Annotated in this window: 38 protein-coding genes, 1 tRNA gene and 8 pseudogenes (2 of these 47 cut by a window edge); 30 read left to right on the top strand and 17 right to left on the bottom strand. The window is 71.2% G+C overall.

The features are described 5' to 3' along the window. The 3 genes and pseudogenes from ABGA99_RS19930 to ABGA99_RS19920 form a co-directional block, all read left to right on the top strand. A protein-coding gene (locus ABGA99_RS19930; RefSeq protein ID WP_347583098.1) for a peptidoglycan-binding protein crosses the window boundary here: on the top strand, positions 1–454 show its 3' portion. Its footprint begins 593 nt before the window's first position; 454 of the gene's 1,047 nt are visible here — the last part of the coding sequence; its start codon lies beyond the left edge, outside the window; it ends in the stop codon at positions 452–454. After that, positions 451–1,152 (top strand): ABC transporter ATP-binding protein, encoded by a 702-nt coding sequence (locus tag ABGA99_RS19925; RefSeq protein WP_347579400.1) that lies wholly within the window; start codon positions 451–453, stop codon positions 1,150–1,152. Before ABGA99_RS19930 ends, ABGA99_RS19925 begins: the two co-directional genes overlap by 4 nt. Beyond that, positions 1,149–2,579: pseudogene (locus tag ABGA99_RS19920) on the top strand (ABC transporter permease). Before ABGA99_RS19925 ends, ABGA99_RS19920 begins: the two are co-directional and overlap by 4 nt. Here the strand turns inward: ABGA99_RS19920 and ABGA99_RS19915 are convergent. Further along, positions 2,546–3,091: a MarR family transcriptional regulator gene (locus ABGA99_RS19915; RefSeq protein WP_347583097.1), complete on the bottom strand. Its 546-nt coding sequence runs from the start codon at positions 3,089–3,091 to the stop codon at positions 2,546–2,548. The pseudogene ABGA99_RS19920 and the gene ABGA99_RS19915 overlap by 34 nt on opposite strands. Before the next feature lie 668 nt (positions 3,092–3,759). On the opposite strand from ABGA99_RS19915, the gene ABGA99_RS19910 reads away from it, so the two are divergent. Beyond that, a complete protein-coding gene (locus ABGA99_RS19910) occupies positions 3,760–6,753 on the top strand; it encodes a CARDB domain-containing protein (protein WP_347583096.1) in 2,994 nt (997 codons plus the stop codon). A 464-nt stretch (positions 6,754–7,217) separates the two neighbouring features. On the opposite strand, the gene ABGA99_RS19905 is transcribed toward ABGA99_RS19910, so the two are convergent. Continuing rightward, positions 7,218–8,312, bottom strand: a complete 1,095-nt coding sequence (locus tag ABGA99_RS19905) for a PP2C family protein-serine/threonine phosphatase (protein ID WP_347583114.1) — start codon at positions 8,310–8,312, stop codon at positions 7,218–7,220. Positions 8,313–8,763: 451 nt separating this feature from the next. Next, positions 8,764–8,880: pseudogene (locus ABGA99_RS19900) on the bottom strand (FAD-binding protein); the annotation flags it as partial. Positions 8,881–9,513: 633 nt separating this feature from the next. Between ABGA99_RS19900 and ABGA99_RS19895 the strand changes: the two are divergent. From ABGA99_RS19895 to ABGA99_RS19880, 4 genes and pseudogenes are all read left to right on the top strand, one after another. Further along, positions 9,514–13,590: a GDSL-type esterase/lipase family protein gene (locus ABGA99_RS19895; RefSeq protein WP_347583095.1), complete on the top strand. Its 4,077-nt coding sequence runs from the start codon at positions 9,514–9,516 to the stop codon at positions 13,588–13,590. A gap of 29 nt (positions 13,591–13,619) precedes the next feature. Then, positions 13,620–16,754, top strand: coding sequence for a TIM-barrel domain-containing protein (locus ABGA99_RS19890; protein ID WP_347583094.1), 3,135 nt, complete (start codon positions 13,620–13,622; stop codon positions 16,752–16,754). A 104-nt stretch (positions 16,755–16,858) separates the two neighbouring features. Beyond that, positions 16,859–20,098 carry a family 78 glycoside hydrolase catalytic domain gene (locus ABGA99_RS19885; RefSeq protein WP_347583093.1) on the top strand — a complete coding sequence of 1,080 codons (3,240 nt, stop codon included), beginning with the start codon at positions 16,859–16,861 and terminating at the stop codon, positions 20,096–20,098. A gap of 34 nt (positions 20,099–20,132) precedes the next feature. Further along, positions 20,133–21,198 (top strand): annotated as a pseudogene (locus tag ABGA99_RS19880) (transposase); the annotation flags it as partial. A gap of 534 nt (positions 21,199–21,732) precedes the next feature. On the opposite strand, the gene ABGA99_RS19875 reads toward ABGA99_RS19880, so the two are convergent. After that, positions 21,733–22,263: a MarR family transcriptional regulator gene (locus tag ABGA99_RS19875; RefSeq protein ID WP_347579394.1), complete on the bottom strand. Its 531-nt coding sequence runs from the start codon at positions 22,261–22,263 to the stop codon at positions 21,733–21,735. A gap of 39 nt (positions 22,264–22,302) precedes the next feature. Between ABGA99_RS19875 and ABGA99_RS19870 the strand changes: the two genes are divergently transcribed. The 3 genes from ABGA99_RS19870 (at position 22,303) to ABGA99_RS19860 (ending at position 25,883) form a co-directional block, all read left to right on the top strand. Beyond that, positions 22,303–23,229: an EamA family transporter gene (locus ABGA99_RS19870; RefSeq protein WP_347583092.1), complete on the top strand. Its 927-nt coding sequence runs from the start codon at positions 22,303–22,305 to the stop codon at positions 23,227–23,229. A gap of 613 nt (positions 23,230–23,842) precedes the next feature. After that, positions 23,843–25,312 carry an MFS transporter gene (locus ABGA99_RS19865; RefSeq protein ID WP_347579392.1) on the top strand — a complete coding sequence of 490 codons (1,470 nt, stop codon included), beginning with the start codon at positions 23,843–23,845 and terminating at the stop codon, positions 25,310–25,312. A 4-nt stretch (positions 25,313–25,316) separates the two neighbouring features. After that, positions 25,317–25,883, top strand: coding sequence for a TetR family transcriptional regulator (locus ABGA99_RS19860; RefSeq protein WP_347579391.1), 567 nt, complete (start codon positions 25,317–25,319; stop codon positions 25,881–25,883). Between the two features lie 365 nt (positions 25,884–26,248). On the opposite strand, the gene ABGA99_RS19855 is transcribed toward ABGA99_RS19860, so the two are convergent. From ABGA99_RS19855 to ABGA99_RS19845, 3 genes and pseudogenes are all read right to left on the bottom strand, one after another. Next, positions 26,249–26,389 (bottom strand): hypothetical protein, encoded by a 141-nt coding sequence (locus ABGA99_RS19855; RefSeq protein WP_347579390.1) that lies wholly within the window; start codon positions 26,387–26,389, stop codon positions 26,249–26,251. A 98-nt stretch (positions 26,390–26,487) separates the two neighbouring features. Then, positions 26,488–26,568 (bottom strand): annotated as a pseudogene (locus tag ABGA99_RS19850) (hypothetical protein); the annotation flags it as partial. Then, on the bottom strand, positions 26,552–26,785 hold the full coding sequence (locus ABGA99_RS19845) for a hypothetical protein (protein WP_347579435.1): 234 nt from the start codon (positions 26,783–26,785) through the stop codon (positions 26,552–26,554). The gene ABGA99_RS19845 and the pseudogene ABGA99_RS19850, both read right to left, overlap by 17 nt. A 225-nt stretch (positions 26,786–27,010) precedes the next feature. Here ABGA99_RS19845 and ABGA99_RS19840 point away from each other — a divergent pair, with 225 nt between their 5' ends. The 4 genes and pseudogenes from ABGA99_RS19840 to ABGA99_RS19825 form a co-directional block, all read left to right on the top strand. Further along, positions 27,011–28,123: an alcohol dehydrogenase catalytic domain-containing protein gene (locus tag ABGA99_RS19840; protein WP_347579389.1), complete on the top strand. Its 1,113-nt coding sequence runs from the start codon at positions 27,011–27,013 to the stop codon at positions 28,121–28,123. A 364-nt stretch (positions 28,124–28,487) separates the two neighbouring features. After that, positions 28,488–29,210 (top strand): N-acetylmuramoyl-L-alanine amidase, encoded by a 723-nt coding sequence (locus ABGA99_RS19835; RefSeq protein ID WP_347579388.1) that lies wholly within the window; start codon positions 28,488–28,490, stop codon positions 29,208–29,210. Between the two features lie 58 nt (positions 29,211–29,268). Continuing rightward, positions 29,269–29,484 (top strand): annotated as a pseudogene (locus ABGA99_RS19830) (helix-turn-helix domain-containing protein); the annotation flags it as partial. Positions 29,485–29,535: 51 nt separating this feature from the next. Further along, positions 29,536–30,009 (top strand): annotated as a pseudogene (locus ABGA99_RS19825) (tyrosine-type recombinase/integrase); the annotation flags it as partial. Between the two features lie 164 nt (positions 30,010–30,173). Here ABGA99_RS19825 and ABGA99_RS19820 read toward each other — a convergent pair. The 4 genes from ABGA99_RS19820 to ABGA99_RS19805 all read right to left on the bottom strand — a co-directional run bounded on the left by ABGA99_RS19820 (position 30,174) and on the right by ABGA99_RS19805 (position 33,053). Then, positions 30,174–30,247 (bottom strand) — tRNA-Pro (locus ABGA99_RS19820). Positions 30,248–30,352: 105 nt separating this feature from the next. After that, a complete protein-coding gene (locus ABGA99_RS19815) occupies positions 30,353–31,138 on the bottom strand; it encodes a CPBP family intramembrane glutamic endopeptidase (protein ID WP_347579387.1) in 786 nt (261 codons plus the stop codon). 99 nt (positions 31,139–31,237) lie between these two features. Then, positions 31,238–32,356 (bottom strand): oxidoreductase, encoded by a 1,119-nt coding sequence (locus ABGA99_RS19810; RefSeq protein WP_347583091.1) that lies wholly within the window; start codon positions 32,354–32,356, stop codon positions 31,238–31,240. Between the two features lie 133 nt (positions 32,357–32,489). Further along, the gene (locus ABGA99_RS19805; protein ID WP_347583090.1) at positions 32,490–33,053 is read right to left on the bottom strand and encodes a MarR family winged helix-turn-helix transcriptional regulator; all 564 of its coding nucleotides are present in this window, start codon (positions 33,051–33,053) and stop codon (positions 32,490–32,492) included. A gap of 97 nt (positions 33,054–33,150) precedes the next feature. On the opposite strand from ABGA99_RS19805, the gene ABGA99_RS19800 reads away from it, so the two are divergent. From ABGA99_RS19800 to ABGA99_RS19790, 3 genes are all read left to right on the top strand, one after another. Beyond that, positions 33,151–34,011: an LLM class flavin-dependent oxidoreductase gene (locus ABGA99_RS19800; RefSeq protein ID WP_347583089.1), complete on the top strand. Its 861-nt coding sequence runs from the start codon at positions 33,151–33,153 to the stop codon at positions 34,009–34,011. Between the two features lie 3 nt (positions 34,012–34,014). Further along, positions 34,015–34,659 (top strand): hemerythrin domain-containing protein, encoded by a 645-nt coding sequence (locus tag ABGA99_RS19795; RefSeq protein ID WP_347583088.1) that lies wholly within the window; start codon positions 34,015–34,017, stop codon positions 34,657–34,659. A 99-nt stretch (positions 34,660–34,758) separates the two neighbouring features. Next, positions 34,759–36,294 carry an ATP-dependent DNA ligase gene (locus ABGA99_RS19790; protein WP_347579382.1) on the top strand — a complete coding sequence of 512 codons (1,536 nt, stop codon included), beginning with the start codon at positions 34,759–34,761 and terminating at the stop codon, positions 36,292–36,294. Positions 36,295–36,592: 298 nt separating this feature from the next. On the opposite strand, the gene ABGA99_RS19785 is transcribed toward ABGA99_RS19790, so the two are convergent. After that, complete coding sequence (locus ABGA99_RS19785; protein WP_347579381.1) at positions 36,593–37,687, bottom strand: hypothetical protein; 1,095 nt, start codon at positions 37,685–37,687, stop codon at positions 36,593–36,595. 199 nt (positions 37,688–37,886) lie between these two features. Here ABGA99_RS19785 and ABGA99_RS19780 point away from each other — a divergent pair. The 4 genes and pseudogenes from ABGA99_RS19780 to ABGA99_RS19765 all read left to right on the top strand — a co-directional run. Beyond that, positions 37,887–38,765: pseudogene (locus tag ABGA99_RS19780) on the top strand (glycosyltransferase); the annotation flags it as partial. A gap of 281 nt (positions 38,766–39,046) precedes the next feature. Then, positions 39,047–40,180, top strand: a pseudogene (locus ABGA99_RS19775) (glycosyltransferase); the annotation flags it as partial. A gap of 440 nt (positions 40,181–40,620) precedes the next feature. Then, positions 40,621–42,426: a protein kinase gene (locus tag ABGA99_RS19770; protein WP_347579380.1), complete on the top strand. Its 1,806-nt coding sequence runs from the start codon at positions 40,621–40,623 to the stop codon at positions 42,424–42,426. Positions 42,427–42,438: 12 nt separating this feature from the next. Next, entirely contained in the window at positions 42,439–43,485 is a 1,047-nt protein-coding gene (locus ABGA99_RS19765; RefSeq protein ID WP_347583087.1) for an acyltransferase domain-containing protein, read from the top strand. Positions 43,486–43,502: 17 nt separating this feature from the next. Here ABGA99_RS19765 and ABGA99_RS19760 read toward each other — a convergent pair whose 3' ends face one another. From ABGA99_RS19760 to ABGA99_RS19745, 4 genes are all read right to left on the bottom strand, one after another. Next, positions 43,503–44,264 (bottom strand): crotonase/enoyl-CoA hydratase family protein, encoded by a 762-nt coding sequence (locus tag ABGA99_RS19760; protein ID WP_347583086.1) that lies wholly within the window; start codon positions 44,262–44,264, stop codon positions 43,503–43,505. A 90-nt stretch (positions 44,265–44,354) separates the two neighbouring features. Beyond that, positions 44,355–45,431, bottom strand: a complete 1,077-nt coding sequence (locus ABGA99_RS19755; RefSeq protein ID WP_347579377.1) for an NUDIX hydrolase — start codon at positions 45,429–45,431, stop codon at positions 44,355–44,357. A 273-nt stretch (positions 45,432–45,704) separates the two neighbouring features. Beyond that, the gene (locus tag ABGA99_RS19750) at positions 45,705–46,328 is read right to left on the bottom strand and encodes a PAS domain-containing protein (protein ID WP_347579376.1); all 624 of its coding nucleotides are present in this window, start codon (positions 46,326–46,328) and stop codon (positions 45,705–45,707) included. Continuing rightward, a complete protein-coding gene (locus tag ABGA99_RS19745) occupies positions 46,325–47,455 on the bottom strand; it encodes a pyridoxal-phosphate dependent enzyme (protein ID WP_347583085.1) in 1,131 nt (376 codons plus the stop codon). The genes ABGA99_RS19750 and ABGA99_RS19745 overlap by 4 nt, the downstream gene beginning before the upstream one ends. A 138-nt stretch (positions 47,456–47,593) precedes the next feature. Between ABGA99_RS19745 and ggt the strand changes: the two genes are divergently transcribed. Then, positions 47,594–49,402, top strand: coding sequence for a gamma-glutamyltransferase (ggt, locus tag ABGA99_RS19740; protein WP_347583084.1), 1,809 nt, complete (start codon positions 47,594–47,596; stop codon positions 49,400–49,402). Positions 49,403–49,565: 163 nt separating this feature from the next. Next, on the top strand, positions 49,566–50,804 hold the full coding sequence (locus ABGA99_RS19735; RefSeq protein WP_347583083.1) for an alginate lyase family protein: 1,239 nt from the start codon (positions 49,566–49,568) through the stop codon (positions 50,802–50,804). A 164-nt stretch (positions 50,805–50,968) separates the two neighbouring features. On the opposite strand, the gene ABGA99_RS19730 is transcribed toward ABGA99_RS19735, so the two are convergent. After that, positions 50,969–51,433 carry a DNA starvation/stationary phase protection protein gene (locus ABGA99_RS19730; RefSeq protein WP_347579372.1) on the bottom strand — a complete coding sequence of 155 codons (465 nt, stop codon included), beginning with the start codon at positions 51,431–51,433 and terminating at the stop codon, positions 50,969–50,971. Between the two features lie 280 nt (positions 51,434–51,713). On the opposite strand from ABGA99_RS19730, the gene ABGA99_RS19725 reads away from it, so the two are divergent. From ABGA99_RS19725 to ABGA99_RS19700, 6 genes are all read left to right on the top strand, one after another. Beyond that, the gene (locus ABGA99_RS19725; RefSeq protein WP_347583113.1) at positions 51,714–52,796 is read left to right on the top strand and encodes a peptidoglycan DD-metalloendopeptidase family protein; all 1,083 of its coding nucleotides are present in this window, start codon (positions 51,714–51,716) and stop codon (positions 52,794–52,796) included. Between the two features lie 102 nt (positions 52,797–52,898). After that, positions 52,899–53,909: a LacI family DNA-binding transcriptional regulator gene (locus ABGA99_RS19720; protein ID WP_347583082.1), complete on the top strand. Its 1,011-nt coding sequence runs from the start codon at positions 52,899–52,901 to the stop codon at positions 53,907–53,909. Positions 53,910–53,968: 59 nt separating this feature from the next. Further along, positions 53,969–55,270 (top strand): sugar ABC transporter substrate-binding protein, encoded by a 1,302-nt coding sequence (locus ABGA99_RS19715; RefSeq protein ID WP_347579370.1) that lies wholly within the window; start codon positions 53,969–53,971, stop codon positions 55,268–55,270. Between the two features lie 45 nt (positions 55,271–55,315). Next, the gene (locus ABGA99_RS19710) at positions 55,316–56,215 is read left to right on the top strand and encodes a sugar ABC transporter permease (protein ID WP_347579369.1); all 900 of its coding nucleotides are present in this window, start codon (positions 55,316–55,318) and stop codon (positions 56,213–56,215) included. Continuing rightward, positions 56,215–57,033 (top strand): carbohydrate ABC transporter permease, encoded by an 819-nt coding sequence (locus tag ABGA99_RS19705; RefSeq protein ID WP_347579368.1) that lies wholly within the window; start codon positions 56,215–56,217, stop codon positions 57,031–57,033. The genes ABGA99_RS19710 and ABGA99_RS19705 overlap by 1 nt, the downstream gene beginning before the upstream one ends. A gap of 31 nt (positions 57,034–57,064) precedes the next feature. After that, positions 57,065–57,671 carry the start of a sulfatase-like hydrolase/transferase gene (locus ABGA99_RS19700; protein ID WP_347579367.1) on the top strand. It continues 791 nt past the right edge of the window, so 607 of the gene's 1,398 nt are visible here — the first part of the coding sequence; it begins with the start codon at positions 57,065–57,067; its stop codon lies off the right edge, out of view.

The following is a 57,671-nucleotide window of genomic DNA, read 5'->3' as shown; positions in this document are numbered from 1 at the left end:
CAAAGCCGTCACCGTTGAACTCGACTCCGCAGACCGGCAGCTGGCCGAGAAGGGCACGAAGGTCACCGTCCGCCTTCCCGACGACAGCAGCGCCGCGGGCACCGTCACCGACGTCTCCACCGAGGTACAGCCGGCCACCGACAAGCAAGAAGCAGAAACGAAGGTCAACCTGGTCGTCGGGCTGGAAGGCAAGAACGCGCAGAAGTCCGCTGCCTTCTACGAGCGGGCCGCGGTGCAGGTGGACTTCACCACCGGCACCCGCAGGGACGTCCTCACCGTGCCGGTGGCCTCGCTGCTCGTACTGCCCCAGGGCGGCTTCGGCGTGGAAGTCGTCGACGAGACGAAGTCGACGACACGCTATGTCTCCGTCACCACCGGCCTGTTCGCGGACGGGAAGGTGGAGATCTCCGGCGACGGCATCACCGAAGGCATCACGGTGGGGATGCCCACGTGATCACCCTGACCGACGTCACCAAGACCTACCCCGGCGAGGTCACCGCACTCGACCGTGTCCGTCTCGACATCAGCCGCGGCGAACTCCTCGGCATCGTCGGCCCGTCCGGCTCGGGAAAGTCCACCATGCTGCACATCCTGGGCACCCTCGACAAGCCGACGTCCGGCACGGTGCGCATCGACGGCCACGACGTCGGTGCCCTCTCCGACGCGCATCTCTCCGCGCTGCGAGCTCGCCGGATCGGATTCGTCTTCCAGCAGTTCCACCTCGCCTCCGGCACCCCGGCGCTGGACAACGTGGCCGACGGCCTGCTGTACACAGGCCGGCGCCGCCCCGAGCGCCGCCGCCGTGCGGCGGCCGTGCTGCGCCGCGTCGGCCTGGGCCACCGCCTGAACCACGAGCCGCACCAACTGTCCGGAGGCGAACGCCAGCGCGTCGCCATCGCGCGCGCCGTGGCGGGCGAGCCGGCTTTGCTGCTGGCCGACGAGCCGACCGGCGCACTGGACACGGCCGCCGGATCCGGAGTACTGCGACTCCTGCGCGACCTGCACACCGCCGGCACCACCGTCGTGATCATCACGCACGACCGGGAACTCGCCGACGGCCTGCCGCGCCGGGTGCGCATGCGCGACGGCCACATCGTCGCGGACGACGCGAGTCAGGCACCCGCCATCGACCGGGCGGAAACACACCGATGATCGAGAGCACCCGCCGCCCGCGCGCGGACACCGAGGAGCTTCGGCCCACCCGGTTGCACCCCGGCGACGTCGTCCGGGTCGGCGCGGTCGGCCTGCGCACCCGCCCGATGCGCGCCTTCCTCTCCGCGCTGGGGATCGCCATCGGCATCGCCGCCATGGTCGCCGTGGTCGGGATCTCCTCGTCCTCCCGGGCGGGACTCGACCGCACCCTCGCCTCCCTGGGCACCAACCTGCTCACCGTCTCCCCCGGCCAGACCCTCTCGGGAGGAGACGCCCCGCTCCCCGCCACGGCGGAGCGGATGATCGCCCGCATCCCCCAGGTGGAATCGGTATCCGCCGTCGGCCAGATCGAGGACGCCGACGTCTACCGCAACGACAAGACCCCCAGAATCGAGACGAACGGGCTGTCCGTCTACGCCACCCGCACCGACCTGCGCGCCACCATCGGCGCGAAGCTCCGCGGCGGCACCTGGCTCAACAGCCCCATGAGCACGTACCCGGCCACGGTGCTGGGCGCGACCGCGGCCGAACGCCTCGGCATCGGGCATCCCAAACCCGGTACCCAAGTCCTCATCGGCAAGCGCTGGTTCACCGTGGTCGGCATTCTCGACAAGGCCCCGCTCGCGCCCGAACTCGACGCCGCCGCCCTGATCGGCTGGCCGGTGGCCCAGACCGAGCTGGGCTTCGACGGCCGCCCGACCACCGTCTTCAGCCGCACCCAGGACTCGCACGTCGAACGGGTCAGCGAAACCCTGGGCGCCACCGCCAACCCCGAAGCACCCGGCGAGGTCACGGTATCCCGTCCCTCCGACGCCCTGGCCGCCAAGCAGGCCGCCAGTCAGGCCTTCACCGGCCTCCTGCTGGGCGTAGGCGGCGTGGCACTGCTGGTCGGTGGTGTCGGCGTGGCCAACACCATGGTCATCTCCGTCCTCGAACGCCGCGCCGAGATCGGGCTGCGCCGCTCACTGGGCGCCACCCGCGGCCACATCCGCACCCAGTTCCTCACCGAATCACTGCTGCTGTCCGTCCTCGGCGGCCTCGGCGGTGCCCTCCTCGGCAGCGGAGCCACCGCCGCCTTCGCGCGCTCCCAGAACTGGCCCGCCGTCGTGCCACCCTGGGCCCTGATCGGCGGCATCACCGCCACCCTGGCCATCGGCGCACTCGCCGGCCTCTACCCCGCAATCCGTGCCTCCCGCCTCTCCCCCACCGAGGCCCTGGCCACCCCCTGAACCACAAGCGGGGCCGTGCACATAAGTGGCGCCCGGGGCGACCCGGCCTCGCGGGTCTCCCACGACAAGAAGATCGCCCAGGGCAAGCACCACGCTCAGGCCGTGCTCTGCCTCGCCAGACGACCGGCCGACGTCCTCTTCGCGATGCTCCGCGACGGCACCTTCTACGAACCCCAGCCGTCGGCCACAGTCACCTGACCTGAGTCACGCAGCGGTACGCGCCCCCAGCCCTCCAGCTCCGGCGGGTCCACCACCAGACCGGCCTCGATGTCGACGGGCCCCGGTGCCGCGATGCCCAGGCCCAGGATCCGCTCCCGCGGCACGCCCGAGTCAGCGAGGAGCGCGTGGATCGAGGCGCCGATGCCGGCCATCGTCTTGTCCGGGGCGACGACCTGCGGGGTGGGCTGGCGCCGGTGCGTCACCACCCGCCCCAGCAGATCGAGAACCACGTAGGTGATCACCGCCGGATCCAGGTGGGCGCCCACCACGTACCGCGACTCGGCGTTGACCTGGAGAAGCGTGCGCGGCTTGCCGCTGCCGGAACTCTTCTTGCCGGTCTCCCGCGCCAGACCGCCGTCGAGCAGACGGCGGCAGATGTTGGAGACGGTCTGCGCTGACAGACCGGTGGCCGCCGCCAGTTCCACTCGGCTCAGCCCCTGCGGTTCGCGGCGGATCGCGTCCAGGATGACGGCCTCGTTGAAATCGCCCATGCGGGGCAGGTTCGGGCCACGCCGGATCGCCGGCGGCCTATGTCCCCTCTCGGCTTCCTCCACGCGCGGAATGACGACCAGGATGCCCGCGATGCGCGTGGATCGTATCCCCTGGACGACCGGCGTGCGGCCGCACGGTCCCGCCGGCCGGTCCCACGTCCGGCGGGACGAGCGGTGCAGACCTCCCGCAGGACGCCCGGGTACGCGCCGGGGCCACCCCCGCGCGGGCGTCGCGACTTGAGGGCATCAACGTTGTCGTGGCCCGCGGTCACCCGCGAAGCCCGGAGACGATGGTGCCCCCACGGCTTCCTTCATGGTGCGCACGCATCGCACCGCACCATGTGTCGATCTTGCCTTCCGCAGGATTATGCGTTGTTAAGTAGATGGATTGCAGGGGCTTGTTGATCTGCCTACATCGCAGGCGGGAGCCGAAGCTACGCCCCCGCTCCACGTCCGGCACCGGCCGCGCCGGGAGTCGCGAGCCAGGTGCTCGGCGAAGAAGGCGCCGCACCCGTCGTGCCGTAACCGTTGACAAGCCGAGGGCGCCGCTGAACTCTTTGACTGCCCTGCGCAAGAGATTGACTGAACCACTCAATCTCTTGAGATGGTCTTAGCAAGTTCATGGCAAGTGTTCCGCTCCGCCCACTGCAACGGAACCGAGGGCACCTATGAAACGGAACCCACACGGCTGGCGGCTGATCATTGGCATGGCCATGGCCGTTCTGCTCAGCTTCGGGATCCTGCCCGCCGCCTCCGCCGCCGCTCCGCCGGAAGAGGCGACTTCCGATGACTTCCGCAACCCCGCCGCGGCGGCCGACCTCGCCGCCGGGAAACCGATCGAGGCATCCTCCACGACCCAGCAGTATGTGGCGTCCAACGCCAACGACGGCAACGTCACGACCTACTGGGAGTCCAACGGGTACCCCTCGACGCTGACGGTGAAGCTCGGCGCCGACGCCGACATCACCTCGATCGTGATCAGGCTCAACCCCGACCCGATCTGGGGCGCGCGAACGCAAAGCCTCCAGATCCTCGGCCGCGAACGGTCCGCCGGCGGCTTCACCTCGCTGAAGGCCCGGGCCGACTACGGCTTCAACCCGTCGACCAACCAGAACACCGTGACGATCCCGGTCACCGGGCGCGTCAGCGACGTACGGCTGACGTTCTTCTCCAACACCGGCGCGCCCGGCGGCCAGGTCGGCGACCTCCAGGTCATCGGAACCCCGGCGCCCAACCCCGATCTGACCGTGACCCAATTGTCCTGGACGCCCGCCGCCCCGGTGGAGAGCGACACGATCCGGGTGAGTGCGACCGTGCAGAACGCCGGCTCGGCCGCTTCGGGTGCCACGACCGTCAACATCAGCCTCGCCGGCCAGGTCGCGGGCAGCGCTCCGGTGAACGGGCTCGCGGCGGGCGCGTCGACCACCGTCACGGTCGAGGCCGGCAGACGCGCGCAGGGAAGCTACTCGGTCACCGGGCTGGTGGACCCCACCAACACGATCGTCGAGCAGAACGACGACAACAACAGCCGTACCGCGGCGAACCAGCTCGTGGTCGGCCAGAGCCCCGGACCGGACCTCCGGGTGACCGCCATCAGCTCCAACCCGGCGAACCCGGCCCCCGGCGCCTCGGTCACCTTCACCGTCTCGGTCAACAACCGCGGAACCAGCGCGGTGAGCGCCACCACGGTCACCCGGCTGACGGCCGGGAGCACCACTCTCAACGGAAACACCCCGCCGATCGCCGCCGGCGCCACGGCCACCGTTGCCATCAGCGGGAGCTGGACCGCCACCAACGGCGGCGCCACCCTCACCGCGACGGCCGACGCGACCAACGTCGTCGCCGAGACCAACGAGTCCAACAACGCGTTCGCGCGCTCCATCGTGGTCGGACGCGGGGCCGCCGTCCCGTACGTCGGATACGAGGCGGAGGCCGGCCGCTATCAGGGCACGCTGCTGGAAGCCGACCCGCGGCGCACCTTCGGGCACACCAACTTCGCCAGCGAGTCGTCGGGCCGGAAATCCGTGCGGCTGAACAGCACCGGCCAGTTCGTGGAGTTCACCTCGACGAGCGCGACGAACTCCATCGTGGTGCGCAACTCCATCCCCGACGCCCCGAACGGCGGCGGTGCCGAGGCCACCATCAGCCTCTACATCAACGACACCTTCTCCAGGAAGCTGACTCTCTCCTCCAAGCACAGTTGGCTGTACGGCAACACGGACGGACCCGAGGCGCTGACCAACACGCCCCAGGCCGACGCCCGCCGGCTGTTCGACGAGTCCAACGCGCTGCTGTCGGCCACGTATCCGCCCGGCACCCGGTTCAAGCTCCAGCGCGACGCGTCCGACACCGCCGCGTTCTACATCATCGACACGATCGACCTTGAGCAGGTGGCGCCCCCGGCGAGCCAGCCGAGCGGGTGCACCTCGATCACGAACTACGGCGCCGTGCCGGGCGACGGACTCGACGACACCGCCGCCATCCAGCGGGCCGTGACGGCCGACCAGAACGGCGACATCGGCTGCGTGTGGATCCCGCCGGGGCAGTGGCGGCAGGAGCAGAAGATCCTCACCGACGACCCGCTGAACCGCGGGCAGTACAACCAGGTGGGCATCAAGGACGTCACCATCCGCGGCGCGGGCATGTGGCACTCCCAGCTCTACACCCTGACCGAGCCGCACCTCGCGGGCGGCATCAACCACCCCCACGAGGGCAACTTCGGCTTCGACATCGACAGCAACACGCAGATCTCCGACATCGCCATCTTCGGCTCGGGCCGGATCCGCGGCGGTCCGGGCGGCGCCGAAGGCGGCGTCGGCCTCAACGGCCGGTTCGGCAAGGGCACCAAGATCTCCCACGTGTGGATCGAGCACGCCAACGTGGGCGCCTGGGTCGGCCGTGACTACGACAACATCCCGGAGCTCTGGGGGCCGGCCGACGGCCTGGAGTTCACCGGCATGCGGATCCGCAACACCTACGCCGACGGCATCAACTTCACCAACGGGACGCGGAACTCACTGGTGTTCAACTCCTCGTTCCGCACCACCGGTGACGACGCGCTGGCGGTATGGGCGAACAAGTACGTCAAGGATCAGTCCGTGGACGTGGCGCACGACAACCACTTCAGGAACAACACCATCCAGTTGCCCTGGCGGGCCAACGGCATCGCGGTCTACGGCGGCTACGGCAACACCATCGAGAACAACCTCGTCTACGACACGGCGAACTACCCCGGCATCATGCTGGCCACCGACCACGACCCGCTGCCCTTCTCCGGGGCCACCCTGATCGCCAACAACGGCCTCTACCGCACGGGCGGCGCGTTCTGGGGAGAGGCCCAGGAGTTCGGTGCCATCACGCTGTTCGCGCAGGGCCAGAACATCTCCGGTGTGACCATCCGGGACACCGACATCGACGACTCGACCTACGACGGCATCCAGTTCAAGTCCGGCGGAGGCACCACGCCCGACGTGAAGATCAACAACGTCAGGATCTCCAAGTCCAACAACGGCGCCGGTATCCGCGCACACGGAGGGGCCCGCGGCAGCGCGGCACTCTGCAACGTCACGATCACCGACTCGGCCGACGGCGACATCCTGGTCGAACCCGGCTCCCAGTTCGTGGTCGATCAGGGCTGCCAGAACAAGTCCTCCACCTCCTGAAACCCCCGCCCGGCGGTAGCCGCCGCCGGACGAAACACCGCCGCCCGGCCCTGCCCGCAGGGCCGGGCGCTCGCGGCCCGACCGGGCCGGCCAACGGAATTGTTCCGGGTGCTCAGAATCGCCCCCGGTCACGCCGGCAAGTGAGCAACGCGTCGCAGGGCCGCTCGAAGTTCCGTCTATGGGCCCTGGACACATAGTCGAGCACCGGCGGTGACCATCCGGTCCTGCAGAGCATCCAGCCTCGTCCTGGTCGATGTGGCCAGCCGCGCCGTAGGGCTGGGGGCTCCCTGGCCACCTCCTCCCCCCAGCGATGCGTTGGTGTCGGCCACGCCCGGAGATCGTGCGTCTGTGACCCCGTCCAACGGACCTCGTGCGATCTGCGTGAGTAGTGAGGTCCTCGGATGTGACCCCGACGGCTCGCGCGTGGCGGGACATTGTCCCTGCGACCGCCCTCCCCGTGCAGGTCACGGGGAGGCACTGGTGTGCCGCCGCCGGGAGACGGCGAGGATGGCCATGTCGTCCTGCTGCGCGCCTTCGGTCCAGCGTTGGACATCCGCCGTCAGGGCACGAACCAGGGATTCCGGGTTCTCAAAATGGGCCCCGACGAGCCGGGCCCGGCAGGGGTCGTAGAAGACGCCCTCGTGGTTACGCGCCTCGGTGACACCGTCCGTGACCATCAGCAGCGTTGCTCCCAAGGGCAGGGGCAGGACTTCGGTCACAGGATGCCCAGACCCCACGGGGGGCCCGATCTCAGCGAGCCCCATGCCCAACGGCAGCTGCGGGACAGCCGCATCGAGCCTCGTCAGCTGCCCCTCGTGGACCAGGTACGGCCCCGGGTGCCCACGATTGAGCAGACGCAGCACATCCCCCTCCGCCGACACCTCTGCCAGCAGGGCCGTGGTGAACTCCTCGGGGGAGATCCCGGGCTCCAGGCTGCGCCCGGCGTCCCTGGACAGCGCATCGTCCATCCGTTCCGCCAGGGCGGACAGGTCGGGGGCGTACTCGGCCTCCTGGCGGAACGCGCCGATCGCCACCGACACCGTGGCGATGGCCTGGAGACCTTTGCCGCGCACGTCCCCGATGATCATACGGACGCCGAAGTCAGTGTCCTGCACCGCGAACAGGTCGCCACCGATGCGGGCCTCGGCCTGGGCCACGGTGTAGCCGACGGCGATCGCCAGGGAACCCACTTGGGCGGCAGGTTGTGGCAGCACCGCCATTTGGACGGCCTCCGCGACGTCTCTCGCATCCGCGAGCTTGCGCCCCTGGCGCTCCATCAGCACGTTCACCAGCAGGGCCAGAGCCCCGATCAGGCCGACCACCGCAACGTCCACCAGGAGCGATGTCGCCGAGCGCTCCCGGTAGAGGTCCAGGCCCGCCGCGGCCGCAACCGGGGCGCACGCGAAGAACACGGCGAAGCGGAACGACAGCATCGCCGCGGCGATCAAGGGCGAAGCCGCCAGCAGCGGGAGCCCCAGGTACGGCTTGGGCGCGAAAGCGGTGAGCAGCCCGCCGGCCACAAGAACGCATGCCGCCAGCACCCACGGAGCCTTCACCACGCTCAACGGAATCCCTCCACCGCTCCTCCTCCTCCTGGCACCCGGAGCCCTTACCGGCAAGGAGTTGCATATTGCCAGAAACGGTATGAATCGCGGCGTCTGATACGCCAACGGCGGCTTCGACTTCGGCTGGATCCTCCATGAGCGGTGTGCATCGTGAAGTTACTTGTACGGGTCTGGTGTCTTGGAGTTCCGGGTGCTTGTGCTGGTCGCGGGCGGAGGCCTTCTGACGTCGCGTCAGAGCCGATTCCGGGCAGCCTTGCAGCCGGTGATCCTGCCAGGTCGGCGTCCGGGGCACTGGCGCCGAGACCGGGAGCAGTCGGCCCCGGCCGCCGGTGGCATGGACGATGCGCTAGGGGACGCCGGATGCCCGGGTCAAGTCCTCCTGAACCTGCTTGGCACGGAAGTAGCCGCCCTCCTACAGCCGGTCGGTACCGACCACGGACAGCGCGACGTGGTGCGCGTCATCCCGGGGGCGCTTGCCGACCGCCAGAACATCGACACCGGCCCCAGCCGGCTCGATAGCCGCCCGCAGCCCGGCTCCCCCGGTGCCGATCACCAGCACCATGGTCGAAAGACGTCGTTCGGTGATAGCCACGCGGTCCACTCCGGTTACCAGGGCCCTCATCCGGTCGGACCGACTCGCCGACCGGTCTGCCACACCGTTGGTATCCGATATGCGGACCGACACCCAGATCGACACGCGCACGGCCGCCGTCCGGAGCGTTGCGCGCTGCGGATCATCGCCGCGCACGACTCGCTGATGACCACCCAGCGCTACCTGCACCCCGGCCTTCAGGCTCTGACGCGGGCGGGACGGTCGCTGAGCGCTCACCTGTCGGGCACACCGGCCGCCTCGAAGGCGCTCACGGCCGCACTCCGCGCCTTGCAGGGACTCCCCAATCCAACCGCCGGCAAGCCGACGGACCCTCACACGAGATCGAGGCTAGCGGTTGACAAGATGCAGCATGTGCGCAAGATTTCCAGATACTGCATAGTCCATCCATCATAGCAATCGCGCCTGCGGAGGACGACGATGTTCACCCCATTGCGACTGCTCGCGTCTGCCGCGCTGCTCCTGGCATTCCTAGCGCCAGCCCCCACCTACGCAGCGAGCTCCGCTGCAGCGCCTGCCCCAGGCTCTCGTCCGGTCATCACAGAGACACCGAACCAGATCAAGGTCACGGCATCCGCGTACTCGATGACGGTCACCAAGTCCGGTTTCCGCTACGGGTTCGCCGGTCCCGACGGCAAGGCGACTCTGCCACCACACGCCGAGTCCGGGCTCCGGGTCCGGACCAACGGCGCCGACGCCTTCGCGGACGCCATCGATACCCAGCTGGTGAACAAACCCTCCGCGGCGACGGCCGTCCTGAACGTCACCCTGTCCGACGGCTCTGTCGCACGGGTGCAGCTGCAGCCGACCGCCACGACGGTTCGCATCAAGGTCGAGGACGTCGACGAGCCGGCGACCATCGACCTCCGCACCGGACCGGTCGACGGACCTGCCTATGGGCTGGGAGACCACGGCTCGATCGAGAACGGTCAGCCGGTTCAGGGCACCCCGTGCAGCGGCAAGGTCGAGGCACGCTCTACGACCGATCTCCGCGGCCTCGAACTCGACAACATCACCAATCAGGGTTCCTGCAAGCGTTTCGTCTCCACGTTCACGGTCTTCCCGGCCCAGGGCACAGCGGAGGTCCTGTTCGACGAAGGCCAGAAACGGTTCGGGTTGAACGAGAGCGAGAACCGGCTTGGCGTCGACGGCGCTGACGGTGTCGACGCGCTCCACTACCTCCTCGGTGGGGACCTGAAGCAGGTCTATGCCGACTACCGAGAACTTCAGCGCGACCACGGCTACCAGGACGTGCTTCCGAACCCGAGGATGTTCGAGCTGGGCTGGGAGGCCTACGGCGCGCTGGGTTGGAACACCTACCAGGAGTCGGTGATGAAGACGGTCAAGGGCTTCGCCGACCACGGTTACCCGCTGAAGTGGGGCGTCGTCGGTTCAGGCTTCTGGCCCGGGCCGCGCGGCGTCCCGACCGAGGGCACCACGAACAGCTTCGGCATGTGGGACGACACATTCGAACCGGGACGGGAGGACGCCCAGCCCGGGCTGCCGAACCCGCGCTACCCGGACCCGGACTCGATGAAGCGGCTGTTCGCCGACAACGACATGTCGCTCCTCCTGGGCGCCCGGAACAACTTTCCGGCGACCAAGGACGACGGAGGCAACTACAACCCTGTGACCGACGGGCCGTTCATGCCCGAGGCAATGGACAAGGGCTACCTCGTGAAGGACGACGACGACTCCCCCACCGTCCTCACCCGGACCCAGTTCCCCAGTGGCGCCAGCTACGTGCTCGACGGCTCGAACGCCGAAGCCGTCGACTGGTTCGTCGACAAGTCCCGGGCGTGGGGTGTCGACGGATTCAAGGAGGACGCCATGCTCTACGAACCCGACCTACACCTCGACGGCAACTGGAATCCGCTCCAGGAAGCGCTACACGACGACGGCAACCTGATGATGGTGCGCAACGCCGCGTACGCCGTGCCCGGCGATGTCCTCCGGATCAACGACACGATCTACGGGACCGGCGATGTCTACCACGAAGACCCCGACCGGATGCCGGTCAACCTGCTGAACATAGCGGCGTCGGGAGCCGCCAACCTGTCACCGGACATCATCGGCGGGACGCCAGGACCGTCACTGTCGGATCCGGCCTATCAGTCGTACTTCGTACGCAACGCGCAGTTCAACGCGGTGGCACCGGTGATGACGTTCGGGAAGGGGCCCTGGGAACTCGGCCGGTCCGACTATGCGGCGTCGGTCAAGAAGCTGGCGTTGTGGCACGACGCCCTACACCCCTACATCTACGACGCCATCGTGGACGGCCACGAGTCGGGGTTCCCACACGCCATGACCCCGCTCCCGATCGCGTATCCGGATGACCCGAACACCTACGACCTGGCCAACGACAAGACCCGGCAGTACGAGTGGATGCTTGGCGAGTCGTTGCTCGCCACGCCGGTCTTCGGTTCCGACTTCGAGACGGCGACATCGAGGGACGTTTACCTGCCGGCCGGGAAATGGATCGACGTCAGCACCGGGGCGGCGTTCACCGGTCCGACGACGTTGAAGGACTACGCGATCGGCACCGACCGGGTGCCCGCGTTCGCTGGTGGCAAGGGCGTCGTGGTGACCCGTGGCGAAGCGGGGATGCGCGCCGAGGTCTATCCCATCGCCACCGATTCGACCTACCAGTGGACCAACGGATCGGATCGCTCTGCCATCGTCAACGCGAATACCGGCTGGGACCCCGAGTCACTGGTCATCACGGACACGACCACCGGCAAGTCCGTCAAAGCAACCCTCGACCAGGCCACCGGGGCGATCCGGTTCCCGATGACACCCGGACACGACTACAAGCTGACCGGTGGCGGCGACGCCGAGCACTCCATCCCGCTGCCCCACGCAGCTCCGGCGTCGGCACCAGACCCCGTCGACGTCGTCACGGACGACGCGGGCACGTCGCTCTCCTGGCCCGAGGTCGACGATGCCCGGCACTACGTCGTCGAAGTCGACGGCAGTGAGCGGTGTCTCTCCGGCGTGGTCGGCTCGACCGACGGGACTACGCTCCCTCTCGGGACGTCGAAGACCGGTGGCACCTACACGGTGTCCGCGGTCAACGAGCTTGGGTCCGGTCCGGCGTCGAAACCGGTCACCGTCGCCCCCACCGACAACGGATCCGCCGTGGTCACGGTCACCGACGAGGGTTCCCCCCCGCGGTGCGACCCGGACCGTCCGGCGTATGCGGAGTCCGGGACATGGCAGGGGAGCTCGTTGTCGGGCTTCGACGGCACGAAGTCCCGGTTCACCCGGACCGGCGGGGATACAGCGACCTGGACCGCGGACCTCGCCACGCAGACGTACGACGTGTCGGTCTGGTTCCCGCGCGCTACCAACAGCGCCGCCGAGGTGACGTACACCGTCCATCACGCCGACGGTGACACCGACGTGTCCATACCCCAGGCCGACGCCGGCGATGCCTGGCTGTCGCTGGGCGAGTTCGATTTCACCGGCTCTGAGCCGGCGTCGGTGACGATCACTGCCGGCGACGGGGTAAGCCGGACCGACGCCGTCCGCTTCGCACCGGCGGTGGACGACCCTCCGCATCCGGGCACCGGTACCTGGACAGCCTCGTCGTCACTGTTGGAGGACATCACGATCTCCGGTCAGACGGTCCGCAACGTCGTGCATACCAGCATCGGTGGCTCGGGTCTGCGCATCCGGCTGACCAATGCCTTCGGACAAGGTCCGGTGAAGTTCGGCCCGGTGACGGTCGGTGCGCAGAAGTCTGGAGCGGACCTGCTTGACGGAAGCGTGAGCGACGTGACCTTCGGTGGAGCGTCCGCGATCACCATTCCCGTCGGCGGTTCAGCGGTCAGCGACCCGGTGGACGGGACGTGGGAACCGGAGTCCGACGTGGTGGTCAGTGCGTATGTTCCGGATGACGTCCAGACCGTGACAGGACATCTGCGCCCCTCGGCTACCTCCTACCTAGGCGACGGCGACCACACCGCAGATACCGACGGCGCCGCCTACACCGGTGAACTCAATCACTGGCTATGGCTCGACCGGGTGTCGTTCGACTCGACCGACGCCAGCGGCGCGGTCGCCGTGATGGGCGATTCGCTGACCGACGGCGGCGGGGACGTACCGGATACCAATCTGCGTTGGACCGACCATCTGGCCCGGCGGATCCTCCGAGAACTGCCATCTGACGAGCAGATGGGCGTCCTGAACGCTGGGATGTCCGGGAATCGCATCTTGTACGACGATTACGGTCCGCGGGCCCTGGATCGCCTCGACCGGGACGTTCTCGACCAACCTGGGGTGCGGACGCTGCTGCTGTTCCAGGGCATCAACGACGTGTCACGCAGCGTCACCGCGGCGGGTCCGCTGATCGACGGTATCGAGGAGATCATCAGCCGAGCCAACGATCGCGGTCTACGCGTCGTCGTTGCCACCCTGGCTCCGTTCGAGGGCTCGTCGACGTACACCGAGGAGAAGGAATCCGTCCGTCAGGCCGTCAATGCCCACATCCGCGACGATTCCGCGGCTGACGCCGTGGTCGACTTCGATATCGCCCTGGCCGACCCGGAGCACCCTCTCCGGCTCGCCCCGCAATACGACAAGGGCGACCACCTGCATCTGAGCGACGCAGGTCGCGAACGGCTGGCCGAGGTCGTTGATCTAGCGTCCCTGCGTCCGTGATCTTCCGACTCGATGACGATGGAGTTCCCATGCGCCGACTCATGAGCAGGAGATCTGCTGCCCCGGTTCTCACTCTCGTCCTGACGACCGCCGTGCTGGCAGGGCCGGCGACGGCTGAATCGGCGACCGACACGACGGACGTTATCGATAGCGGTGAGGTCCTCGTGGTGCGGGGCGGCACGTATGACCTGCGGATCGTCAAGGACGGATTCCGATATTCGTTTCTCGATCCATCCGGCGCCGAGATCGTTCCACCTCACGCTGACTCTGGGCTCCGGTTCCGCGCCCGGGGCGCCACGGGGTTCGTCGATGCAGTCGACGCTGATCTGGTCTCGGCCCCGCACGCCAGGAAGCCGCTGTTCGACGTCGCGCTCGAGAACGGATCACGCCTCAAGGTTCGTATTCACCCATCCGGCAGTTCGGCCCGGTTCTCGATCGAGGATCTTCCGGGCGACGGCGGCGCGATAGATTTCCGCGTCGGCGGTGTCGCTCCCGCGTACGGCCTCGGCGACCACGGCGCCTGGGCGGACGACTCCGGCGAGCAGGGCGAGTCGTGCAACAGCCGGGTGAAGGCACGCCCGTCCACCGAGCTGACCGGCCTCGTGCTGGACGATGTCACCAACGGCGGCAGTTGCCAGCGCTTCATCAGCAACTTCACAGTGTTCCCGAAGCAGCGCTTCGGGCAGGTGCTGTTCGAAGACGGTCAGAAGCGGGTCGGCCTTACCGACACCGAAACCCGCCTCGGAGCAGCAGGTGTCGATCGCATCGACGGCCTCTACTACTTCGTCGGAGACGACCTCGAACAGGTATACGGCGACTACCGACGCGCCCGCCACCAGCACGGGTACCAGGACGCGCGCCCGAACCCGGAGATCTTCGGCCTGGGCTGGGAAGCGTTCGGGGCGCTGAGCTGGGACACCTACCAATCCTCGGTGACCGAGACCGTCCAACGTTTCATCGACGAGGGCTATCCACTGTCGTGGGGCGTCGTCGGCTCGGGGTTCTGGCCCGGCGAGCGGAGTACTCCCGACGAAGGCACCACGAACAGCTTCGGGATGTGGGACGACACCGCCGAACCAGGTCGGGACGACGGACTTCCGAACCCCCGCTATCCCGACCCGGAGACGCTGAAGGCGTTCTTCTCCGACAACGACGTCAAGCTTCTCCTCGGCGCCCGCAACAACTTCAAGGCGCTGCCATCCGACGGCGGGAACCTCGTCGAGAAGAACGATGGTCCGTTCGTGCACGAAGCGATCAAGAAGGGATACCTGATCAAGGACCCGGACGGTTCGCCGGCCGTGGTGACGAAGGCGGTCTTCCCCGACGGCCACAGCTATGTGCTCGACGGGTCCAATCCGAAGGCGGTCGACTGGTTCATCGAGCAGTTGAAGGCGTGGGACGTCGACGGGTGGAAGGAAGACGCCATGCTCTACACACCTCGGCTGCATCAGGACGCCACCTGGAACCCAGTCCTCAAGGCGATGCACGACGCTGGTGACCTCGTGATGGCGAGGAACGCCGCGTACTCGCTCCCGGGCGACACGCTGCGGATCAACGACACGATCTATGGGACCGGCGAGAACTTCCACACCGATCCGGACCGGATGCCGGTCAACCTGCTGAACTACGCTGCGAGCGGCGTATCGAGCCTGTACCCCGACTACGTGGGCGGCACACCCCAGGTCCCGATGGACGACCCGTCGTATGCGAAGTACTACGTGCGAAACGCTCAGCTCGGCGCGCTCAACCCGGTGATGGCGTTCGGCCGCGGGCCCTGGGAGTTGGGCCGCGGGGACTATTCCGATGCGGTGAAGAAGATGGCGCTTTGGCACGAGTCGATGCGGCCCTATATCTACGACGCCACCTTGGACGGACATCAGACGGGCTTCCCGTCGGCCATGACCCCGCTGCCGATCGCCTACCCGGACGACGAAAACACCTACGGCCTCGCCAACAACACCACCCGGCAGTACGAGTGGATGTTCGGCGAGTCCGTTCTGGCGACCCCGGTGTTCGGCGCCGACTTCGAGACCGCGACGTCGCGCGACGTATATCTCCCGGCCGGAAAGTGGATCGACATCGAGACTGGTTCGGTCTTCCACGGTCCGACGACCCTGAAGGATTACGCGATCGGCTACGACCGGGTGCCGGCGTTCGTCGGTGGTAAGGGTGTGACCGTCACCGGCTCGGGCAGCGACCTGCAGGCACACGTGTACCCGATCCAGACGGGTTCGGCCTACGAATTCACCGACGGTGAGGACACCTCGCGTATCCGGAACGACAACACCGGATGGGACACCGATTCCCTCACCGTCACCGACACCTCGACGCGCAAGGTCGTGGAGTTCGACGTCGATCCGGTCACGGGTGCCCTGTCGTTCCCGATCACGGCCGGTCATGACTACCGACTCACGGGGGGAGGCAGCGCGGAACACACCGTGCCGGTCGATACCGAACTGCCCGACCAGGTCACCGGCCTGTCGCACGACGACGCGGACGGCTTGACGGCCCTGCGATGGAACGCTGCGGCCGGCGCCCGTGCCTACGTGGTGTCGGTCAGTGGCCACGGCGCGTGCCCCAGCGACGAAGAGGTCGTCCTCGGAGCAACGACCGGCGCGGTCGAACTGACGCTCGGTGCGACTGAGTTCGCAGGTGGGACTTATAGGGTCCAGGCGATCAACAACGTCGGCACCGGCCCACACTCCGAGCGCTACACCGTGGATCCGCCGCCGGACGACGGCGGGTCCGGCGTGGTTACGGTCACCAACGAGGGCGACCCTTCGACGTGTGACCCGGACCGTCCGGCGTATGCAGAGACCGGAACGTGGGCGAGAAGCGCCGAGTCGGGCTTCGACGGCACGCCGTCCCGGTTCACCCGGACCGGCGGGGACACAGCGACCTGGACGACTGGCGTCGCCACGCAGACGTACAACGTGTCGGTCTGGTTCCCACGCGCCACCAACAGCGCCGCCGAGGTCACGTACACCGTCCATCACGCCGACGGCGAGACCGACGTACCCGTACCTCAGGCCGACACCGGCGGCGCCTGGTTGTCGTTGGGCGAGTTCGCGTTCACCGACGCCGAACCGGCCTCGGTGACACTGACCGCCGGCGACACCGGGGTTTCCCGAGCCGACGCCGTGCGTTTCAGCCCCAGCCCCTAGCGACCACCGACAAGGCACAACCACCTGCGATCTCCGTCTACGGCCCTGTAAAACATTCCGATATAGGCGGTGTTGTGTTCCGACTCCGAGTAATTGTGATTCCCGTGATAGCGGTTCTCTTGTCTGCGGCGTCGGTAGCGCCGCAGACATCGCCGGCGGCCGGACGTGGGCTGGCCGTCGCCGATACGACGGTGGAGGACGCGCACAATCCGTTGGGTATTGACGAGCCCCGTCCCCGCTTGAGCTGGGTGTTGGAGTCCTCCGAGCGGGCGCAGTCGCAGAGTGGCTATCGGCTCCAGGTGGCGTCCACGGCGGACCAGTTGACCAGCGGTCGGCCGGACGTGTGGGACTCCGGTTGGGTGACATCGTCGCAGTCGGTCAACGTCGCCTATGCAGGTCCGGACCTGCAGTCTGGTGATCGATATTTCTGGCGGGTTCAGGTAGCCGACGGTGACGGTGATCGCTCGACGTGGAGCGACACGGCCTGGTGGGAGATGGGGTTGCTCGACGAGTCTGACTGGGAGGCCGAGTGGATCGGCACCCCAGAGGGGTCCACCAATCCGGCCGGGGCCTCCTGGATCTGGAATCCGGAGGGCGACCCAGCAAGCTCCGTGGCCGCCGGCACTCGCTACTTCCGCCGTACGGTGGAGTTGCCGGCACAACCTGTGAAGCGGGCAACGATGGTCCTGGCCGCGGATGATGCGTTTGTACTGCACGTCAATGGCACAGAGGCCGGACGCTCCCACTCGCGGGTTTTCGGCGGTCGCATGGCCATCGAGGTCGACCTCGATGGCCTACTGACCGCCGGATCCAACACTCTGGCGGTGTCGGCCCGCAACCGGTATGTCGGCCCGGCGGGCCTGGTTGCCAAACTCGAGGTCGAGCTGGCCGACGGCCAGCTCGTGGAGGTCATGACGGATTCGTCCTGGCGAGTGTCGAGGCAGGACGAATCGGGCTGGAACCGGCCCGGTTTCGACGACTCCGATTGGTCCGGCGCGCTCGAGGTCGCGGCCTACGGAGAAGGCCCGTGGCCGAACCAGGTCCGGCTTCGGCCGACCCATCCGCCGGCACCTCTGCTTCGCAAGGAGTTCGATGTCACCAAACGGGTCAGCCGAGCGCGGCTTTACGTGAGCGGGCTCGGATATGGCAAGTACTTCCTCAACGGTGAGCGGATCGGTGACCGGGTGCTCGATCCGGCGTTCACCGACTACAACAGGCGGGTGCTGTACTCGACGTACGACGTGACCAAACAGCTCAGGTCTGGTGCCAATGCGATCGGCGCCGAGCTAGGTCGAGGTCACCTCGGGTTCGTCGAGCCGGCCGGGGGTGCGGATTTCGTCGACGACACCAAGATGCTGCTGCAGCTCGAGGTCGAGTATGCCGACGGCACCACCCAGACGGTGGCCTCGGACGGGACTTGGAGGGTGACCGAGGGACCGACCGTCTACGACAACATCGCCACGGGCGAGACCTACGACGCCCGGCGGGAACAGCCGGGTTGGGCAACGCCCGGCTACGAGGAGACGGACTGGTCGAGCGCTGCGGTCCTCTCACCGCCGGCGCCGGTGGTGCGGGCGCAGTCGATGCCGCCGATCACGGCGACCGACATCGAGCCGGTGCGCATCACGGAGCCGAAACCCGGCATCCATGTGTTCGACCTGGGACGAACCACAGCTGGTTGGGCCCGGCTGTCGGTCTCCGGTCAGGCCGGCACCGAGATCCGGATGCTCTATGGCGAGGAACTGGATGACGACGGGACGGTGCGGAACCTCGGACACCACGATCCGGACCGTAGCGATGCGGCTGGACAGCTCGACATCTACACCCTCAGCGGCAAAGGCAGAGAGGTCTGGGAGCCCGGATTCAGCTACACCGGTTTCCAGTACGTCCAGGTTGAGGGCCTGCCCGAACCGCCCACCACCGACACCATCACGGGCCGGGAGGTGCACAACGCCGTCGACTCGGTCGGCGACTTCAAGTCCTCCAACGGCCTGTACGGTCAGATCCACGACGCGATGCGGGCCACCATCCTCAACAACCTGCAGAGCATGCCGACCGACAGTCCGACATTCGAGAGGCGCGGCTGGTCTGGGGACGCGCACGTAGCGCTACCGACGATGCTCTACAACTTCGACATGGCTGCCTTCTTCAAGAAGTGGCTGAACGACTTTGAGGACAACCAGGTCGATACCGCACAGAACAGAAGTGACGACCGCGAGCGAGGGCTCGGGCGGGTGACCGTCGTTGCTCCATGGCCGAACGACTCCCGCTCCACCAGCATCTCCGCTGCATGGACCGGGGTACTTCCCGCGATGGTGTGGTCTCTCTACACCAGCTACGGCGACCGCACCGTGCTCACCGAGCACTACGCGTTCCTCACCAGGTACATGGATTTCATGGAGACCCAGCTCGACAACGGGATCATGAGCGTCGAACAGTACGGCGATCACGCGTCACCGTTCGGGTCGAACCCCGAGGAGGATCGGCGACTCGTCGGCACCGCATACTTCTACAAGTCGGCCCGCGAAATGGAACGCATCGCCACCGCTCTGGATCGAACGACCGACGCAAGTCGCTACGGCACCATGGCCGACGACATTCGGGACCGTTTCCATGATGCCTTTTTCGACCAGGAGCACGGCTACTACGACACCTTCGAAGGAATCGAGTACAAGCAGACCTCCAATGCCGTGCCGCTTGCCTTCGACATGGTCCCAGAGGCGCACGAGGCGTCGGTCGTCCAGAGCCTGGTCGATGACATCGAAGCTCGCGGGTGGCATCTCAACACCGGCATCCTGGGCACCAGTGTGCTGCTGCCCGTGCTTTCTGAGCACGGCCACCACGACGTTGCGCATCGTCTCGCAAGCCAGACCACCGACCCCAGCTGGGGTCACTGGATCAAGAACGGAGCGACGACCATTCCGTCACGGTGGCCCATAAGGCCCGGTTCCAACAACCATTACATGCTGGGCACGGTTGACGAGTGGTTCTACAGCGACGTTGCCGGCATCTCCCCAGATCCGTCAGGTCCCGGCTACGAGAGATTCGTCGTCAAGCCACGTCTCGGTGAGCTCAGGCACGCCAATGCGACGTACAAGTCGATCCGCGGAGAGATCGAGGTCGCGTGGGAGCACGACGAGGACGCGTTTGCGCTGGGCGTCACCGTCCCCGTCAACTCCACGGCTACGGTCCATGTGCCCACTAGCGATAGCGACACCGTCACCGAAGGCGGCGGGCCGGCCGGCCGAGCTGAAGGCGTGACGTTCATCGAGACCCAGGGCGAGTACGCGATCTATGAAGTCGGCTCGGGCACCTACCAATTCGCTTCTGAGGTACGTCGATAGACCGGCGTGTTGCTCAGTGTCCTGAGTCGGAAGTTCGTTAGCGGTTGCGGGGTGGGGTGATGCCTGGTCCGAAGCCGCTGGTGCTGGAGTTGTCCGATCACGAACGCAGGGTGCTGCGGGGCTGGTTGAGGAAGCAGACGGAGTCTCAGGCGCTTGTGTTGCGGTCGAGGATCGTCGCTGGCGTGCGCGCAGGGTCGGCCGAATGCTCAGGTGGCGGAAGAGTTGGGGGTCTCGCGGGAGACGGTGCGCAAGCGGGGACGGGGCGGTGACTGTTGACCTCGACGGGGTGCTGCTGATCGCGCACTCGGACAAAGAGGACGCCGCTGCGACCTGGAAACGAACCACATCACCGCCGTCCAACTGGCCCTGGCTCAGCTCCCGAAAGCACTACCGGCGCGGTCGGCAGACCCTGATCCGCACCGACTCCGCGGGCGGCACCCATGACTTCGTCGCCTGGCTCGCCCGGCGCGGAGGATGGCTGTCCTACTCAGTCGGCATGGTGATCACCGATGCGATCCGCGAGCACGTGCTGAAGATTCCGGCCACTGCCTGGACTCCGGCCGTCGAGTCGGACGGCGAGATCCGCGATGGCGCCAAAGTCGCCGAGCTCACCGGCGACGTCCTGCCGGCTGGCCCAAGGAATGCGGCTGATCGCAAGAAAGGAACGTCCCCACCCCGGAGCCCAGTTGAGGTTCACCGACGCGGACGGCATGCGGCTGACCTGCTTCGCCAGCACCGCCGACCGGCCGATCGCCGAACTCGAACTCCGTCACCGGCTGCGGGCGAGGGCCGAGGACCGCATCCGCGCCGCCCGCGCCACCGGCCTGAGAAACCGTCCCCTGCACGCAACCGCCCAGAACCGCATCTGGCTGGAGATCGGGCAGATCGCGCTCGACCTGCTGGCCTGGATGCCGATGCTCGCACTGTCCGGCAAGGCCAGACGCGGGGAACCCCGCCGCCTGCGGCTCCACCTGTTCACCGCGGCGGAACAACTCGTGACCACCGGCCGCCGACGGATCCTCCGCCTGGCCCGCCACTGGCCCCTCACCAGCCACATCACCACCGCCCCCGACCGGCTCGCCCAACTGCCGGACACCGGCCGACCGACGGATCCCCCGTCCTTCGACGCCACCTCAATACCCGGAGCAGTGGAACCCGGCGCCACCCCGAGACGACACTCGGGCCCTCGCCCTACCCAACCTCAGCCGCCGACACGGCGACCTCAACGAGCAGTCGGCCGAGTTGCCCGCGGCCGTATGCCGCTCGTGAGACGTGAGCACCGCGCCCCGCTCAACCTCGACGCCTTTTCGACGCTGCCATGCAGAGCAAGCGTGGCCTTCCGACGTCGCCGGCGCCGTACAACGCCCCGTGCGGCGCCTCCAGTACGCAGGGCTCCGCACAGCCGTTCCCGACCCGGCCGACCGCGAGAACATCGCCCGCTGGTACCTTCCGTCGCACAGCGCATCCGTCACCAACCGCGCCGCCCGGCCTCAGCCGAGGTCCACGTCGAGACGGTCGATGTCGGTGACCGTCACCTCCAGGCCTGCCGCACGGCGGCCATGATCCTGGAAGTGGACGTGGCCAGCCCGGCGCCGAGGAGGGTGCGCAGCTCCAACTCGGCTGCCCCGCGATGGTCAAGTCCCGTCCAACTGCTCCAAACGGGCCAGCCACGTGGTCAGGAGGGTCCGCAGCTGGGCCGCCTCCTCGGGGGAGACTGCGTCGAGGAGGCCGCGCTCGTTGCGCATGTGGTCCGTGAAGGCCCGGTCGATCAGCTTGCGACCGGCCGATGTGAGGGCAACCACGCGGCCGCGGCCGTCGCTCGCCGAGCGGCGCCGGGTGACCAGCCCGTTGCGTTCCAGACGGTCGATCCGCTTGGTCATCGCGCCCGTTGTCACCATGGTGTGCGCAGCCAGCTCGCCGGGCGCCCGCTCGTACGGGTCCCCCGCCCGCCGCAAGGCCGCCAGCACGTCGAACTCGCCCTCGCTCAGCCCGTACTGGTCGTAGACGAGGCACAGCCGCCGGGTCAGCAGGGCACCCAGCCGGTGCAGCCGGCCGATCACCGCCTGCGGGGTGACGTCCAGGTCCGGGCGCTCCCGAGCCCACTCGGCCTGGATCCTGGCGACATGGTCCAGGGGCGCTGCGCTGTTCTCCTCCACAAGGGCCATGCTAGCGCACTAGCTTCCAGGGAAGGTATATTCGCTTCCATGGAAGCTACCTTGCGCTGGTCGGCGATCACGGCGATCGCACCGGTGGCGTGGGGCACGACGTACTACGTCACCGGGGAGTTCCTGCCGCCCGAACGACCGCTGTACGGCGCGGCGATACGGGCCCTGCCTGCCGGGCTACTGCTGCTCGCCGTGCGCCGGGCGCTCCCGCGCGGCTCCTGGTGGTGGCGGGCCCTGGTGCTCGGTGTGCTGAACATGGGCGGGTTCTTCGCCCTCGTCTACGTGGCCGCGCAGCGCCTGCCGACCAGCGTGGCCTCGACCGTCATGGCCACCGCCCCACTAGTGATGACGGTGCTGGCCTGGCCCCTGGTCCGCGAGCCGCCGCGGGCACGCCATCTGGCAGCGGCTGTGGCGGGCACGGCCGGCGTGTGCGTCATGCTGCTGACCGCGAGCGCGTCGATCGATCCCGTCGGCGTCCTCGCATCGGCGAGCGCCATGGCGATGTCCTCGTGCGGCTACCTCCTCGCCAAACGCTGGAGCGACGGCACCGACACCCTGGCCACGACGGCATGGCAGCTTGTGGCCGGCGGCCTGATCCTGCTCCCGGCGGCCGCGGCCTTCGAGGGCCGGCCACCGGCGCTCGATGCTCCGGCACTGCTCGGTTTCGGCTACGTCGCCCTCGTCGCCACAGCGCTGGCCTTCGCCGCCTGGTTCGCCGGCCTGCGCCGGCTGCCGGCGGCGACCGTCGGCCTGGTCGGCCTGCTCAACCCGGTCACCGGCGTACTGCTGGGCACCGCGGTCGCGGGCGAGATGCTGACCGGACGCCAACTAGCGGGGCTGGCACTGACCTTGGCGAGTGTGACCCTCGCCCGTCCCGCCACACGCCGAGCGGAGCGAGAGCGGACAGCCGACGCACCGCGGGCCACCTCTGCATGCCCTCCAGGATCAAGGACAGCAGGCGGTTGATGTGGTCGACGACCAGGCGCAGTCAGGTCTTCAGCGCCTCGAACGCCGGCTGGTTGGTGCAGGTTTCCCCGGCGGCCGCACGTACTCGGCGCAACCGGTCGTCGTACACGGCCGCGATCAGCGCTTGACGCCTCGGGAAGTGTCGGCGGAGCGTCGCGTTGCCGACACCGGCGGGCGCGAGCGATCTCGTCCAGTGAGGCGGCACCCACACAGGCGACCTCTTCGGGAGCCACCCACCGGCCGACACTTCGAGATCGCCTCGCGGACAGGCCCGCGTGTCGGGACGGTCTGCCCCTCGAACACCGGATGACCGCAGAGCCCATCTGACCATGGACCGGCCCCGGCATCGGTGCACTTGACCGTCGGCACCGGTCCTCACAGCCGCCGTTCCCCCGCGGGAGACGCACATCGGCGGCCCCAACGCCTTCGTTGAGTACGGCTCCCCGCTCCTCGTGGACCTCGGCCGGAAGGTCGGCGGTCTCGTAGGTGTGGGAGCACGACTTGGGGTTACCGGCGAACTGGATACTTTGGTTCCGCATAGGTGAATTCCCATTCACCTGATACGGTGAATGGAAATTCACCGTATCGTGTCGACTCGCCGGAGAGCGCGTAAATGACGGAACCCGCCCCGATACCCGGCCTGCGGGGTCGGTTCACCATCCCGTCACTGGCCTTCGGCGGGATCCTGATGGCGGTCATGCAGACCGTCGTCGTACCGCTCCTTCCGGACCTGCCGAGGCTTACCGGCGCCTCGGCCGGAACGGTGTCCTGGACGGTGACCGCGACACTGCTCGCCGGCGCCGTACTCACTCCGGTGCTCGGCCGGGCCGGCGACATGTACGGCAAGAAGCGGGTGCTCATCTCGGCGCTGACGCTGATGACGGTCGGGTCGGTGATGTGCGCGGTCTCCTCCGATATCACCGTGATCATCACGGCCCGTGCGCTCCAGGGTGCGGCGGCTGCCGTGGTACCGCTGTCGATCAGCATCCTGCGCGACGAACTGGCGCCGGAGCGCCGCGGATCGGCCGTCGCGATGATGAGCTCCACCGTCGGGATCGGTGCCGCCCTCGGCCTGCCGCTGGCTGCCCTGGTGATCCAGTACGCCGACTGGCATGTGATGTTCTGGCTGACCAGCGCCCTGGGCGCCCTGGGGGTCGCAGCCGTCGCCTGGGCGGTACGGGAGTCGCCGGTCCGCGAGCCGGGCCGCTTCGACGTCGTCGGTACCCTGGGGCTCGCCGCTGGTCTGGTGTGCCTGCTGCTGGGCGTGTCCCAGGGCGGGCAGTGGGGCTGGACCAGCGGCCGCATCCTCGTCCTCTTCCTCGCCGCCGTGGTGGTCCTGGCCCTGTGGTCGTGGCATCAGCTGCGCGCGAAGGCACCACTGGTGGATCTGCGACTCGCAACACGGCCGCGGGTCGGCCTGCCGCATGTGACCGCCCTGCTCACCGGCTTCGCGTTCTACGCCAACACCCTGGTGACGGCCCAGCTGGTGCAGGCGCCGGAGGCCACCGGCTACGGGCTCGAACTGTCCATCGTCGCCACCGGCCTGTGCCTGCTGCCCGGCGGTATCACCATGCTCCTGTTCTCGCCTGTCTCCGCCCGGATCTCCGAGGCCCGCGGGCCGCGCGTCACCCTGGCGCTGGGCGCTGCCGTCATCGCCTGCGGCTATGCGGTGCGCATCGCCGACAGCCGCGATCTGTGGATGATCATCGCGGGTGCAACGGTGGTCTCGACCGGCACCACCCTGGCCTACTCGGCGCTCCCCACCCTGATCCTGCGCGCCGTCCCGGCGGAGCAGACGGCCTCCGCCAATGGCGTCAACGTTCTGATGCGCACGATCGGCCAGGCCACGTCCAGCGCCGCCGTCGCAGCCATCCTGGTACACCACACCAGTGAAGTCGGCGGTGCCCAAGTCGCCACGCTGCACGGCTACCTGCTGACATTCACCATGGCCGGCGTAATCGCCCTCGTGGCATGCGCCGCGGCCCTGGTCATCCCGCGCGACGCGGCGGCGGCCAAACCGCCGCGCCAGACACGCCGCAGGGCCCCCGCCGCCGCCCCGGAGAGGACCGAGAAGGGAGCGTAAGGGCATGAGTACCCCCGCACCCGCCCCCCGGCGGGACGCCGAGACGAGCAAGCTCGCCATCCTCCGCGCGGCCCGGTACCTGCTGGCCCGGCGCCCGCACGCCGACATCACCCTGAAGGACGTTGCCGACCGCGCCGGGGTGAGCCCACCGCTGATCGTGAAGTACTTCGGCAACAAGAACGCCCTGTTCGCCGGAGTCATGTCCTTCGAAACCGACGCCAGTGCTCTGCTCGATGCCCCCCTCGGTGAGCTGGGTGCCCACATGGTCCGGCACATCCTCGAAGGCCAGCGCGAACGGGGTGTCGACCCGCTCCTGCGGATCGCATTCGCTCCGCTGCACGGCCAGGACGGCGATGTCCTGCGGGTGAACTTCCGTACCCAGGTGGTGGATCATCTCGCCCTCCGCCTGGCCGGCCCCGACGCCGGGTTGCGTGCCGAGCTGGCCGTGGCCCAGCTGGTGGGCCTGGGCGTGATGTACGGGATCGCGCGCGGCCCCGAGCTGCGCGCGGGGGTGATCGAGGACGTGGTGCGGCGGTTCGCCCCGACGGTGCAGATGCTGCTGACACCATGACGCTGTCAGACGGGCAGCGTTCCAGCCGGACCAGCACAGCCTTGCCTCGCGCCCGTCGCCGGAGCTCCCCAGATCGCACGCGAGACCGGGTCTCTCCGCCAGCAGCGGGCGCACCTGGTCCTCGTCGGCCGCGTTGTCGAGCACGGTGAGTACACGCCGGTGAGCCAGCAGATCCCGGTACCTCGTGGCCAATCGCGTCTGGTCGAGTCCAGCGAGTCGGCTGCCCATCACCCCCGGCAGCCGCAGGAAGCCTTCGAGGACGGCCGCCGGATCGGCGGGTGGCCGGTACGAAGGAGGACCGGCGGGACCCGGATCGGACCAGAAGGCAGGCGATTCCCCCAGCCGTGGCACCGGACCCGTCGTGTTCAGTCGCCGTCCCTCACCGTGAGTCCGACGGCGACGGCCTCCAGCAACCGGGTGAGTCGCGGTTCGAAGTCGAGGGCGACGTGCCCCCAGCGGGGGTTCTGGGCGTAGAGCTCGGCGAGGGTCGGTGTCGGGTGGGACACCTGCCACAAGTGCGCGGTGAGTCCGAGCGTCGCGCGACCTGCTCCTGGGCCTGTGGGGTCGTGAGGGTGCCGGAGGAGGTGGTGAGGGCGTCGACGATGCCGTCGTAGGCAGAAAAAGAGTTGGTCTTGAAGCGACGGGCCCGCTCGATGTCGACGTCGCCCTCAAGGCTGAGCGGCACGTGGGTGAGCAGGTCGCAGAAGAGGGGCTGGGCGGTGAGGGTCGTGGCCACGGCGGCGGCGGACTCGGCGGGTCAGGTTCCGGACGCCCGCCAGGGGGTCGGTGAGGCGGTCGCGCCACTGGTCCCACCCGCGTACCGCCAGCTCCAGCAGCAGCTCTTCCTTGCTGGCGAAGTAGCGCCGTACGGCGGACGGGAGCAGGCCGGCGGCCCCCGTCACGGCCGAGAGCGTCACGTGCCGTATCCCCCCGCGGGCGGGCGGTCGCGAGGGCACGCGCGGCGTCGAGGAGATCCTCGGAACGGCGGAGCTTGGCCTCCGGGGACCGTGCGCGACTGTGCATGAGCCTAAATCAACGCATGCTAGATGCGTTAAGGACGGGACGGTAGTAGCCGGATTTTACGCAATTAGATTGCGTAAAATCCCATCGAGATCCCGAAGACCTGTATGTACGCCGCCGTCGTCACGGATTCCGGCTCACCCGACACCTTCGAGCCGACCGAACTTCCCGGCCCCGTGCCCGGCCCCGGCCAGGTCACCATCGACGTCACCCACGCCGCGGTGGGGCTGATCGACGTCTACCTCAGACAGGGCCTGTACGAGGGCCAGGCGGGGCTGCCGTACGTGCCTGGCCTGGAAGTGGCCGGCACCGTCCGCGCGCTGGGCGAGGGAGTGGAGGGCCTGAGAGCCGGCGAACCGGTGGTGACCCTGTCGGGCACCGGGGCGGAGGGAGGCTACGCCTCCCTCGCGGTCGCGGACGCCGCGATGACCACGAGCCTCGACGGCCTGGAGGGAGCCGGCGTCGACCCCGCGCTCGCGGCCGTACCCAACGCCGCGACCGCCTACCTGGCGCTGCCCGAGGTGGCACACCTCAAGCCGGGCGAACACGTGCTGGTGCACGGCGCGCTGGCCGGCCTGGCGTCGGCCTTTCCGGGCCTGGCCCGCACCCTGGGCGTCGCCGGCGTGACCGGCACGGTGCGCGGCTCCTCGGTGGAGCGCGCGTGGGCCTCGGCCTTGCCCTACGACGAGGTTCTCGCCGCCGACGACGTCACCGAGGCGCTCGGCGACCGCTGCTTCGACGTCGTCGTGGACCCGGTCGGCGGCCAGGTCCGGACGGACAGCCTGAGCGTGCCGGCCCAGATGGGACGGATGCTGCTCGTGGGCAACGCCAGCGGCGACTGGGAGCACACGGTGCCCACCAAAACCGAGCAGCACTCCTATCGCCAGCGCCGCGGCCCCGAGATCTCCTACGGCGACCACGAGGCAGCGGCGCGCTATGGGGGCAGGGCTCCAGTCCCAGGGGGCCAGCACCTCGCCCGGACGGCCAGGGCGGCCGCTATCGGAACCGCTGAAGTGGGTGGTGTGCGGCCGGAGGCGCTGCGCAACGCGGACGCACGTCCCGACCGAATTGACAGGTTTTGCATACGGGGCGAACCTGGAATCAGACGCGCTGAACGGCCTCTCAGAAGTCCGCTTCGCAACCAGACTTGCGTTCACGTTCATCGACCACACCCACACCGACGACGGCGGTTCGTCAAGTGCCGGTATGCCCGCCGGTGAGACGGTCACTGACCGGATCGACACTCATCACTCGCTCAACAGCGCGGACCGCCGGCAGCCGTCGCGGGTCACCGAGGCACGACGGTGTCCCGCTCGACCGCCATGGGGTCCCCGTGGGCCGGTTCGCGGATACGGCGCGCGGCGTCGACGTACTCGCCGCCAACCTCCTGGCCTCGGTCGTGGAAGGGCCGGAGTAGGCAGACGACGCCACGATCCGGCTGTCCCGGATCAAGCACCAGGCGGCCCTCCCGGAGCACTCCTGATGGGCCGTGCCTGAACAGGCTCGGCCATCGTGCCGCATCTCTTCCCAGTCCGGCCCCGGACCATCGGTCACGCGAAGTTGCGCAACTGAAAGGACGGCGTCATGCCCGAGAAGAACGTCTACGGTGAGGACGTGAAGGCGGCCATCGAGAGGCCCGACACCTGCGATGGACCCAGCACCGACAACCTTGACGACCTTCCGGAGAGCGACTTCATCGGCTTCGCCGAGGACGACGCGGAGGCCGGCTCTCAAGCGACCGCCACCATCCCTTACGACCGTCCGGTCGCAGACTTCATCGACGAGCTCAGCGCGACGGGCCACGTCACCCACAAGTCGTACCGGAAGACGTCGGTCACGCTGCACCACAACGCTGGCCGGCTTTCGCACCAGGGTGTGCTCGACGTCTGGAAGGTACGTCCGGCTTCGGCTCATTTCGACGTGGACGCCGCCGGCGCCGTCGCTCAGTACGTCAAGGTGAACGAGTACGCCTGGGCCCTCGGCAACACGGCCGGCAACCAAAGCTCGATCAGCATCGAAATGGCGAACGCAACGCTGGCGCCCAACTGGACGGTCGGCGAGGCCACCTGGAAGAACGCCGCGCGTCTTGCCGGCTGGCTCTTCGCCAAGGTGATCGGTGAACGCCCCAGCAGGAGTAACCTCTTCTACCACCACCACTGGCGTGCGACCGTCTGCGCCGGCCCGTTCATGGACCAGATCTACGACGAGGTCCTCGCCGCGGTACAGGTGGCGTACGACCACTTCCGGGATGCACACCCCACCTTCCGGCCGGATACCGAGCCGACATCAGTCGAGCGCCAACGCTGACCAGTCGCGACGAACTAATGCCCCTGAGTCGGAAGTTCGTTAGCGGTTACAGGGTGGGGTGACGCCTGGTCCGAAGCCGCTGGTGCTGGAGTTGTCCGATCACGAACGCAGGGTGCTGCGGGGCTGGTTGAGGAAGCAGACGGCGTCTCAGGCGCTTGTGTTGCGGTCGAGGATCGTGCTGGCGTGCGCGCAGGGTCGGCCGAATGCTCAGGTGGCGGAAGAGTTGGGGGTCTCGCGGGAGACGGTGCGCAAGTGGCGGGCGCGGTTCGTCGCCGACCGTCTGGAGAGCTTGGTGGACAAGCCGCGTTCGGGGGCCCCGCGGAAGATCACGGACGACAAGGGCACCAAAGGAAAGATGGCCGGACGCGTCCCGCTGATCGAGGAGGTGCGCCCCATGGTGGCCCAGCGCCTCCTGACCGCCGGCTCCGATCCGGATGCCCGGCTGTTCACCCGGCCGCGGGGCGGCCGGATCACCACCGCCGTGCTGCGGGATGCCACCCACTGGGACGACGTGGTCACCAAGCTCGGCTACGAGCATCTCCGCCGGCACGATCTCCGCTACATCCGCCTCACATGGATGGCCGACGCCGGGGTCCCCCTGCACGTGCTGCGGATCCTCGCCGGGCACGGCTCACTGCTGACCACCCAGCGCTACCTGCATCCCGACCTCCAGGCCCTGACGCGGGCGGGGCAGTCACTCAGTGCCCACCTGTCGGGTGCGCCGCCCGCCTCGAAGGGGCTCGCGGCCACACTCCGGGCCTTGCAGGAACCACACAATTCGCTGCGAGATCAGAAGTGATCTTGGTCCCCAAGAAAACGCTCTGATCAGGGGTTCTTCCCGATCCGTGGTCCCCAAGTGGTCCCCAAGGGCCTGACGAAGCGTCAGACCGGCGGCATGTCAGTGAATCGCGAAAGGCCCTCTGATCTGGGATTTCTCCCGCTCAAAGGGCCTCTTCAGCACCGTCGGGACGGCGGGATTTGAACCCACGACCCCTTGACCCCCAGTCAAGTGCGCTACCAAACTGCGCCACGTCCCGGTGCCCGGACGACCTGGGGTTTCGCCCCGGCCGATCGCGCACGAGAACCATACCGCATCCACCCCCTGGTCCTGCAAAGCCGATTACCCCGCCCGTCTCCCGGGGTCAGAAGAGCCAGAGGGCCGTGATCGCGGTGTTGTGGACGGTGTGGGCGACGATGCAGGGGACGAGTGAGCGGCGCCAGAGGAGCAGGGACGTGGTGACCGCTGCCAGGAAGGCGGCGAAGATCAGGTTGACGGGGCCGCCCAGCTCGTGGCCTGCGGTGAAGACGAGGGCGGAGAGGGTTGCGGCGGCGGTGAAGGTGGTGCGGCGCAGGAAGGGGGCCGGGATCGTCTCGCGGGCTCCGGGGGTGGCGAGGAAGGTCAGGAGGAGCAGGAGAGGGGCGCGGAAGAGGAGTTCCTCGTGGAGGGGGGCTGAGAGGGCGCCGTCGAGCAGGTGGACGGTGGTGGAGGTGCCGGCCACGGCGGTGTGGCGGGGGTCCTCCGACGCGGGGGTGGACGACAGGGCGGGGATACGGACGAGGAGTTCGGCGGCGGCCAGGCACAGGGCGCCCGCGCCGAGGCCGGCGGCCAGGCTCACGGCGGCCGTACGGGCGGTGCCGGGGCGTAGGCCCAGCGCTGTGATCAGGCGGGCGGCGGCGGCTTTCACGGACGCGCGGGAGCCGGCGAGGAAGGCGGCGGCGAGGGTGAAGGCGGCGGCCAGGCCGAGGGCCGGGCCGATGTCGTGGGTGGTGAACTTCCACGCCTCGTAGCCGGGGAGCAACGTGAGGCTGATGGGGATCAGCATCGCGGTGCACGTCAGCGCCACCCACAGGAAGGTCACCGACAGCACCCGCAGCACCCCCGGATCGAGGTCCAGGCGGCGTATGAGCGCTGCTGTGCGGGTGGTCACGCGGGCGAGCTCCAGCGGTCGGCACCGTGCGGGGACGGGTCAACCGTAGGGACGGGCCCGGGGCGGGACCACGGTCTTAGGTCCCGAAGTCCCCCGCCGCTACTCCAGGCGCGCCACCCTGCCCTGCTCCCCCGCCGCCCAGCAGCCGAGGTCGGCGGTGCAGTCGACTGTGTCGTACGAACCGGAGTCGAAGCCGTGCCAGGTGCGCCCTGCGTCGAAGGTGACGTCCGAGCCCGTCTGGCCCACGGCCAGGGCCGCCGTGCGGCTGTGCGGCAGCCAGGTCACGCCCGAGCGGTAGCCGGGCGGCGGCTTGGCCGCATCCGTCCAGCTCGCGCCGCCGTCGCCGGTACGGGCCGCCGCGTCCGGCGACGGGTTGCCGGGCTGGAAGTCGCCGCCCACCGCGAGACCGTGGCGGGCGTCGCGGAAGGCGAGGGCGAAGACGCCCCGCGCCGGGTCGCCGGCCGGGATGCCGGACTCGGCCTCCGTCCACGTACGACCGCGGTCGGCGGAGTGCAGGACGCGCGCCGTCGCGCCGCCGCCGGTGGCGAACCAGGCGTCCGAGCGACCCGCGCTCACCAGGCACTGCCCGCTCGCCGCGAACGCCGCGTCGCCCTGCTGCGCCGGCGGCATGCCGTCGTCGGGCAGCACCTTCCAGGACCGGCCGCCGTCGGACGTCGAGAGGATGCGGAACCGGCCGTCCACCGGGTCGCTCAGCGCGAGTCCGTCGCGCCCGCCGGCGAAGAACGTGACGCAGTCGTAGAAGGCGCCGGGGTGGTCGTTGCGGAAGGTCTCGGTCCAGGTCGCGCCGGCGTCGTCGGTGCGGTAGATGCGGGAGTCCTCGCCCGGCCCGATGGACAGGACGACCGCGCTGCGCCGGCCCAGCGCCTCGATGTCGCGGAACTCCAGCGCCTCGGTGCCCGGCGGCGACACGTCCTGCCAGCTCCGGCCGCCGTCCGCCGTACGCAGCACCGTGCCGCCGGAGCCGGAGGCCCACGCGGTGTCGCGGCTGACCGCCGACAGCCCGCGCAGCCGCGCCTTGCTGCCGGTGTCCTTCAGCTCCCAGCCGGGCAGATACCGGCCGGCCGGCGTGCGGTCGGTACCGGTGCCGGTGTCCGTGTCGGCGTGCGCCGGGCCGCCGGTGAGGCCGAGGCCGGCGGCGAGCGCCGTCGCGCCGAGGCAGGCGACGGCTGTACGACTGAGAGTTCCCCGCAGCGTCATGGCGGAGGAAGGTAGCAGCCGCCGCACCGCTTGACGAGGGTGCCGCGACGGCCCGCGCGGGCTCGCCGCCGGGTCTCCGTCGGTCTCGTACGGAGCCCGTACGGAGTTCCCACGGAGCCCGTACGGGCCGGACTCACGCCTGCTCCGGCCACGCCTCCGGTGACGGGGACTGGCACGGGGCGTTGTCGAGGAGGCTGTTCACGGCGGCCGTCAGCGCGGCGCGTTCGCCGGCGGCCACCCCCGCGGCCATGGCGGCGATCCGGGCCGTCACCTCGGCGTGCGCGCGGCCCGCCAGTTCCTCCCCCGCCGCCGTCAGCGCGATCCGGCAGGCGCGGCCGTCGTCGGCGTCCGGGGTCCGGGCCACCAGGCCCCGCCGTTCGACGCGGTCCACCAGGCCGGTCAGCCCCGACTTGCCCAGACGCAGCCAGCGGCTCAGCTCGCTCATCCCCACCGCGCCGCTGCTGAGCGCGCACAGCAACTGGACCTGCTGCGGGGTGAGGCCGTGCCCGCGGCCGGCCTCGGCGAGGACGTGCTGCAGGGTGTGCGTGAGCCGTACCAGCGCGCTCGCCAGCCCGGCCGCGCCGGCGTCGACGGCCGATGCCGCCGGCTCCGCGCGCTCCGCCGTGGCCATGGCCGTCGCCGTCGCCGTCGACGCAGAGGCCGGTGCCGCCGTCCGCGCCGTCTGTTCGCTCGTCATGACACCTCCCGGGGACACGCCCAGTTTGACACTAGTTCGTGGCACGAAATAATCTGGTTCGCAGCACGAACCAATTTCCCTCCGCTGAGGACGCGCCATGCCCGACTACGGCCACGATCTCCGCTTCGGCATCAACCTCATCCCCTCCAGCCGGGACCCGGAGGCGACCGTCGCCCTCGCGCAGCTCTCCGAGCGCGCGGGCGCCGACCTGGTCACCTTCCAGGACCACCCGTACCAGCCCGCGTTCCTCGACACCTGGACGCTGCTCTCCTACGTCGCCGCCCGCACGGAGTCGGTCACCCTGTCCGGCAACGTCCACCCGCTCCCCCTGCGCCCGCCGGCCCTGCTGGCACGCAGCGCTGCGAGCCTGGACCTGCTCAGCGGCGGCCGGTTCGAGCTGGCGCTCGGCGCCGGCGGGTTCTGGGACGCCATCGCCGCGCTCGGCGGGCCGCGGCGCACGCCGGGCGAGGCCGTCGAGGCACTGGACGAGGGAATCCGGATCATCCGCGACACCTGGGACACCGACATCCGCGGCGGCATCCGCTTCGACGGGCAGCACTACCGGGTGCAGGGCGCCAAGCGCGGGCCGCGGCCGGCGCACGACATGCAGATCTGGCTCGGCGCTTACAAGCCGCGGATGCTGCGCCTCGTGGGCCGCGCGGCGGACGGGTGGCTGCCGTCGCTGCCGTACTTCGACTCGCCCGCCGCCCTCGCCGACGGCAACGCCGTGATCGACGAGGCGGCGGTGGCGGCGGGCCGGACGCCCCAGGACGTGCGGCGGCTGCTCAACCTCGGGGAGGAGCACCCGGCCGACCAGCTCGCGGAGTTCGCGCTCACGTACGGCACGAGCACCTTCCTGATCATGACCGGCGAGCCGCAGCAGATCGAGCGCTTCCTCGGCGAGGTCGCGCCGGCCGTGCGCGAGCTGGTCGCCGAGTCGCGTCACCCCGGGGCCTGACCGGTGCACGACGAGCGGGAGGGCACCCGGGTGCCGGCGCAGCGGGGTGGCGGAGGCGCGTACCACCGGACGGCGGACCGGGAGCGCCCGTCCACTTCGAGAGCAGCGCTCTGGAACGAGAGCACCCGCCCCACCGTGCCGGAGGCGCGTACGCCCCGCCCCGGCGAGGACGTCTCCGCGGGCCACCACCTCGTCGAGGTCCACGACCACGTACGCGGCGAGCTGGCGCGGCTGCGCGAGCTGGTCCTCCAGGTGGCCGACGGCGCCCTCACCGCCTCCACCGCCCGGTCGCACATCGCGACGATGACCCTGCGGCAGAACAACTGGTCCCTCGGCGCCCACTGCGCCGCCTACTGCCGGTTCGTCACCCTCCACCACACCACCGAGGACCGGCGGTTGTTCCCGGAGCTGCGCCGGTTCGACCCGCGGCTCGCACCCGTACTCGACCGGCTGTCGGAGGAGCACCTCGTCATCCACGATGTCCTGGAGCGCGTCGACCGCGCGCTGGTCGCCTTCGTCGCCGGCCCCGAGGGGACGGCGGAGCTGCGCGGTGCGGTCGACCTCCTCGCGGAGGCGCTGCTGTCGCACCTGTCGTACGAGGAGGACGAGCTGGTGGCGCCGCTGGGCCGGTTCATGGCCGGCGGCTGACCGGCCGCGGCCCAGACCTGTCCCGGCCGGGGCTCCCCTTCCGGCCGTCCCCGCGCCCGTCGCGGGGCGGATGTCAGCGGGGTGGGTGACGATGGGGGCATGCTGTTCGCCGACCTCGCCCGTACCTCGCGGGAGATCGCCGCCACCCGGGCCCGCTCGGAGAAGACCGCGCTGCTCGCCGCGCTCTTCCGCGAGGCCGAGCCCGCCGACGCGCCCCTGGTGGTCACGTATCTGGCGGGGCGGCTGCCGCAGCGCAGGACCGGCGTGGGCTGGAGCGCGCTCAAGGACGCGCCCGTGGCCGCGCGGCAGCCGGAGCTGACCGTGCGGGAGGTGCACGACGCGTTCGACGCCATCGCCGCCGTCTCCGGCAAGGGCGCCCAGGCCGAGCGGCGCCGGCTGCTGCACGAACTGCTGGGCGCCGCCACGACCGAGGAGCAGCGCTTCCTCGCCGGGCTGATCGGCGGCGAACTGCGGCAGGGCGCGCTGGAGGCGCTCGCGGCCGAGGGCCTGGCGGCCGCGGTGGAGGCCGACCCGGCGCGGGTGCGGCGCGCGGTGATGCTCGCCGGTTCCGTGGGCACGGTCGCCGAGGCGGTGCTCGCCCGCGGCCCGGAGGCGCTGGCGGACTTCAGGCTGTCGGTCGGCAGTCCCGTCCAGCCGATGCTGGCCCAGTCCGCGAAGGACGTGGACGAGGCGATCGGCCGGCTCGGGCCGTGCGCCGTGGAGGAGAAGCTCGACGGCATCCGGGTCCAGGTGCACCGGGACGGCGACGACGTACGGATCTACACCCGCACGCTCGACGAGATCACCGCCAGGCTCCCCGAGGTCGTCGCCGCCGCCCGCGAGCTGACGTCGGCGGAGGCCGTGCTCGACGGCGAGGTGATCGCCCTCGGGGAGGGCGGAGACCCCCGGCCGTTCCAGGAGGTCGCCGGCCGCGTGGGCTCCCGGGTCGACGTGGCGGGCAGGCAGCAGACGCTGCCGGTGTACCCGGTCTTCTTCGACCTGCTCGCCGTCGACGGCCGCGACCTGCTGACCGCGCCGATGCGCCAGCGCCACGCCGAGCTGGCCCGGATCACGCCGGAGCCGCGCCGCGTGCGCCGGATCGAGGTCGGCGACCCCGAGGACGCGGCACAGCGCGCGGCGGCGCGGGAGTTCGCCGCGGCGACGCTGGCGCGGGGCCACGAGGGCGTCGTCCTCAAGGCGCTGGACTCGGAGTACAGCGCGGGCCGCCGCGGCGCGGCCTGGCTGAAGGTCAAGCCGGTGCACACGCTGGATCTGGTGGTGCTGGCGGCGGAGTGGGGCCACGGGCGGCGTACGGGCCTGCTGTCCAACCTGCATCTGGGCGCGCGGCGCGAGGACGGCTCGTTCGCGATGCTCGGCAAGACGTTCAAGGGGATGACGGACGCGCTGCTGGCATGGCAGACGGAGCGGCTGCAGGAGCTGGCGGTGGCGCAGAAGGACTGGGGGGTGGTGGTGCGGCCGGATCTGGTGGTGGAGGTCGCGTTCGACGGGGTGCAGCGCTCGCCGCGCTATCCGGAAGGTGTGACGCTGCGGTTCGCGCGCGTGGTGCGGTACCGGGACGACAAGACGGCGGCGGAGGCGGACACGGTGGCGTCGGTCCTGGAACTCCTGCGCTGAGCGCGGCGGCGTGCGGGGCGGTGCTCCCCTGTCGTATGGGCCTGGCACGGGCCGCCACCCACAGCACTTCAACCGGTACGGCCCGCCGGCCCCGCCGCGCACGGCCCCGCGCCGAGCGGTGGCGCGGGGCGGGCGTTGCGGAGCCGACGGGTGTGCGGAGCCGGGGGCAGCGGCCCGCGCGACCGCCGACCCCGGCCCCGTACCGGAGCCGGGAGAGCCCGGCTCCGGCAGGCCCCGGCCACGCGCGCCGGCCCGCAGCAAGCGCCGGCGCGTGTCCCCTGCCCGGGGCGGATCGCGGTCAGTAGTGGATTTGTGCCCCTACCGCCCGGTGGTCGGAGTAGTCCATGTCCTGGTTGTCGCTGCCGGTCAGCTCCAGGTCGGCCGCGTCGCCCTCGTCGAAGGTCGGCACGACCGGGTGGCTCGTGCGCGGCGGCGCGCCGCTCGGGTTGCGGGCGAGGAGGAAGTCGATGCGGCGCGGCGTCGTCGTGTGGAGCGTCCACTTGTCGGCCAGGCAGTCCGGGATCGAGCCGCCCGCGTCGGCGCAGCCGGCGTAGACGGCGTCACGGAACCGGTGGGCGCCGCCGATGTCGCCGTTGGCGGCCTTGTACCAGGTGGTCCAGTTGTCCTGGCCGTTGGTGGTACTGGCGGAGTGGTTGGCGTCGCCGCCGGCGATGAAGAGGTCGGCGACGCCGTAGCCGTCCTCGGTCAGTTCGTTGCTCAGCTCCGCGGCGTTGGAGACGTTGCAGTACGTGCCGCCGTACGACTGCCGCGGCCAGTGGAAGGAGGCGGCGGTGACGGTCTTGCCGGAGCGCTTGTCGAGGAGGAGGGCCTTGACGCCCTTGGTCCGCGGCTGGTCGTTGTTCTCGCAGTTCGTCGAGCCGAGAGGGGTCTCGCGCTGCGCCTGCCACCGGTTGTCCGGGGAGGCCGACGTTTTCAGCGAGAGCCGGTCGGTGCGCCAGATGACGCCGTTGGTCTGCAGCTTCTTCCCGGCGCAGCCGTTGTCGACCGACTTGGGGGCGTCCTCGGCGAGGACGCCGGCGTAGCTCTCGCCGAAGTGCTCCTCCATCCGCGTCAGCAGCAGGTCGAGCTGCTCGCGGTTGCTGATCTGCTGGACGAGGTAGATGTCCGGCCGGTATTCCTGGAGCCGCATGTAGTACATGAGGTCGTGCCAGTCGCCGGGGCAGGACTCCGTCGTGGTCGGCAGGTTCTCCACGTTGGCGTCGTAGACCTGGAGGAACGACGGGTCGTTGTTCGCCACCGCCTGCGCGGCGGCCGTCGTCGGGCCCGCACCCGCGGCGTCCGCGGGCCCGGAGGCGGGCGCCGGCGACGCCAGGACGAAGGGCGCCGCCAGCGCGGCGACGCCCAGAAGCGTGCGGTACTGCCACGAGTTCATCTGCTGTCCCCCTGTGTTCCGGTCGTCAGGGCAGGATCACCCGGCGCGGCGCACGGGAGCCGGGGATTGCACCAGAACGCAAACAAGCGGGACGTCCCGGAACGCGCCGGACGGCCGGCGGCAGGGTTGCCATCGGGTGTTCCCCACCGGTAAAGATCCACGTGGTCGGGGCCTCGCCCGGACCGGTCACACCTTCGGTATGCGTCTCGCCCTCGTCTCCGAGTCCTTCCCGCCCGACGTCAACGGCGTCGCCCACTGCGCCCTGCAGACCGCGCGGCACCTGGTGCGCCGGGGCCACGACCCGCTCGTGATCGCGCCGGAGGCACCCGCCGCCGACGACGCGCCGTCGTGGGGTACGGACCTGGACGTCCCCTGCCCTGTCGTACGCATCCCCTCCGTCCCCCTGCCCGGCTACCACCAGGTCCGCGTCGCCCTCCCCACCCGGCGCCTTGCCCCGGTGCTCGCCCCGCACGGCGTCCCGCGGGTACGCCTGTGGGCCCGCGGCGTCGACGCGCGGCGCTTCCACCCGGGCCACCGCGACGAGGCGCTGCGCCGCGAACTCGCCCCGGGCGGCGAACTGCTCGTCGGCCACGTGGGCCGGCTGGCTCCGGAGAAGCACGTCGCCCTGCTGCGCGAGGTGTGCGCGGAGCACGGCGTACGGGTCGTCGTGACCGGCGACGGTCCCAGCGAGGCCGCGCTGCGTGCCGCCCTGCCGGGCGCGCACTTCACCGGCCGCCTCACCGGCGCCGCGCTGGCGCGGCTGTTCGCCTCGCTCGACGTCTTCGTGCACACGGGACCGTACGAGACCTTCTGCCAGACGGTGCAGGAGGCGATGGCCTGCGGTGTCCCGGTCGTCGCCCCGGCGTCCGGCGGCCCGCTGGACCTGGTCGCACACGAACGTACGGGCCTGCTGGTGCCGCCGCACGACGCGGAGGCGGTACGCGCCGCGGTGAACCGGCTCCGCGACCCGGCGCTGCGGACCCGCTACGGCACGGCGGCCCACTCGGCGGTGGAGCGGCGGAGCTGGGAACGTATCGGCGACGAACTCCTGGAGCACTACGGCGAGGTCCTGGCGGAAACCGCCACCCGGGCACGACGCCGGGCATTCCCGCAGCCCGCCACGGCCCCGGCGGTCTCCGCCCCGGCCACCGGACGGCGCGACATCCCGCTGCCGCCCCGGCCCCGCCGGAGGAACTCCGCGGCCCCGACCGCAACCGGAGCCGGGCGACGGCCCGTACGCCTCCGGCGCCCCCGCCCCGCAGCACCGGATCCCCGGCCCGGCGCCCTCCTCGCCCCTCTCGGCGACACCGCGCACCCCACCCCGCGCGGTGACACCGCCTCCGGCGCGGGCGGCACCCCGTGAGCCGGCCCCTGCGCATATTGCGCCTCGCGAACTTCGTCACCCCCGTCTCCGGCGGCCTCCGCACCGCCCTGCGCGAACTCGGCGCCGGCTACCGGGCGGCGGGCCACGAGCCCGTCCTCATCGTCCCCGGTGCCCGGTACGCGGACGCCCGTGAGGAGCAGGGCCGCGTCATCACCCTGCCCGGGCCGCGCGTGCCCGGCGCCGGCGGCTACCGGGTGCTCGCCGACCGGCGCCGTGTGGAGCGGCTGCTCGCCGCGCTCGCCCCGGACCGGCTGGAGGTCTCCGACCGCACCACCCTGCGCTGGACCGGCGGCTGGGCGCGCCGGGCGCGGGTGCCCGCGGTGATGGTGTCGCACGAGAGCGTGGATGGCCTGCTCGCCGTCTGGGGCGCCCCTGGGAGCGCGGCCCGCCGGGCCGCCGACCTGCTCAACGTCCGCACCGCGTACGCCTACCGCCGCGTCGTGTGCACGACGGACTGGGCGGCGCGGGAGTTCGAGCGGGTCGGCGCGCGGAACGTCGTCCGGGCCCCGCTCGGCGTCGATCTGGAGCGCTGCCACCCGGACCGGCGCAGCACCCTGCTGCGCGCGCGGTACGCACCGGAGCCGGGCACCGTACTGCTGCTGCTGTGCTCGCGGCTGCACCCGGAGAAGCGGCCGGGCCGCGCCCTGGACGCGCTCGCGGTGCTGCGCGGGCGGGGTGTGCCCGCGCGGCTGGTGGTCGCGGGCGACGGGCCGCTGCTGCGAGGGCTGCGGCAGCGGGCGCGCGCGGAGCGGCTGCCGGTGACGTTCCTGGGGCAGGTCTCGCACGCCCCGGCGCTGGCCGGGCTGCAGGCCACCGCCGACGTGGTGCTGGCCCCCGGGCCGGCGGAGACGTTCGGGCTGTCCGCGCTGGAGGCACTGGCCGCGGGCACCCCGGTGGTCGTCAGCGCCCGCTCCGCGCTGCCGGCCCTCGTCGGCACGGCGGGCACGGTCGCGAAGGACACGGGCCGGGCGTACGCGGACGGGGTGCAGCGGCTGCTCGCGCGCCCGGAGGACGAGCGGCGCGCGGCGGCGCGCCGGCGCGCGGAGGGATATACGTGGTCGGCGGCGACGGCCGCGTTCCTCGCGGCTCACGATGCTCCGTCGCCGCTACGGGCCGCACCCGGCGCGCCGCTCCCCACGGGGCGTGCGGGAAACGTGCCGGCCCCGGCGGCCGCCGACCGCACCACCGGCGCGGGTGGCGCGCCCCGTACGCCGGTCTCGCGCGACGCACGCGGGGCGGTCATCCCGGCCGCGGTCACCACGCACGCCTCGTGTGCCTCCGCGAGCGACCCCCGGGATCCGGCAGCGGACGCCGAGGCCGCCCGCGCCGCCTTCGACGTCCCCGTACCGCTCGACGGTCTCCGGCCCCTCGCCGGCTGAGACCACCCGCGGCCGGCGGGGGCCGGGCCCCAACCGCCCGTCCCCCTCCTCGACCGCTCCGCCTCCACGGACGCGGTCGACGTCTTCGGGTACTACTGACCAGTCACCCGTCCCTGCCGCCCCGCGGGACGTAAGCTGCCACTTCTTGGACACGTGATACGGGGCAGAGCATGCAACTGGGGGACAACGGGGCGGAAGCGCCTGGGCGGATACTCGCCGGGCGCTACCGGGTGGTGACGCAGCTCGGACGCGGGGGCATGGGCACCGTGTGGCGGGCTGTCGACGAGCGGCTGGGGCGCGAGGTCGCGGTCAAGGAACTGCGGGCGTTCAGCGATTCGGACGCGCGCGACCTCGCCGAGATGAGGCTGCGTACGGAACGGGAGGCGCGCGCCGCGGCGCGGGTGCGGCATCCGGGCGTCGTCGCCGTGCACGACGTGACGGAGCACGACGGCCGGCCCGTCATCGTGATGGAGCTGGTCGACGGCCCGTCGCTCGACGACGTGCTGCGCGAGCGCGGCGGCGTCACGCCGGCCGAGGCCGCGCAGATCGGACTGAAGGTGGCCGACGCGCTCGGCGCCGCGCACCGCGCGGGGGTGCTGCACCGGGACGTGAAGCCGGGCAACATCCTGCTGGAGCGCGGCGGCCGGGTCGTGCTCACCGACTTCGGCATCGCCGCCATGGAGGAGCCGGCCGACGGCAACAGCACGCATCTGACGCGCAGCGGCGAGCTCGTCGGCTCGCTCGACTACCTGGCGCCGGAGCGGGCGCGCGGCGAGCAGCCGGGGCCGCCCTCCGACCTGTGGTCGCTGGGCGCCACGCTGTACGCGGCGGTGGAGGGCATCTCGCCGTTCCGCCGTACGTCGACGTGGTCGACGATCACGGCGATCATCGTGGACCCGCTGCCGGAGCCGCGGCGGGCCGGGCCGCTCGCGCCCGTGCTGCAGGCGCTGATGGCCAAGGACCCGGGCGAGCGCGCCGACGTCGACCGGGCGCGCGCCCTGCTGGAGCCGATCGCCGGGACCGCGGGGCCGGCGGCGGCGCAGGGGCCGGACACGGTGCGGCTGGGCCGGGTGCCGGCGGCGCCGCCGCCCGGCGCGTACGGGCCACCGGCCGGTCTGGCGAGCGCCGGGCACGCCGCTGCGCAGGGGCAGTTCGGCCCGCCGCAGCTCGGGCCGCCGGGCACCGAGTCCCGTACCGCCGAGCAGACTGCGCCGCAGCGGCGCCGTGGCGGGCGCCGCTGGGTGCCGGTCGCCGCCGCCGCGGTGCTGATCGCCGGCGGCGGCGTGACGTACGCGCTCGCCGGCGGAGACGACGGCGAGCCGGCCGCGAGCGAGGAGACCGAGGAGCCCGCCGCCGAGGTCGTCTCGCCGTCGCCCGGGACGGACGGCGAGGACAAGAAGCAGGACGGCGAGGGCGAAAAGGGCGGAAAAGGCGAGAAGGACGGCGGGGACGAGAAGGGCGGGGGCGAGGTGGACGAGCCGGCCGCGGACGACAACGACTCCCCCGCCGAAGAGGAAGGCGCCACGGGCGCCGGCACCGGCGGTACGGACGGCGGTGGCGGCGACGGCGCGGGCGACGGATCCGGCGGCGGTGCCGGCTCGGACGGCGGGAGCAGCGGCGGAAGCGGTGGCGGCGACGCAGGCGGCGGCAGTACGTCGGGCGGCGACGCCACCGGCGGCGGCTCGGCCCCCGACCCGTCGTGCACGCCCATCGGCGGCGGGAAGTACAACTGCGAGGTGTGGCGTACCGCCTCGTCCTACGACTCGGCGCACCGCCCGGTCGGCACGCTCAACGCCGGCACCAACTACTTCTTCTGCCAGGAGAAGAAGGCCTACCGCGAGACGTCCGGCGAGTGGACGAACGTGTGGTGGGGCAAGACCGACGACGACTCGGGCAACGCCGGCGTGTGGGTCAGCGTCGTCTACGTCAAGGGCGGCGCCAACGACTCCCCCGTCCCGGGGTTGCCGGTGTGCTGAGATGATCGTGGGGTGACCGACCTGAACGCCGCCGCCGTACGGGACCAGCTCGGCCTCGACGGCACGTACGCCCCGTGGACCGACGCCCTGGCAGCCGCCCACCCCGCGCCGCCGCCTGCCGGTGCGCCGCGGGGCGCGGAGCTGACCGCGCTGCTGCGCGCGGTCGGCGTTCCCGAGCACGAGGACGCCGAGCTGACCGCCGCGCTGGCGGAGGTGACCGCCGCCGGCTCGCCGTACGCGTGGCTGCTGGACCGCGCCGTCGCCGCGCTGACCGCCGGGCTGGGGTCGGTCGGCGACGACCGGGGCGGTCCCGGCAGCGGTCCGACGCTGCCGGCGGCGCTGGGCGCGGCGGGGCGCTGGTTCCACGCCGCGGCCTTCCTCGCCGCCCTGCCGGAGGTGCGGGCGTACCACGCGCGCCACGACGTACCGGACGACGTGTCCTGGGCGACGCTCGCCGACCTCGGCAACAAGGTGGGCGTCCACCGGCGGATGCACGGCACCGGCGGTATGGACAAGCAGTGGTGGATGGTGCTGCCGTACGGCGGCATCCTCTACCGGCTCGGCCGGCTGCAGTTCAACCTCGACCGGGATCCGGTCGCCGGCCGCGGGCTGGAGGTGCACATCCCCGAGGGCGGCCCGCTGGACCCGCGGGCGTGCGAGGAGTCGTACGCGCGGGCGGCGGAGTTCTTCCCGCCCCGCTTCGGCGCGTTCCTGGGCGAGGCGGGCGTGGGCGCGCTCCGGCTGAACTGCAGGTCGTGGCTGCTGGATCCGCAGCTCGCGGAGTATCTGCCGGCCGGGAGCAACATCGTGCGCTTCCAGCGCCGGTTCACCCTCGACCCGCGGGAGCCGGCGGACGTGCCGGAGCCGGACGAGCACGGGCTGGCGGTGTCCGACCGCGGGATAGTCGAGTTCGTGTTCCGGAGTGAGGTGCGTACGCCCGCGGACGTCGCGGCGCTGCCGGCGCGTACGACGCTGGAGCGGGCGGTCGTGTCGCACATCGCGGAGGGCCGGCACTGGGACACGCCGCGCGGGTCGTTCATGCTCCCGGTCCCGGGCTGAGCCAGGCGCGTACCTCCTCAGAACGCCCCGTGCCGCCCCTCCCCCGCGGCGAAGCGCCCGGCCCCGGCCGTCGCCTCGCCGAGCGCCGCGCTGCCGTGGCGCAGCTCCGCCGCCATCGCCTCGGCCTCCGGCAGGCCGTGCTGCTCCAGCACCGAGGCGCGATCGGCGCGCAGGCAGGTCTGCGGGAACCGGGCGATCTCCGCAGCCAGTTCCTCGGCCGCGGCGCGCGACCGGCCGGGCGGTACGAGCCGGTTGGCGAGGCCCATGTCGTACGCCTCGGGGGCCGGGACGGGGCGGCCGGTGAGGACGAGGTCGAGGGCGCGGCCGGTGCCGATGAGCCGCGGCAGCCGTACGGTGCCGCCGTCGATCAGCGGCACGCCCCAGCGGCGGCAGAAGACGCCGAACACCGCGTCCTCCTCGGCGACCCGCAGGTCGCACCAGAGCGCCAGTTCCAGCCCGCCGGCGACCGCGTGCCCGCTGACGGCCGCGATGACGGGCTTGGTCAGGCGCATCCGGGTGGGGCCCATGGGGCCGTCGCCGTCGGGCGTGACGCGGTTGCCCGCGGGAGTGCCGACGGCCTTGAGGTCGGCGCCCGCGCAGAACGTGCCGCCCTCGCCCCACAGCACGGCGACGCGGGCGTCGGGGTCGGCGTCGAAGTCCCGGAAGGCGGCGGCCAGTGAGGCGGCGGTGGGGCCGTCGACGGCGTTGCGGACCTCGGGGCGGGCGAGGACGACGGTGGTGACGGGGCCGGAGCGCTCGGTGCGTACGTGTCCGCTCATGGCCGGACGTTACCAGCGCGTAGGGCAGCGGGAGTACGGGCCGTGAGCCGCCGGTACGCCCGGTGCGTACGTACGGACCACCCGCTGCGCTCAGGCCGGCCGGCCCGCGACGAGGTCGAGCGGCCCGCCGCCGTCCTCCAGCGCACCGAGGCCGGCCCGCGCGAGGGCGGCGCCGCGCGGCGGCAGCAGGTCGTCGAACTCGTCGGGCGCCGCCAGCCGCCAGTCCACGATCTCGGTGCCGTCGACCCGGATGCCGGCCAGGTCGGCGGCGTCCAGCACCCCGCCGTCGTACACGTACACGACGAGCGCGGGTGCGGGCCTGCGCGAGGCGAAGTCGACGGCGAGCAGCCGGCCCAGCGGCCGGTTGAGCCCGGTCTCCTCGCGCAGCTCCCGCCGCGCCGCGGGGCGCGGGGTCTCGCCGAGGTCGCTGTCCACGCCGCCGCCCGGCAGTTGCCAGCGGCCGTCGTCGCGGTAGCCGGCGCGGACCAGCAGCAGCCGGCCCGTGCTGTCGCGCACCAGTGCGCCGGCACCGACGAGCACGCGCGGGCGCACGGCGAGGTACGAGGAGGGGTCCAGCGCGGCGGCGTGCTCCAACTCGGCGCGGCGGCCCGCGGAGACCGCGGCGCACGAGCCGGGCTGCGGTTCGCCGCCGACGAGGTGGGCCACTGCACCGGTGTCCCAGGCGTCGAGCGCGGCGCGCAGCCGGCGTGCAGCGAGGGCGGGCAGGGCGTCGAGGGCGGCGTCGCGGTCCAGCCAGCTCGCGGTGAGCCCGGCGGGGTTCCCGTCGACGGCGACGGCGACGGCGGCGTCGAGCGCGGCGGGCGGGGCGGCGGGCGGCGGCACGGCCGCGTACAGGTGGACGAGCCCGGCGCGGCCCCCGGCGGACGGGACGGAGTCCACGGCGAGGAGCCGCCCGGCGGGCAGGTCGGTGCCGAGCGTGTCGCACAGTGCGCGGGTCAGCGCCTCCTCCGGCGTCTGGAGGCCGGAGACGACGACGCCCGGCAGCACGGGCTCGGCGTCGGCGGCCGGCTCGGCGGGCAGCAGGACGAGCACGCGGCCGGCGCGGTCCTGCACCACCGCGGTCGCGGTCACCGCGGGCCCGTGGGCGGCGTCGGCGTACGGGGGCGGGCTGTCCGCTTGGGCGGCGGTGCCGGCGGTCGTGAGCATGGGGCGGCTCCTCGGATCGGAGTGGGCGGCGGGCGTCAGCCGGGGCCGTCGCGTGCGTCAGGGTCTCCCAGGCGGCGAACAGGTCGTCCGTGCCCGCGGGCCACCGGTACCGGGTGCAGGACGCGGGAGAGCCGGCCGTCGCGGGGGAACCGACTGGGTGGCATGGCACACCTCCACCGTCAGACTCGAACGCCCGCTGTCCGTACGCATCCAGAGTGGGGCCGAACGGGGGCGGTCACGGCACCCCGTTCGGCGGCACGGTGCCGTCCGGCCTCACCGCAGGTAGTTGTAGACCGTCGCCCGCGACACCCCCAGCAGCTCCGTGACCAGCGGGACCGCACTCCTGACCTCCAGGAACCCGCGGGCGCGCAGGTCGCGGACCAGCTCGCGGCGGTCGGCGGAGGCCAGCGCCCGGGGCGTCTGGCCGCGGGCGGCGGCGAACTCCTCCACCGCCGCGCGCAGTTCGTCCGCCGTACGCGCCCGCAGGGTCTCGGTCAGGGGCAGGCCGGGGTCCTCCACGGCGGTGAGGGCCTGGAGCGTACGGGCCGTGCGGTCGAGGACGGAGACGTCGAGGTTGAGGCAGAGGGCCGCGACGTATGCGCCGGACGAGTTCCGGATGCCGATCGACGTGCTCTTCGCGGGCCGGCCGTCGGGGAAGCGGTTGGGGTAGTTCTGGATGACCTCGGGGTAGTCCGGGTCCTCGATGCGGGCGAGGCCCAGCTCGGTGGCGGGGTCGCCGGGGCCGCGGCCGGAGAGCGGGTTCTCGATCGTTCGGACCGCGTGCCGCGGGTCGCGCAGGTCGTGCAGGACGACCTCGCAGACGCCGGGGAACATCCGGCCCAGGGCGGTGACGATCTTCTCGGCCTCGCGCAGCAGCAGTTCGTCCTCGGCGCTCACTCCGCGCCCCCGAACACCCCGGCGAGCACCGGGGTCGCCTTCAGTCCGGTGCCGGTGAGCAGCACGGCCGTCGTCTCGCCCGGCCGGATGGCGCCGCGGGCGCGGAAGACGTCGACGGCCGCGGCGGCGGTGGCGCTGGTCGGCTCGGCGTAGAGGCCGAAGGCGGCGAGGCGGACGACGGCGGCGCGGATGCCGTCCTCGCCGATCGCCGCCATGTCCCCGCCGGAGCGGCGTACGGCGCGCAGCACCTCCGGCAGCCGGACGGGCTCGCGGATGGCGGTGCCCTCGGCGATCGTCGGGGCGAACTCGACGGGTACGGGCCCGTCGGCGCCGGCCCGGAAGCTGGCGTGGACCGGGGCGCAGTTGGCGGGCTGGGCGGCGAGGATGCGGGGGCGGCGGCGGATGTGGCCGGCGGCCAGGAGTTCGCCGAAGCCGGCGTCGAGGCCGAGGACGGTGCTGCCGGCGCCGGCGACGGTGACGACGCAGTCGGGGGCGGCGAAGCCGAGGTCCTCCCAGAGCTCGTAGGCGAGGGTCTTGGTCCCCTGGAGGAAGAGCGGGTGCCAGTTGTGTCCGGCGTACGCGACGGTGGCGGACCGGCGTACGGCCTCGGCGGCGGTGGCGTCCCGGCCGCCGGGGACCAGCTCGACCTCGGCGCCGTACGCGCGGGCCTGCAGCACCTTCGCCGGGGAGGTGCCCTCGGGGGCGAGGATGCGGGCGCGGATGCCGGCGGCGGCGCAGTAGGCGGCGACGGAGGCGCCGCCGTTGCCGGAGCTGTCCTCGATGACCTCGGTGACGCCGAGCCGGGCGAGCGCGGAGATCATCACGGTGCTGCCGCGGTCCTTGAAGCTGCCGGTGGGGCCGAACCACTCCGGCTTGAAGAGCACGTCGGTCTCGCCCCAGCGGCGGGCGAGCAGGGGGGTGCGGCCCTCGCCGAGGGAGACGGGCGCCTCGATGCCGAAGGGCAGCGCGGCGCGGTAGCGCCACAGGGAGCGCTCGCCGGTGTCGATGTCGTCCCTGCCGATCCCGGGCACACCGCCGACCTGGAGGGGGGTGCCGTCGTCGGCGCGCCAGCGGAGGGCGTCGAAGGGGTACGTACGGCCGGATCGCTCGTCCACCAGATAAGTCATAGCGTCCAACTCTAGACGACTCGTCTAATAGATCCGGGCCCGCCGTTCCCGAACCGTCCCGCACGCCCCGGTGACGCCGCCCGTCACGGTCACCACAATGGGCCGGGTCCGTGACGCCCACCCGGCCGGGAGGCCCCCATGCGGCTGCGCCGCACCACCGTTCCCCTCGCCCTCGCCGCGATCCTCGCCACCGCGGCGGCCGCCGCGCCGCCGACGGCCGCCGGGACGGACGCGCCCGCGGCGCCGAAGTCCCCGGTGGCGACGGGCTACGGCGGCGCCGTGGCCAGCGTCGATGCCGACGCCACCGCCGCCGGCATCGACGTGCTGCGCGACGGCGGCAACGCGGTCGACGCCGCCGTCGCCACCGCCGCCGCGCTCGGGGTCACCGAGCCGTACTCGGGCGGCATCGGGGGCGGCGGCTACTTCGTCTCCTACGACGCGAAGAGCGGCCGGGTCAGCACCCTCGACGGCCGCGAGAAGGCCCCCCGTACCGCCGACGAGGGGCTGTTCACCGAGGACGGCGCGGCGATCCCCTTCGACCAGGCGGTGACCAGCGGCCTGTCCGTCGGCGTGCCCGGCACGCCCGCGACCTGGGAGCAGGCGCTGCGGCAGTGGGGCACGGCCTCGCTCGGCGAGGCGCTGGCGCCGGCGACGCGGCTGGCATCCGAGGGCTTCACGGTCGACGAGACGTTCCGCGCACAGACCGCCGCCAACGAGGCGCGCTTCCGCGACTTCCCCGCCTCCCGGGAGCTGTTCCTGCCCGGCGGCGCCCTGCCCGAGGTGGGCAGCACGCTGCGCAACCCCGACCTGGCGGCCACCTACGGGCAGTTGGCCGACGAGGGCGCACAGGCGATGTACCGCGGCGACCTGGGCGCGGACGTGTCGGACACCGTGCGCCGCCCGCCGGTCGACCCGGGCGCCGACCGGGTCGTACGCGCCGGTGACCTGCGCCCCGCCGACCTGCGCACGTACCAGGTGGCACGGCAGCAGCCGACGCGCGTCGGCTACCGCGGGCTCGACGTGTACGGGATGGCGCCGTCGTCGTCCGGCGGCACCACCGTCGGCGAGGCGCTGAACATCCTGGAGGGCAGCGACCTCGGCGAGCTGTCCGAGGCCCAGTACCTGCACCGCTTCCTGGAGGCGTCCCGCATCTCCTTCGCCGACCGCGGCCGGTGGGTGGGCGACCCGCGCTTCTCCCGGGTGCCGACGCGGGAGTTGCTCTCCCAGTCGTACGCGGACTCCCGCGCCTGCCTCATCTCCCCCGACGCCGTGCTCACCAGCCCGCTCGCCCCGGGCGATCCGCGCCGCCCGGACGCCTCCTGCACGGCGAAGGGCGCACCGGAGGGCACGTCGTACGAGGGCCCGAGCACCACGCATCTGACGACCGCCGACAAGTGGGGCAACGTCGTCGCGTACACGATGACGATCGAGCAGACCGGCGGCAGCGGCATCACCGTGCCCGGCCGCGGCTTCCTGCTCAACAACGAGCTGACGGACTTCTCCTTCACCCCGTCCGTGCCGGGCGTGCCCGACCCGAACCTGCCGGGCCCGGGCAAGCGGCCCCGGTCCTCCATGTCGCCGACGATCGTCCTCGACGACGGCGAGCCGCTGCTCGCGACCGGCTCGCCGGGCGGTTCGACCATCATCACCACCGTGCTCCAGGTGCTGACCGGCCGGCTCGATCGCGGACTGACGCTGCCGCAGGCCATCGCGGCGCCGCGCGCCAGCCAGCGCAACACCGCCTCGACGTCGGCGGAGCCGGCGTTCCTCGGCCTGCCGGTGCGCGGCGAACTGACGGAACTGGGGCACCGGTTCACCGACGGCGGCGAGATCGGCGCCGCGACCGGCGTCGAGCGGCTGCCCGACGGGCGCTGGGTCGCGGCCGCGGAGCCGGTGCGCCGCGGCGGGGGCGCGGCGGCGGTGGTACGGCCGGCCGGGCGGGACTGACCCGGGACGGCGGATCACGACCGGGACGGGGCGCACGGCGCCCCGTCCCGGTCGTCGTGTCGACGGGCCATGTCCCGGCCCTTGACGCGCAGTTGGTACGTACCTAAGGTCACGGGCCGTCACGGTGTTCATGTGAACACTCAACGTTCATATACGCGAACGAATGGAACCCACCATGCAGGGCACCCCCACACCCGCACGCCGCCGCCGCAGACCGCGCCCCGCACTGTTCGCCACCCTCGTGGCGGCCGTCACCGCCCTGGTCGCCTCACTCCTCGGCTGGCCCGGCGCCGAGCGCGCCGGCGCCGCGCCCGCGAACTTCACCCACCCGGGAGTCACCGTCTCCCGCGGCCAGTTGGACTTCACCCGCGAGAAGGTCAACGCCGGGGCCCAGCCCTGGAAGGGCGCCTACGACCAGATGATGGGCAGCAGGTACGCGAGCCTCAGCCGTACGCCCAAGCCCCGCGCGGTCGTCGAGTGCGGCTCGTACTCCCAGCCCAACTACGGCTGCACGGACGAGCGCGAGGACGCGATCGCCGCGTACACCACCGCGCTCGCCTGGTACTTCACCCGCGACGAGCGCTATGCGCGCAAGTCCATCGAGCTGATGGACGCCTGGTCCGCCACGATCAGGGACCACACCAACAGCAACGCGCCGCTGCAGACCGGCTGGGCCGGCTCGTCCTGGCCGAAGGCCGCCGAGATCATCAAGTACACCTACGGCGGCGGCTGGCCGAACGAGGCGCGCTTCGCGACGATGCTGCGCAACGTCTATCTGCCGGAGATCATCGGCGGCTCCCACTCGAACGGCAACTGGGAGCTGACGATGATGGAGGCGGCCGTGGGCATCGCCGTCTTCCTGGAGGACAAGGGCGCGTACGACCGGGCGATGCAGACCTTCCGCACCCGTGTGCCCGCGTTCATCTACCTGGAGTCGGACGGCGCGCTGCCCCGGACCGTGCCCAAGCAGAACCTCGACACCCGGCAGAAGATCATCAACTACTGGCAGGGGCAGTCCACCTTCGTCACCGGGCTGACGCAGGAGACCTGCCGCGACTTCACCCACACCGGATACGGCCTGGCGTCGATCTCGCACGTCGCCGAGACCTCCCGGATCCAGGGCGAGGACCTCTACCTGACCGACGTCGGCGAGCGGCTGCGGCACGCGCTCGGCTTCCAGGCGCGCTACGAGCTGGGCGAGGCGCCGCCCGGCTGGCTCTGCGGCGGCAGCGTCGACCGCGGCCTCGGCCCGGTCACCGAGATCGGCTACAACGCCCTGCACCACCGCATGGGCATCGCGATGACCAACACCGGCCGCTACACCGAGCAGAGCCGGCCCGCCGGGTCGAACAACCTCTTCGTGGCCTGGCAGACCCTGACGCACGCGGAGAACCCGGCCTGACACACACCTCCGGCCCGCACGCGGGGGGCACGTGCGGGCCGGGGCGGGGGACGGCCGCGGCGGGCGGCGGCGGTGACGGTGCCGCCGGCCGCGGCCTGGAGGACCGCGGACACGACGGGGGACGGATCCGCGGCCGGCTCAGGATCCGCATCGGCTCCTGAGCGTCAGCTGATGCGGTGCGAGCGGAAGAACCACGCCTGCTGCTCCAGGTCCTGCGTCGCGGTGATGAGCAGGTCCTGCGTGATGAGGTCGGTGTCGTCGGTGTCCGCGACCCGCTGCCGCATGCGCGCGGAGGCCTTCTCCAGCATGTCGGTGACGTCGTCGATGACCTTCTGGTCGGAGATCTTTCCGGGGCCGATGTCGGGCAGCGGGCTGCCGGCCGCGATGGTCTTCGCCCGGCCGTCCGGGCTCACACCCAGGGCCGCGGCCCGCTCGGCGAGCGTGTCGGCGTGCCCGCGGGCCAGCTTCACCATCTTGTCGAGCTGGAGGTGCAGCTCGCGGAAGAGGGGGCCCGTCAGGTTCCAGTGCGCCTGCTTGCCCTGCAGGGAGAGATCCAGCAGATCGACCAGCGCGCCCTGCAGCGCCTCGCCGGTGACGTCCAGGGCCTTCTTGTCGAGGATCGTGGTCATGTGTGGGCGCCTCCTTGCTCGTGCTTGTGGATCCCATCCTACATTAGACTTTGTCTAACCTCTTGTCGGACTACGCCATTCGTGGCGGGGGCGCCCCGGGCGGCCCCGGAGTCGTCCGGGGCGGCTGCCGCGTACGAGGTCACGGAGCGGCGGCGGACGCCCTCTTGTCCAACCGCACCGGCACTTCTATCGTTCGCTCAGGTCTCGGCGCACGGAAAGTGACTCAGTCATGTCAGAGCGCACAGGGCGCGGCAGGCACCGCCGCTACCGCCCCGGCCCGGTGTCGCGGGCCTCCCTCACCGTCACCGCGAGCGGCGCGGGGCTCGCGCTGCCGCTGGTCGCCGGCGCCGCCACACCGGCCGCGGGCGCCCCCGCGGACGCGGTGCACAGCCCGGCCGAGGGCCGGGCGCAGGAGGGCCTGAAGCCGCCGTCCGACGGCGCGTTATCCGACCGCGCCGATACGGAGACGACGGCGCCGGGCAACGCCGCCGCGCCCCAGGGCGGGCGGGCCGGCACGGCCGGCAAGAGGCCCGGCCACCACGAGGTCGCCGCCGGGGAGACCCTGTCCGGCATCGCCGACCAGCACCGCGTACGCGGCGGTTGGCCCGCGCTGTACGAGCGCAACCGCGGCGTCGTCGGCGCCGACCCCGACCTCATCCTCCCCGGCCAGCGCCTCACCCTCCGCGGCGGCGCCGCGGCCCCGCCCAAGCCCCGCGAGGACTCCCCCGCCGCCGGGACGAAGAAGCCGGGGAACGACGAGGCGAAGCCGGCCGGGACCAAGTCCCACAAGACCCCGGACAAAGCGAAGTCCGGCGGCAAGGCGAAGCCCGAGAAGGCCAAGCCCCGCAAGGCCGGGCCGGCGAAGGCGAAACCGGACCGGACGAAGCCGGACGCGAAGAAGCGGGCTCCCGCATCCGAGGCCAAGGCCAAGGCCAAGCCCGGGACCAAGCCCGCCGCCGACTACACCTCCCCGCTCGCCGGTGCGCCCATCGGCACCCCGTACGGCGCCAGCGGCAGCAGTTGGTCCAGCGGCTACCACACCGGGGTCGACTTCCCCGTCTCGGTCGGCACCGGGGTGCGCTCCGTCGCCGACGGCGAGGTCGTCAGTGCCGGCTGGGCGGGCGCGTACGGCTACGAGGTGGTCATCCGGCACCGCGACGGCCGCTACAGCCAGTACGCGCACCTCTCCGCGGTGACCGTGAGCGCCGGCCGGCCGGTCAACGCCGGACAGCGCATCGGACGCTCCGGATCGACGGGGAACTCCACGGGACCGCATCTGCACTTCGAGGTCCGCACCGGCCCCGGCTACGGGTCCGACGTCGACCCGTTGCGCTATCTGCGCGGGCACGGGGTGCGCATCTAGCCCACACGCGCACCGCGCTGACCTGGGGCTTGACGATTCGTCACGAGACTTCACGTGCGAAGGCTTGACCCTGCCGCGCTCCGGGTGCTTAAACGTATCATCATGCCGAAGAAGACGCGTCCCACGGTTCGCGACGTCGCCGCCCTCGCCGGGGTGTCCGTCGCGACGGTGAGCTACGTGGTCAATGGGCGGGACAACCGGATCGGCGCCGACACCCGCGAACGGGTGCTGGCGGCCGTACGGGAACTCGGCTACGTGCCGAACAGCTCCGCGCGCGGACTGCGCAAGCGCCGCACCGAGCGGGTCTGCCTGGTGATCGGCTCGCTGGGCAGCCCCGTCCAGGAGCAACTGGTACGCGATCTGCACGCGGCGGCGGAGGCCGACGGCTACGGCGTCCTCACCCTCATCGTCGACTCCCCCGCGCACGCCGCGCACGCCGCCCGGCTGCTCCGCCAGGGCCTGGCGGACGGCGCCGTCTTCTTCGACTCCGCGCGCCACTTCGGCGACTTCGGCGAGCTGGCCCGCGGCCGGCTCGCGATGGTCGTGGTCGACAACTCCGTGGCGCCGGACGGTTTCGACGTCGTGCGCACCCCGGAGTACGAGGCGTGCGGCGAGGCGCTGGACCACCTGCTCGCCGCGGGCCGCCGGCGGGTCGCCTTCCTCGGCCACCGGCACGACCTGGAGCTGGGCGACCGCTCCGCGCGGCTGACGGCGTACCGGGACGCACTGCGGCGGCACGGCCTGCGGCCGGACGGCCGGCTCGTCGGCGCCGGCGCCGACAGCCGCGTCGAGGGCTATCGCGCCACCGCCGCGCTCATGGCCCTGCCAGAACCGCCGGACGCGCTGTTCGTGGCCTCCGACCGGGCGGCGATCAGCGCGATATGGGCGGTCCGCGACACCGGTCGCACGGTGCCCGCGGCCGTGGCGGTCCTCGGCGTCGGGAACCTGGAGGAGGGCTCCGTGATCCACCCCGCACTGAGCACCGTGGGGCAGCGGCAGATCGACTTCAGCCGCGTCGCCCGGCTGCTGTTCGAACGGCTGGCGGCGGCGGAGCCGCCGGCGGCCCGCGAGATCGTCCTGCCCTGGTCCTTCATACCCAGGGAGTCGACGTGAACGAGCGCGCGTCCGAGACGCGCGTGACCAACCGAATGCACGGCGAGAGGAGCACCCGCATGTCAGCAAGGCCAGCCATCAACGGTCAGTGGATGACCCGGCGCAGGATGCTGGGCGTCGCCGGCGGTGCCGCCGCGGCCCTTCCCCTGGCCGCCTGCGGCTCGGGCGCACCCGAGGCCGAGTCGGGCGGCGGCGGGGGCGGGGGCACGTTCCTCGCGTACTGGAACAACGCGCACGAGTACGAGGCGTACAAGGACGTCGTCGCGCAGTTCGAGAAGGACCACGGGGTCACCGTGGAGCTGCAGAAGTTCCAGTGGGAGGACCTGCGCACCAAGCTCGTCTCGGACTTCCAGTCCGGCAACGTACCGGACGTGGTGGAGGAGCCGGGGAGCTGGGTGCAGGAGTTCGCGCTCAGCAAGGACGCGCTGTCGCTGCAGAAGTACCTCGACAAGGACGGCGCGACGATCGGGTTCCCGGACGACTGGCTGGACGTCGCCGTCTCCGACAACACCCACGAGGGCCAGGTGTACGGCATCCAGATGCACTACACCTGCACGCTGCTGTTCTACAACCGCAAGATGCTCGACGAAGCGGGCATCGAACCGCCCACCACCTGGGACGACTTCCTCGCCGCCGCCCGGGGGCTCACCTCCGGCGACGTCAGCGGCACCGTGCTCAACGACGGGCTCAGCTACTCCTACCCGTGGATGCTCCAGAACGGCGTGCACGAGTACGACCCGGACAGCGGCGAGCTCCTCCAGCCGCGCGCCGCCGCGATGGAGGCGATGCAGTTCCAGCGGGACCTCGTGCACGAGCACAAGGTCTCCCCCAAGCCGACCACCTCCCTGGACGTGACGCGCGCCGCGAAGTTCTTCGCGGCCGAGCGCACCGCGATGATCCTCACCGGCCCCTGGGACATCCCGATCATCAAGCAGTCCAACCCGGATCTGGAGTACGGGATCGCGCCGGCGCTGACGGGCAAGCGGCAGTCGACCATCGCCGGCGGCACCACGCTGTTCATCCCCGCGCAGGCCAAACACCCCGACCTGTCCTGGGACTTCATCAAGCGGATCACGGCGCTGAAGACCGAGACCGCGGCGACCGAGGAGTCCAGCATGCTCATGCCGCGCAAGTCGTGGGCGAAGGAGCCGGCCGTCCAGGAGAACCCGGACGTCAAGCCCTTCACCGAGGGGCTGCCCTACGCGGAGGAGTTCCGCACCGGCATCTACACCACCGGCAAGGCGGGCGAGCTGGAGGACATCTACAAGACGCTCTACGAGGCCATGCTGATCGAGGGGGCCGGCGCGGAAGAGGCGTTCGCCGCCTACGACGACGCGGCCAAGAACATCCTCAAGGGCTAAGCACACATGGCAACGCCGGCCGAACTCCCCCAGCGCCCGGAGCCCATGGAGCTCCCGAAGCGCACGAAGCGCACCAAGCGCTCCCCGATCGCCCGGCGCCAGGCGCGTACCGCGTACGTGTTCCTGGCGCCGGCGCTCGTCTTCTTCGCGATCTTCTTCTACTATCCGATCGCCGACATCCTCAACACCAGCATGCTGACGGGCCAGCGGGCCGACGAGTTCGCCGGGTTCGACAATTACACCAACGCCTTCGAGGACCCGCAGGCGCGCAACGCCTTCAAGGTCACGCTCCAGTTCGCCGTCGCCACCACGGTCGGCGCCATCGTGCTGGGCATGGGCCTCGCGGTGCTCATCAACCAGAAGCTGCGCGGCAGCCTGGCGTTCAAGCTCGCGCTGCTGGTGCCCTACCTGACCTCGATCGCCGTGGTCGGCCTGATGTGGCGCAACATCCTCGACCCCGAACTCGGCATCCTCAACCGGATACTGTCCGACCTCGGCCTGCCCACCCAGGAGTGGCTGAACACCCACCCGGTGGCCACCATCGTCGCGGTGACGCTGTGGATGACCACCGGCTACACGATGATCCTCTTCCTGGCCGGGCTCCAGGGCATCCCCGACGTGTACTACGAGGCCGCCAAGGTCGACGGCGCCAACGGCTGGCAGCGCTTCCGGCGGATCACGGTGCCGCTGCTCACCCCGACCACGCTGTTCGTCTCCGTGATGGCCGTGATCACCGGGCTGCAGGCGTTCGGGCAGGCGTACATCATCACCCGCGGCGGACCCGGAGAGGCCTCCGACCTCTTCGTCTTCCACGTCTTCGAGCTGGCGTTCCGCGCCCGCAACTTCGGCTACGCCTCCGCGCTCTCGGTGCTCCTGCTGCTCGTCATCGTGGCGTTCACGCTGGTGCAGTTGCGCATCGGCCGGGACCGGGAGGTGCAGCACTGATGACCGCCAGGACGTCCAAGACGATCGCCTACGTGCTGCTCACCATCGCCAGCCTGATCACCGTCGTACCGCTGCTCTACACCGTCTCGCTGTCGCTGCAGACCGAGAAGGAGATGCTGTCGGCGGAGTCGGTGCTCTGGCCGGAGGCGCCGCAGTGGGGCAACTACGCCACGCTGTTCGAGGAGGCGCCGTTCGGCAGCTTCATCCTCAACAGCCTGGTGGTCGCCGGCGCGATCGCGCTCTCCCACCTGATCTTCGATCCGCTGGTGGGCTACGTGTTCGCGAAGTTCGACTTCCCGTTCAAGAACACACTGTTCATCGCGATCCTCGCCACGCTGATGATCCCGCTGTTCGTCCGCATGATCCCGCTGTACGTGATGATGTCGGACCTCGGCTGGCTGGACAGCTACCAGGGGCTCATCGTGCCGTTCCTCATGGACGGCTTCGGCATCTTCCTCATGCGGCAGTTCATCCAGCCCATCCCCGACGACCTCATCCACGCGGCCCGGGTGGACGGGGCGAACGAGTTCACCATCTACTGGCGGATCATCCTGCCGCAGTGCAAGCCGGCGCTGGCCGTGCTGGGCCTGTTCACGTTCGTCTTCCAGTGGAACGAATTCCTCTGGCCGCTGGTCGTGACGACCTCGGAGCGGATGCGGACGATCCCGGTAGGGCTCACCCAGTTCAGCCAGGAGCAGTTCCAGCTCTGGCACCTCACCGCCGCGGGGTCGGTCATCATGTTCGTACCCACGGCCCTGCTGCTGATCTTCAGCCAGCGCTACTTCGTCCGCGGTATCGCCCTGACCGGCCTGAAATGACCCCCCACCCCACCGTCCGGAAAGGACCCCGATGCCCGACCGGCGTCCCCATGTCATCGTCGTCTTCACCGACCAGCAGCGCTGGGACACCACGGGCGCGGGCGGCAACCCGCTCGACCTGACGCCCGCGTTCGACCGGATGGCCCGCTCGGGCACGTACGCGTCGGCGGCGATCACCCCGCAGCCCGTCTGCGCGCCCGCCCGGGCGGCGCTGCAGACGGGCCGGTGGCCCACCGACACCGGCTGCTACCGCAACGGGATCCCGCTGCCGCGGGACGCCCGTACGCTCGCGCACCACTTCGGCGACGCCGGCTACACCACCGGGTACATCGGCAAGTGGCACCTGGCCGGCGAGGACCCGGTGCCGCCGGAGGAGCGCGGCGGGTACCACCACTGGCTGGCCTCCAACGTGCTGGAGTTCACCTCGGATGCGTACCGCACGGTGATGTACGACGAGGACGGCGACCCGGTAAGGCTGCCGGGCTACCGCTCCGACGCGCTGTTCGACGCGGCGATCCGGTTCGCCGCCGACCACCACGAGGAGCCGTTCTTCCTCTTCCTGTCCCTCATCGAGCCGCACCACCAGAACGAGGTCGACGACTACCCGGCCCCCGAGGGCTACGAGGAGCGCTACACCG

Source organism: Streptomyces sp. B5E4 (genome assembly GCF_039871555.1).
Taxonomy (GTDB): Bacteria; Actinomycetota; Actinomycetes; order Streptomycetales; family Streptomycetaceae; genus Streptomyces.
The sequence above is the reverse complement of the archived record's forward strand: the minus strand, read 5'-3'. Positions and strand labels throughout refer to the sequence as shown.

Bases quoted from the DNA above. Each gene is read 5' to 3' on its own strand.
- ABGA99_RS19915 (WP_347583097.1), bottom strand. From the start codon at position 3,091: ATGGGCGATTTCAACGAGGCCGTCATCCTGGACGCGATCCGCCGCGAA.
- ABGA99_RS19910 (WP_347583096.1), top strand. From the start codon at position 3,760: ATGAAACGGAACCCACACGGCTGGCGGCTGATCATTGGCATGGCCATG.
- ABGA99_RS19895 (WP_347583095.1), top strand. From the start codon at position 9,514: ATGACGGTCACCAAGTCCGGTTTCCGCTACGGGTTCGCCGGTCCCGAC.
- ABGA99_RS19890 (WP_347583094.1), top strand. From the start codon at position 13,620: ATGCGCCGACTCATGAGCAGGAGATCTGCTGCCCCGGTTCTCACTCTC.
- ABGA99_RS19875 (WP_347579394.1), bottom strand. From the start codon at position 22,263: ATGGCCCTTGTGGAGGAGAACAGCGCAGCGCCCCTGGACCATGTCGCC.
- ABGA99_RS19870 (WP_347583092.1), top strand. From the start codon at position 22,303: ATGGAAGCTACCTTGCGCTGGTCGGCGATCACGGCGATCGCACCGGTG.
- ABGA99_RS19865 (WP_347579392.1), top strand. From the start codon at position 23,843: ATGACGGAACCCGCCCCGATACCCGGCCTGCGGGGTCGGTTCACCATC.
- ABGA99_RS19860 (WP_347579391.1), top strand. From the start codon at position 25,317: ATGAGTACCCCCGCACCCGCCCCCCGGCGGGACGCCGAGACGAGCAAG.
- ABGA99_RS19840 (WP_347579389.1), top strand. From the start codon at position 27,011: ATGTACGCCGCCGTCGTCACGGATTCCGGCTCACCCGACACCTTCGAG.
- ABGA99_RS19835 (WP_347579388.1), top strand. From the start codon at position 28,488: ATGCCCGAGAAGAACGTCTACGGTGAGGACGTGAAGGCGGCCATCGAG.
- ABGA99_RS19810 (WP_347583091.1), bottom strand. From the start codon at position 32,356: ATGACGCTGCGGGGAACTCTCAGTCGTACAGCCGTCGCCTGCCTCGGC.
- ABGA99_RS19805 (WP_347583090.1), bottom strand. From the start codon at position 33,053: ATGACGAGCGAACAGACGGCGCGGACGGCGGCACCGGCCTCTGCGTCG.
- ABGA99_RS19800 (WP_347583089.1), top strand. From the start codon at position 33,151: ATGCCCGACTACGGCCACGATCTCCGCTTCGGCATCAACCTCATCCCC.
- ABGA99_RS19790 (WP_347579382.1), top strand. From the start codon at position 34,759: ATGCTGTTCGCCGACCTCGCCCGTACCTCGCGGGAGATCGCCGCCACC.
- ABGA99_RS19785 (WP_347579381.1), bottom strand. From the start codon at position 37,687: ATGAACTCGTGGCAGTACCGCACGCTTCTGGGCGTCGCCGCGCTGGCG.
- ABGA99_RS19770 (WP_347579380.1), top strand. From the start codon at position 40,621: ATGCAACTGGGGGACAACGGGGCGGAAGCGCCTGGGCGGATACTCGCC.
- ABGA99_RS19760 (WP_347583086.1), bottom strand. From the start codon at position 44,264: ATGAGCGGACACGTACGCACCGAGCGCTCCGGCCCCGTCACCACCGTC.
- ABGA99_RS19755 (WP_347579377.1), bottom strand. From the start codon at position 45,431: ATGCTCACGACCGCCGGCACCGCCGCCCAAGCGGACAGCCCGCCCCCG.
- ABGA99_RS19745 (WP_347583085.1), bottom strand. From the start codon at position 47,455: ATGACTTATCTGGTGGACGAGCGATCCGGCCGTACGTACCCCTTCGAC.
- ggt (WP_347583084.1), top strand. From the start codon at position 47,594: ATGCGGCTGCGCCGCACCACCGTTCCCCTCGCCCTCGCCGCGATCCTC.
- ABGA99_RS19735 (WP_347583083.1), top strand. From the start codon at position 49,566: ATGGAACCCACCATGCAGGGCACCCCCACACCCGCACGCCGCCGCCGC.
- ABGA99_RS19730 (WP_347579372.1), bottom strand. From the start codon at position 51,433: ATGACCACGATCCTCGACAAGAAGGCCCTGGACGTCACCGGCGAGGCG.
- ABGA99_RS19720 (WP_347583082.1), top strand. From the start codon at position 52,899: ATGCCGAAGAAGACGCGTCCCACGGTTCGCGACGTCGCCGCCCTCGCC.
- ABGA99_RS19715 (WP_347579370.1), top strand. From the start codon at position 53,969: ATGTCAGCAAGGCCAGCCATCAACGGTCAGTGGATGACCCGGCGCAGG.
- ABGA99_RS19710 (WP_347579369.1), top strand. From the start codon at position 55,316: ATGGAGCTCCCGAAGCGCACGAAGCGCACCAAGCGCTCCCCGATCGCC.
- ABGA99_RS19705 (WP_347579368.1), top strand. From the start codon at position 56,215: ATGACCGCCAGGACGTCCAAGACGATCGCCTACGTGCTGCTCACCATC.